The 55099-nt window shown below is 60.3% G+C and carries 55 protein-coding genes, 1 tRNA gene, 1 pseudogene and 1 riboswitch (2 of these 58 running past the window's edge); of the genes and pseudogenes, 26 read left to right on the top strand and 31 right to left on the bottom strand.

The features are described from left to right. The 8 genes from SULPSESMR1_RS11450 to SULPSESMR1_RS11415 all read right to left on the bottom strand — a co-directional run. Nucleotides 1–1080: the 5' portion of a zinc-binding dehydrogenase gene (locus tag SULPSESMR1_RS11450; RefSeq protein WP_089420938.1), read on the bottom strand. The gene continues 12 nt to the left of window position 1, outside the view; the window shows 1080 of its 1092 coding nt (coding positions 1–1080); it begins with the start codon at nucleotides 1078–1080; its stop codon lies beyond the left edge, outside the window. A gap of 117 nt (nucleotides 1081–1197) precedes the next feature. Continuing rightward, nucleotides 1198–2403, bottom strand: coding sequence for a TCR/Tet family MFS transporter (locus SULPSESMR1_RS11445; RefSeq protein WP_089420937.1), 1206 nt, complete (start codon nucleotides 2401–2403; stop codon nucleotides 1198–1200). Nucleotides 2404–2410: 7 nt separating this feature from the next. After that, nucleotides 2411–3745 carry a lyase family protein gene (locus SULPSESMR1_RS11440; protein ID WP_089420936.1) on the bottom strand — a complete coding sequence of 445 codons (1335 nt, stop codon included), beginning with the start codon at nucleotides 3743–3745 and terminating at the stop codon, nucleotides 2411–2413. Between the two features lies 1 nt (nucleotide 3746). Further along, the gene (pcaD, locus tag SULPSESMR1_RS11435) at nucleotides 3747–4535 is read right to left on the bottom strand and encodes a 3-oxoadipate enol-lactonase (RefSeq protein ID WP_089420935.1); all 789 of its coding nucleotides are present in this window, start codon (nucleotides 4533–4535) and stop codon (nucleotides 3747–3749) included. Beyond that, on the bottom strand, nucleotides 4532–5737 hold the full coding sequence (locus tag SULPSESMR1_RS11430) for an endonuclease/exonuclease/phosphatase family protein (RefSeq protein WP_089420934.1): 1206 nt from the start codon (nucleotides 5735–5737) through the stop codon (nucleotides 4532–4534). Before SULPSESMR1_RS11430 ends, pcaD begins: the two co-directional genes overlap by 4 nt. Next, nucleotides 5734–6705 (bottom strand): threonine ammonia-lyase, encoded by a 972-nt coding sequence (locus SULPSESMR1_RS11425; protein WP_089420933.1) that lies wholly within the window; start codon nucleotides 6703–6705, stop codon nucleotides 5734–5736. Before SULPSESMR1_RS11425 ends, SULPSESMR1_RS11430 begins: the two co-directional genes overlap by 4 nt. Further along, nucleotides 6702–7523 (bottom strand): alpha/beta fold hydrolase, encoded by an 822-nt coding sequence (locus tag SULPSESMR1_RS11420; protein WP_089420932.1) that lies wholly within the window; start codon nucleotides 7521–7523, stop codon nucleotides 6702–6704. Before SULPSESMR1_RS11420 ends, SULPSESMR1_RS11425 begins: the two co-directional genes overlap by 4 nt. 1 nt (nucleotide 7524) lies before the next feature. Further along, a complete protein-coding gene (locus SULPSESMR1_RS11415; RefSeq protein WP_089420931.1) occupies nucleotides 7525–8211 on the bottom strand; it encodes a haloacid dehalogenase type II in 687 nt (228 codons plus the stop codon). A gap of 199 nt (nucleotides 8212–8410) precedes the next feature. Between SULPSESMR1_RS11415 and SULPSESMR1_RS11410 the strand changes: the two genes are divergently transcribed. Beyond that, a complete protein-coding gene (locus SULPSESMR1_RS11410) occupies nucleotides 8411–8839 on the top strand; it encodes an FKBP-type peptidyl-prolyl cis-trans isomerase (protein WP_089420930.1) in 429 nt (142 codons plus the stop codon). Between the two features lie 90 nt (nucleotides 8840–8929). After that, nucleotides 8930–10045: a THUMP domain-containing class I SAM-dependent RNA methyltransferase gene (locus SULPSESMR1_RS11405; RefSeq protein ID WP_089420929.1), complete on the top strand. Its 1116-nt coding sequence runs from the start codon at nucleotides 8930–8932 to the stop codon at nucleotides 10043–10045. A 70-nt stretch (nucleotides 10046–10115) separates the two neighbouring features. On the opposite strand, the gene SULPSESMR1_RS11400 is transcribed toward SULPSESMR1_RS11405, so the two are convergent. The 3 genes from SULPSESMR1_RS11400 to fabA are packed head-to-tail and all read right to left on the bottom strand — an operon-like array spanning nucleotide 10116 to nucleotide 12688. Further along, nucleotides 10116–10907 (bottom strand): enoyl-ACP reductase FabI, encoded by a 792-nt coding sequence (locus SULPSESMR1_RS11400; protein ID WP_089420928.1) that lies wholly within the window; start codon nucleotides 10905–10907, stop codon nucleotides 10116–10118. 8 nt (nucleotides 10908–10915) lie between these two features. Next, entirely contained in the window at nucleotides 10916–12145 is a 1230-nt protein-coding gene (gene fabB / locus SULPSESMR1_RS11395; RefSeq protein ID WP_089420927.1) for a beta-ketoacyl-ACP synthase I, read from the bottom strand. 33 nt (nucleotides 12146–12178) lie between these two features. After that, a complete protein-coding gene (fabA, locus tag SULPSESMR1_RS11390; protein ID WP_089420926.1) occupies nucleotides 12179–12688 on the bottom strand; it encodes a bifunctional 3-hydroxydecanoyl-ACP dehydratase/trans-2-decenoyl-ACP isomerase in 510 nt (169 codons plus the stop codon). A gap of 267 nt (nucleotides 12689–12955) precedes the next feature. On the opposite strand from fabA, the gene irrA reads away from it, so the two are divergent. Next, nucleotides 12956–13375, top strand: coding sequence for an iron response transcriptional regulator IrrA (gene irrA, locus SULPSESMR1_RS11385; protein ID WP_089420925.1), 420 nt, complete (start codon nucleotides 12956–12958; stop codon nucleotides 13373–13375). 41 nt (nucleotides 13376–13416) lie between these two features. Then, nucleotides 13417–14222, top strand: a pseudogene (locus SULPSESMR1_RS11380) (phytanoyl-CoA dioxygenase family protein). 7 nt (nucleotides 14223–14229) lie between these two features. On the opposite strand, the gene SULPSESMR1_RS11375 reads toward SULPSESMR1_RS11380, so the two are convergent. Continuing rightward, nucleotides 14230–15096, bottom strand: a complete 867-nt coding sequence (locus tag SULPSESMR1_RS11375) for a hypothetical protein (RefSeq protein ID WP_089420924.1) — start codon at nucleotides 15094–15096, stop codon at nucleotides 14230–14232. Nucleotides 15097–15205: 109 nt separating this feature from the next. On the opposite strand from SULPSESMR1_RS11375, the gene miaB reads away from it, so the two are divergent. From miaB to metK, 8 genes are all read left to right on the top strand, one after another. Then, nucleotides 15206–16543: a tRNA (N6-isopentenyl adenosine(37)-C2)-methylthiotransferase MiaB gene (gene miaB / locus SULPSESMR1_RS11370; protein WP_089422292.1), complete on the top strand. Its 1338-nt coding sequence runs from the start codon at nucleotides 15206–15208 to the stop codon at nucleotides 16541–16543. A 197-nt stretch (nucleotides 16544–16740) separates the two neighbouring features. Next, the gene (locus SULPSESMR1_RS11365) at nucleotides 16741–17331 is read left to right on the top strand and encodes an OmpA family protein (RefSeq protein ID WP_421086488.1); all 591 of its coding nucleotides are present in this window, start codon (nucleotides 16741–16743) and stop codon (nucleotides 17329–17331) included. 22 nt (nucleotides 17332–17353) lie between these two features. Continuing rightward, nucleotides 17354–17644, top strand: a complete 291-nt coding sequence (locus SULPSESMR1_RS11360) for a hypothetical protein (RefSeq protein ID WP_421086567.1) — start codon at nucleotides 17354–17356, stop codon at nucleotides 17642–17644. 159 nt (nucleotides 17645–17803) lie between these two features. Next, on the top strand, nucleotides 17804–18838 hold the full coding sequence (locus SULPSESMR1_RS11355; protein WP_089420923.1) for a PhoH family protein: 1035 nt from the start codon (nucleotides 17804–17806) through the stop codon (nucleotides 18836–18838). 58 nt (nucleotides 18839–18896) lie between these two features. Further along, on the top strand, nucleotides 18897–19418 hold the full coding sequence (gene ybeY, locus SULPSESMR1_RS11350) for an rRNA maturation RNase YbeY (protein WP_089422289.1): 522 nt from the start codon (nucleotides 18897–18899) through the stop codon (nucleotides 19416–19418). Between the two features lie 16 nt (nucleotides 19419–19434). Further along, nucleotides 19435–20355, top strand: a complete 921-nt coding sequence (locus SULPSESMR1_RS11345) for a hemolysin family protein (protein ID WP_089420922.1) — start codon at nucleotides 19435–19437, stop codon at nucleotides 20353–20355. Beyond that, on the top strand, nucleotides 20352–21842 hold the full coding sequence (gene lnt / locus SULPSESMR1_RS11340) for an apolipoprotein N-acyltransferase (RefSeq protein WP_089420921.1): 1491 nt from the start codon (nucleotides 20352–20354) through the stop codon (nucleotides 21840–21842). Before SULPSESMR1_RS11345 ends, lnt begins: the two co-directional genes overlap by 4 nt. Before the next feature lie 9 nt (nucleotides 21843–21851). Next, nucleotides 21852–21900: riboswitch (SAM-SAH riboswitch) on the top strand. 4 nt (nucleotides 21901–21904) lie between these two features. Continuing rightward, nucleotides 21905–23086 carry a methionine adenosyltransferase gene (metK, locus tag SULPSESMR1_RS11335; RefSeq protein ID WP_089422288.1) on the top strand — a complete coding sequence of 394 codons (1182 nt, stop codon included), beginning with the start codon at nucleotides 21905–21907 and terminating at the stop codon, nucleotides 23084–23086. Between the two features lie 101 nt (nucleotides 23087–23187). Here the strand turns inward: metK and SULPSESMR1_RS11330 are convergent, their stop codons facing one another. After that, on the bottom strand, nucleotides 23188–23502 hold the full coding sequence (locus tag SULPSESMR1_RS11330; protein WP_089420920.1) for a putative quinol monooxygenase: 315 nt from the start codon (nucleotides 23500–23502) through the stop codon (nucleotides 23188–23190). 102 nt (nucleotides 23503–23604) lie between these two features. Between SULPSESMR1_RS11330 and trmB the strand changes: the two genes are divergently transcribed. After that, complete coding sequence (gene trmB / locus SULPSESMR1_RS11325; RefSeq protein WP_089420919.1) at nucleotides 23605–24306, top strand: tRNA (guanine(46)-N(7))-methyltransferase TrmB; 702 nt, start codon at nucleotides 23605–23607, stop codon at nucleotides 24304–24306. A 51-nt stretch (nucleotides 24307–24357) separates the two neighbouring features. Here trmB and SULPSESMR1_RS11320 read toward each other — a convergent pair whose 3' ends face one another. After that, nucleotides 24358–25740 (bottom strand): NAD-dependent succinate-semialdehyde dehydrogenase, encoded by a 1383-nt coding sequence (locus tag SULPSESMR1_RS11320; protein WP_089420918.1) that lies wholly within the window; start codon nucleotides 25738–25740, stop codon nucleotides 24358–24360. 114 nt (nucleotides 25741–25854) lie between these two features. Between SULPSESMR1_RS11320 and aroA the strand changes: the two genes are divergently transcribed. The 9 genes from aroA (at nucleotide 25855) to trpB (ending at nucleotide 34193) form a co-directional block, all read left to right on the top strand. Continuing rightward, complete coding sequence (aroA, locus tag SULPSESMR1_RS11315; protein WP_089420917.1) at nucleotides 25855–27207, top strand: 3-phosphoshikimate 1-carboxyvinyltransferase; 1353 nt, start codon at nucleotides 25855–25857, stop codon at nucleotides 27205–27207. Then, complete coding sequence (locus SULPSESMR1_RS11310) at nucleotides 27200–27715, top strand: hypothetical protein (protein WP_089420916.1); 516 nt, start codon at nucleotides 27200–27202, stop codon at nucleotides 27713–27715. The genes aroA and SULPSESMR1_RS11310 overlap by 8 nt, the downstream gene beginning before the upstream one ends. Nucleotides 27716–27720: 5 nt before the next feature. After that, nucleotides 27721–28335 (top strand): (d)CMP kinase, encoded by a 615-nt coding sequence (locus tag SULPSESMR1_RS11305; RefSeq protein WP_089420915.1) that lies wholly within the window; start codon nucleotides 27721–27723, stop codon nucleotides 28333–28335. Between the two features lie 4 nt (nucleotides 28336–28339). Continuing rightward, nucleotides 28340–29338: an aldo/keto reductase gene (locus SULPSESMR1_RS11300; RefSeq protein WP_089420914.1), complete on the top strand. Its 999-nt coding sequence runs from the start codon at nucleotides 28340–28342 to the stop codon at nucleotides 29336–29338. 215 nt (nucleotides 29339–29553) lie between these two features. Next, nucleotides 29554–31236 (top strand): 30S ribosomal protein S1, encoded by a 1683-nt coding sequence (gene rpsA / locus SULPSESMR1_RS11295; RefSeq protein WP_089420913.1) that lies wholly within the window; start codon nucleotides 29554–29556, stop codon nucleotides 31234–31236. A 288-nt stretch (nucleotides 31237–31524) separates the two neighbouring features. Then, nucleotides 31525–31809, top strand: a complete 285-nt coding sequence (ihfB, locus tag SULPSESMR1_RS11290; RefSeq protein WP_028958446.1) for an integration host factor subunit beta — start codon at nucleotides 31525–31527, stop codon at nucleotides 31807–31809. Then, complete coding sequence (locus tag SULPSESMR1_RS11285; protein WP_089420912.1) at nucleotides 31810–32160, top strand: LapA family protein; 351 nt, start codon at nucleotides 31810–31812, stop codon at nucleotides 32158–32160. A gap of 9 nt (nucleotides 32161–32169) precedes the next feature. Next, nucleotides 32170–32829 carry a phosphoribosylanthranilate isomerase gene (locus SULPSESMR1_RS11280; protein WP_089420911.1) on the top strand — a complete coding sequence of 220 codons (660 nt, stop codon included), beginning with the start codon at nucleotides 32170–32172 and terminating at the stop codon, nucleotides 32827–32829. A 131-nt stretch (nucleotides 32830–32960) separates the two neighbouring features. Beyond that, entirely contained in the window at nucleotides 32961–34193 is a 1233-nt protein-coding gene (gene trpB / locus SULPSESMR1_RS11275; RefSeq protein ID WP_089420910.1) for a tryptophan synthase subunit beta, read from the top strand. An 87-nt stretch (nucleotides 34194–34280) separates the two neighbouring features. Here trpB and SULPSESMR1_RS11270 read toward each other — a convergent pair whose 3' ends face one another. From SULPSESMR1_RS11270 to SULPSESMR1_RS11245, 6 genes are all read right to left on the bottom strand, one after another. Next, on the bottom strand, nucleotides 34281–34649 hold the full coding sequence (locus SULPSESMR1_RS11270) for a DUF2237 family protein (RefSeq protein WP_089420909.1): 369 nt from the start codon (nucleotides 34647–34649) through the stop codon (nucleotides 34281–34283). Beyond that, nucleotides 34639–35823 (bottom strand): serine hydrolase domain-containing protein, encoded by a 1185-nt coding sequence (locus tag SULPSESMR1_RS11265; RefSeq protein ID WP_089420908.1) that lies wholly within the window; start codon nucleotides 35821–35823, stop codon nucleotides 34639–34641. Before SULPSESMR1_RS11265 ends, SULPSESMR1_RS11270 begins: the two co-directional genes overlap by 11 nt. Before the next feature lie 57 nt (nucleotides 35824–35880). Then, nucleotides 35881–36921 (bottom strand): DUF2332 domain-containing protein, encoded by a 1041-nt coding sequence (locus SULPSESMR1_RS11260; protein WP_089420907.1) that lies wholly within the window; start codon nucleotides 36919–36921, stop codon nucleotides 35881–35883. Continuing rightward, nucleotides 36918–37616 (bottom strand): aminoacyl-tRNA hydrolase, encoded by a 699-nt coding sequence (gene pth / locus SULPSESMR1_RS11255; protein WP_089420906.1) that lies wholly within the window; start codon nucleotides 37614–37616, stop codon nucleotides 36918–36920. Before pth ends, SULPSESMR1_RS11260 begins: the two co-directional genes overlap by 4 nt. A 57-nt stretch (nucleotides 37617–37673) precedes the next feature. After that, nucleotides 37674–38312 carry a glutathione S-transferase family protein gene (locus SULPSESMR1_RS11250; protein WP_089420905.1) on the bottom strand — a complete coding sequence of 213 codons (639 nt, stop codon included), beginning with the start codon at nucleotides 38310–38312 and terminating at the stop codon, nucleotides 37674–37676. A 114-nt stretch (nucleotides 38313–38426) separates the two neighbouring features. Next, entirely contained in the window at nucleotides 38427–39083 is a 657-nt protein-coding gene (locus SULPSESMR1_RS11245) for a 50S ribosomal protein L25/general stress protein Ctc (RefSeq protein WP_089420904.1), read from the bottom strand. Between the two features lie 160 nt (nucleotides 39084–39243). Between SULPSESMR1_RS11245 and SULPSESMR1_RS11240 the strand changes: the two genes are divergently transcribed. Then, the gene (locus SULPSESMR1_RS11240) at nucleotides 39244–40398 is read left to right on the top strand and encodes an MFS transporter (protein WP_089420903.1); all 1155 of its coding nucleotides are present in this window, start codon (nucleotides 39244–39246) and stop codon (nucleotides 40396–40398) included. Here SULPSESMR1_RS11240 and SULPSESMR1_RS11235 read toward each other — a convergent pair. From SULPSESMR1_RS11235 to trpA, 3 genes are all read right to left on the bottom strand, one after another. Beyond that, entirely contained in the window at nucleotides 40382–41002 is a 621-nt protein-coding gene (locus SULPSESMR1_RS11235; RefSeq protein WP_089420902.1) for a sulfotransferase family 2 domain-containing protein, read from the bottom strand. The genes SULPSESMR1_RS11240 and SULPSESMR1_RS11235 overlap by 17 nt on opposite strands. A gap of 18 nt (nucleotides 41003–41020) precedes the next feature. Beyond that, complete coding sequence (locus SULPSESMR1_RS11230) at nucleotides 41021–42193, bottom strand: alpha-hydroxy acid oxidase (RefSeq protein WP_089420901.1); 1173 nt, start codon at nucleotides 42191–42193, stop codon at nucleotides 41021–41023. Between the two features lie 88 nt (nucleotides 42194–42281). Further along, nucleotides 42282–43073 carry a tryptophan synthase subunit alpha gene (gene trpA, locus SULPSESMR1_RS11225; protein ID WP_089420900.1) on the bottom strand — a complete coding sequence of 264 codons (792 nt, stop codon included), beginning with the start codon at nucleotides 43071–43073 and terminating at the stop codon, nucleotides 42282–42284. A 276-nt stretch (nucleotides 43074–43349) separates the two neighbouring features. Here trpA and SULPSESMR1_RS11220 point away from each other — a divergent pair, with 276 nt between their 5' ends. From SULPSESMR1_RS11220 to SULPSESMR1_RS11210, 3 genes are all read left to right on the top strand, one after another. Next, a complete protein-coding gene (locus SULPSESMR1_RS11220) occupies nucleotides 43350–44939 on the top strand; it encodes a sulfatase-like hydrolase/transferase (protein WP_089420899.1) in 1590 nt (529 codons plus the stop codon). 68 nt (nucleotides 44940–45007) lie between these two features. Then, the gene (gene ychF / locus SULPSESMR1_RS11215) at nucleotides 45008–46105 is read left to right on the top strand and encodes a redox-regulated ATPase YchF (protein ID WP_089420898.1); all 1098 of its coding nucleotides are present in this window, start codon (nucleotides 45008–45010) and stop codon (nucleotides 46103–46105) included. A 530-nt stretch (nucleotides 46106–46635) separates the two neighbouring features. Beyond that, nucleotides 46636–46725: transfer RNA gene (locus SULPSESMR1_RS11210), tRNA-Ser, on the top strand. Nucleotides 46726–47152: 427 nt separating this feature from the next. Here SULPSESMR1_RS11210 and SULPSESMR1_RS11205 read toward each other — a convergent pair. The 8 genes from SULPSESMR1_RS11205 to SULPSESMR1_RS11170 form a co-directional block, all read right to left on the bottom strand. Next, a complete protein-coding gene (locus SULPSESMR1_RS11205) occupies nucleotides 47153–47866 on the bottom strand; it encodes a FadR/GntR family transcriptional regulator (protein ID WP_089420897.1) in 714 nt (237 codons plus the stop codon). Then, a complete protein-coding gene (locus SULPSESMR1_RS11200) occupies nucleotides 47859–48704 on the bottom strand; it encodes a sulfite exporter TauE/SafE family protein (RefSeq protein WP_089420896.1) in 846 nt (281 codons plus the stop codon). Before SULPSESMR1_RS11200 ends, SULPSESMR1_RS11205 begins: the two co-directional genes overlap by 8 nt. Before the next feature lie 4 nt (nucleotides 48705–48708). Next, on the bottom strand, nucleotides 48709–49470 hold the full coding sequence (locus tag SULPSESMR1_RS11195) for a DUF1028 domain-containing protein (protein ID WP_089420895.1): 762 nt from the start codon (nucleotides 49468–49470) through the stop codon (nucleotides 48709–48711). Between the two features lie 3 nt (nucleotides 49471–49473). Continuing rightward, entirely contained in the window at nucleotides 49474–51267 is a 1794-nt protein-coding gene (locus SULPSESMR1_RS11190) for a gamma-glutamyltransferase family protein (protein ID WP_089420894.1), read from the bottom strand. 14 nt (nucleotides 51268–51281) lie between these two features. Beyond that, nucleotides 51282–52181 (bottom strand): ABC transporter permease, encoded by a 900-nt coding sequence (locus SULPSESMR1_RS11185; RefSeq protein WP_198362789.1) that lies wholly within the window; start codon nucleotides 52179–52181, stop codon nucleotides 51282–51284. Further along, nucleotides 52181–53125 carry an ABC transporter permease gene (locus tag SULPSESMR1_RS11180; protein WP_089420893.1) on the bottom strand — a complete coding sequence of 315 codons (945 nt, stop codon included), beginning with the start codon at nucleotides 53123–53125 and terminating at the stop codon, nucleotides 52181–52183. The genes SULPSESMR1_RS11185 and SULPSESMR1_RS11180 overlap by 1 nt, the downstream gene beginning before the upstream one ends. Before the next feature lie 68 nt (nucleotides 53126–53193). After that, a complete protein-coding gene (locus tag SULPSESMR1_RS11175) occupies nucleotides 53194–54717 on the bottom strand; it encodes an ABC transporter substrate-binding protein (protein ID WP_089420892.1) in 1524 nt (507 codons plus the stop codon). A gap of 33 nt (nucleotides 54718–54750) precedes the next feature. Further along, nucleotides 54751–55099 carry the end of an ABC transporter ATP-binding protein gene (locus SULPSESMR1_RS11170; RefSeq protein ID WP_089420891.1) on the bottom strand. The gene runs 770 nt beyond the window's last position, so the window shows 349 of its 1119 coding nt (coding positions 771–1119); its start codon lies beyond the right edge, outside the window; it ends in the stop codon at nucleotides 54751–54753.

Genomic DNA, 55099 nt, shown 5'->3' with positions numbered 1-55099 from the left:
AACAATCACGTTGCGCCGCGCACTGCCACTCTTGGTGTCGGCAATGGCCTCGTTTATCTGCTCTAGCGACCAGCGCCCCGAGATCAACTCGTCCAGTTTTAGCCGCCCCTGTTCATAAAGGTCCAGCATCCACGGAATGTCACGCTGGATCACCACATCGCCCATCTTGGACCCGATCATGCCCTGACCCGCAGCGGCCAGATTGACCGGCTCATAGGTGGCCTTGCCGCCCACATGGGGCATGCCGACCATGATGACCTTGCCGCCTGTCGCCAGATAATTTGGCGCCTGATCATAGGCGGGGATCGCACCGACCGTGACAATCACCGCATCGGCGCCGCGTCCGCCCAAAGCTTTGCGCGCCGCCAGCCAAGGTGCCTTGTGCGTGGCCAGTACACCGTGGGTCGCGCCAAAGTCCTTTGCGATCTCCAGCTTTTGCGCACTTGTATCTACGGCGACGATGCGCCGCGCACCAGCAATCCGCGCGCCCTGTACAGCGTTCAGACCAACGCCGCCCGCGCCGATCACCACCACGTCCTGACCCGGACGCAAGCGGGCCGAGTTCACCACAGCCCCCACGCCCGTGATCACACCGCAGGCCACCAGCGAGGCTACGTCCTTGGGAATTTTGTCTGAAATACGTACTACTTGCCGTTGGTCCACCACCACTTTTTCGGCAAAGCCACCCGTGGCCATCGCCTGATGCAGTTTGCTGCCATCGGTCAGGGTGATTGGCCCCGTATCACCGTTATATGGTGTCTCGCAGGATACAGGACTGCCGCTTGCACAGGGCGCGCATGATCCGCAGGACCGGATCAGCGTGACGACAACACTGTCGCCTTCCGACAGGCCAGTAACCCCTGCGCCCACGGCGCTGATGCGCCCCGCAGCCTCATGTCCGTAGACCGCAGGCAGGCTGCCGCCCCAAGCGCCTTCGGCAAATGAAATGTCGGAATGGCAGATCGCCACGGCATCCACGGTCACTTCGACTTCGCCCATTTCGGGCGCGCGCAGGTGGATGTTCTCGACGTGCAAGGGCTCGCCAAATGTATGGCAGACGGCGGCTTTGATGGTTTGCATGGGCAGTCCTGATGGCAGTTTGGGTTAGGTTCCGGTCAAGGTGCTGGGCGCAAGTCAGCCAAGCATGTCGAAAACCGACGCATTACCGGTCTGTCAGCGCCAGTTTTCGCGGTGACGTCAGGTGACCCGCCCAGCCGCCAGGGGGCGCAGGTAGATCACCAGCGCCAAACCGGCCAGCAGCGCCGACAGTACGAAGGGTGCGCCGGGGAAATAGGTGGAGGCAGTGACGGCGGTGAAGCTGTAGAACACCGATGTCATCACCATTGGCGACAGGATCATTGCCAGTGCGTTGACCGACACCATAGCCCCTTGCAATTCGCCTTGTTGATCGTCACCTGTGGCCTTTGACATGGTCCCTTGCAGTGCGGGTGCAATCACCCCGCCCAGTGCCGCCAGCGGCGTCAGGATCAGCGCGACGGTGCCCGAAGTGACCAGCGCAATCGCCAGATAGCTAACAATGCTGAAGAGCAGGCCATAGACAATTGTCCCGCGTTCCCCGAACCGACGCAGGGCGATGCGGATCAGCCCGCCCTGAACCACCGCCATCGCGATACCGAACAGCCCAAGGCTGAGGCCGATCATGGCAGGTGACCAGTCAAACCGCGCATGCCCGAAATAGGCCCAGACCGTCGGATAGACGATAAAAGCGAACTGGTAGATGAAATAGACCAGCAACAGGCGGCGGATTTGCGGCAGTTTCCCCAGTGCGCGCAGGGTGCCCAGCGGGTTTGCCCGTCGCCACGAAAACGCGCGCCGGATGCGATCGGTAACCGTTTCACCCAACACCAGCCAGCCGAACAGTGCATTCAGCCCCGACAGGAATGCCGCCGCCCAGAACGGGGCGCGGGTGCCATATTCGGCCAGCAGCCCGCCGATCAGCGGCCCCAGCACAAAGCCTATGCCAAAGGCCACACCGATCAGCCCGAAGTTGGCGCTTTTGTTTTCGGGGGCGGACAGGTCTGCCATACAGGCATTGGCGGTGGATTGCGTCGAGGCAGCCACCCCGCCAATGATCCGCCCCGCCAGCAGCAACCAGATGCTGCCCGCCAGAGCCATCAGCACATAGTCCAGACACATGACCACCAGTGAAACCAGCAGCACTGGCCTGCGACCAAAGCGATCGGACATCCCGCCGATGACCGGCCCGAACAGGAATTGCATCACCGCAAAGGACGTGGACAGCACGCCACCCCACAGGGCGGCCTGTGCCAATGTCCCGCCCTGAACTTCGCGGATCAGGTCGGGCATGATCGGCAGGATCAGCCCGATGCCCATTGCGTCCAGCAGGACGGTGAACAGCAAGAACAGGATCGCAGGGTTCACCCTGCGCCTACACGGCGGTGGCGCTGCGTGCGCGGGTGGCAAAACTGCGGGCGTCGTCCGCTGCGGTGCCCATTTGGGATGCGGCTTCGAACAGACCTTGGGGCAGGTCGGGGAATCTGCGGGCCGCCAGATCGGGCAGGGGGGCCTGCGTGTCCATGACCTCTTTGCACAGCGCCTTGGTCGCGGCCTGCGCCTCGGGGCGGGACATCTGGTCGGCCAGCGCAAAGCTGAGCGCTTCGGCGTGTATCAGGCCCAGACCGTCTTCAAGTGCGGCGTGCATCCGCGCCGGCACAGGATTGATGCCTTCTGACAGTTTCAGTGCATGGGCCAGCGCGCTGGCATTGGTCAGGACCACCTGCGGCAGAACCATCCATTCGGCAAACCACGCGGCACCATCGCGCTGGTGTTGGTGCGTTGCGGCAGCCTGCAACGATGCACGCAGACCAGCCATCTGGATGTTTAAAGCCACCAGCGCCGACGGCCCCACGGGGTTCTGTTTCTGAGGCATGGTCGATGACCCGCCCGCGCCGGACAATGTGACCTCGCCGATACCGGACATGGTCAGGCCCACCAGCGTGTCGCCCATCGCCGCCAAAGTCGCGGTGACGCGCGCCATCCAGTCGGCAATGCGCAACACGGGGCCGCGGTCGGTGTGCCAGCTGCGGCCCGGATCCTTCAGCCCCAGTGCTGCGGCCAAGGCAGCACGGGTCTTGGCGGCTTTGGGGCCAAGCGCCGAGGACGTGCCCGCCGCCCCCGACAACGACACCCACAGGCTGGTGTCGCGCAGCGCGGGCAACTGGTCCAGCGCATCAATCAATGGCATGCCCCATTGTGCCAGAACCGCGCCCCAACTGGTCGGCGTGGCAACCTGACCGTAAGTGCGTGCGGGCATCGGCGTGGTGGCGTGATCTTCGGCAGCCTGCGCCAGCACTTGCAGCAATGCGCGGATGTCGGCCTCTGCCAGTGCCAGAGCCTGTCGCAACCGCAGCATCAGCGCGGTGTCCAGAATGTCCTGACTGGTGGCACCCCAATGGGCGTATTGCGCGTGCTCGGGAGCCTCCATCGCGGTGCGAAAGGCCGCGACAAGACCGGGGACCGGCACGCCGTTCTGCCCAGTGGGGCCACCCAAAGCCCCCGGATCTATCGCAATTTCAAGACTGGCCCGATGGATCGCTGCCCCGCTGATTTCGGGGATCACGCCCAGCCCGCCCTGAACCTTGGCCAAGGCACCTTCGACCAGCAGCATGGCGCGAACCTCGGCGCTGTCGGTGAACAGACGCCCGGTTTCACCCGTGGCAAACAACTGCCCATAGAGCGGGCTGGCAAAAACACTGGCCGCCATGTCAGATATGCCCCGTGTCGCGCATGAATTTGGTCAGCACTTGCGCATACTCCTCGGGGTTTTCAACGCAAGGCAGGTGGGCTGTGCGCCGGATCACGTGGAACTGGCTGCCGGGGATCAGGTCTATGGTTTCGCGTACCAGATCAGGCGGGGTTGATCCATCTTCCGAGCCTGCAATGCCAAGCGCGGGCAGGCGCAGTGACGCGGTGGTGGCGTAGAAATCTGTCCCCGAGATGGCGGCAGAGCAACCGGCATAGCCCTCGACCTCTTGGCGGACCACCATGTTGCGCCACAGCTCCAGTTCGGGCGTGGCGCGAAAATCAGGTGCAAACCAGCGTTCCATCACAGCATCTGCCAGACTTTCTATGCCATTCTTTTGTACCGCGGCAATGCGATCGGCCCACATATCGGCATTGCCGATCTTGGCACCGGTGTTCGACAGCACCAGCGCACGCACCAGATCCAGACGTTTGACCGCAAGCCCCTGCGCAATCATTCCGCCAATCGACAGCCCGACAAACAGCGCGTCTTTGAACCCGTGCATGTCCATCAGTTTCTCAACATCCGTCACCAGCGCCCCCATCGGATAGGGCGATGGCGGACACGACGACAGCCCGTGCCCGCGCTTGTCAAAGCGCAAGATACGCAGCCCTTCTGGCAGCAGCGGCAGGATAGGATCCCACAGCCGCAAATCGGTGCCCAAAGAGTTGGCGAATACCACAGGTGCGCCGTCTTCCGGGCCGTCGATGCGGTAATGCAGGCGCACGTCGCCCAAGTCTGCCAGTTTCATCCTGTCTCTCCTTGTCCCAGCGCGATATGCGCCATGATCTGCCCGTGGTCCGAGGCCAGCTTGTTATACGGTGCTTCGGCGTGGCTGCCATCGGTCAGATGGTCGTTCAATACGCTGAAGTATTGCATTTCGCCAATGCTGTCCGGTGTTTCGGGCAGGAAATGCCGCGACAAATAAATTTGGTCAATGCTCTCGTACACACCACCAAAGGCCGCTGTATAGACCATGTCACGCAAGGATTTGCGCACAAACTGCTTTTCGGCAGAGTGCAGGCGCATTGCCTCGACTTGTTCGGTGATCACCTCGTTTTCCTCGTGGGAATAACGGTCGTTCGGGCCGCGCGCGTCATGGCGCAGCATCCATGCGTAGTTTTTGAAGGGCACCTCACCCGAGATGATTTCGGAGCTGACTGCGTTTTCACCATCGTTAAAGTCACCTGTGACCATGACAGGGCGGCCCTGTTTCAATTCGTCCACAATGGCGCGGCGCAGCACCCATGCTTCGGTCATGCGGCGCAGGGCAGCGCGCAGCGATCCCATTGCGCGCCCTACGGGATCGTACTGAACAAGGTTCTGCTCGGGCGCAAACTCTGCACCCGGCGGCGTGATGAATTCACCCAGTTTCGATTTCAGGTGGCAATTGAACAGGGTAATGACGTGCTCGCCCACGGGAATGCGCACCTTCAGGATCGGGCGGCTAAGCCGCTTGACGGTGTAATGCCCCGCGTCATTGCCACCGCCAAGGCTTTGCAGGGGAATACGGACGGGTTCAGACAACTCCTGAATGGTCTCGGGCGCGCCGACGAACCCCAGACGCGACAGCACCGCCACGCCGGGGCGGCGCTGGCCTGCGGGGCCGTCGTTCAGATTTGGCGCAAAGGCAAGTGCCGCGTCCGCATAGGGCGTATAGGCCAGTTTGCGAAAGATCGCCTTTTTGCGATAGGGCTTGTCCGATCCGGGAATGGACGCGGTGTTGGCGGCCTGCCCCTCGGTGTCGGCGGCGGTGATCACATCGCGCAGCGCTTCCTCTTCGAAAATCTCCTGAAAGCCGATCACATCCGCATTCAGCGATTGTATCTGCTCAGACAGCCAGTCGTGTTTCCACGCGTATTCCTCGGGTGTGTAGCGCTGGAATTCATAGTATTCCTTGTCTGGCCCGATCAGGTTTTTCACGTTGAAACTGGCGACTGTGAAGCGGGTCATACCAACCCCGCCAATGCCCGCGCAAAGATCGGCGCATCGACGTTCCCGCCAGAGATCACAACGATCACATCGTCGCCTTCGATTTCATCCTTGCGCGACAGCGCTGCGGCCAGCGCCACCGCCCCACCGGGTTCTGCCACCAGCTTCAGCCGTAAAAACGCCTGTGCCACGGCCTGCAACGCTTCGTCCTCTGAGACCGCAAGACCGGGGCCGCACAGACGGTGCATGATGGGAAAGGTCAACTGACCGGGGGCAGGGGTGATGATCGCGTCGCAGATGTTGCCCGATGTCCGGTCGTTGCGCTGGATCGTTCCCACAGCCAGCGAACGTTTCACATCGTCAAAGCCTTCGGGCTCTGCAGGACGTGCGCGCAGTCCCGGCGCGTCAGCCTCAAGCGCCAGTGCGATGCCAGAAGTCAGCCCGCCGCCACCACAGCACACCAGCACATCGGCGGTCTTGATTCCTTGCGCCTTGGCGTCTGCTGCGATTTCAAGCCCGACGGTGCCTTGGCCGGCAATCACCTGTGGCTCGTCAAAGGGTTTGATCAACGTCAGCCCTCGCTCTGCCGCCAGCCGGTCACCGATGGCATCGCGGTCCTCGGTCGCGCGGTCATAGGTGATGACTTCGGCCCCCAGCGCGCGGGTGTTCGCCAGCTTCAGCGCAGGTGCATCCGCAGGCATGATGATGACAGAGGGCACGTCATGCTGCGCTGCGGCCAGCGCCACACCCTGCGCATGATTGCCCGAGGAAAACGCAATGACCCCCTTGGCGCGGGTGTCTGCATCCAGCGCCGACAGGGCAGACCACGCGCCGCGATATTTGAAACTTCCGGTGTGTTGCAGGCATTCAGGTTTGATCCAGACGCGGCGGCCCGCGATGTCGTCAATAAAGGGCGAATTCAGCAGCGGCGTGCGCCGCGCGTGACCGTTCAACCGCGCTGCCGCGGCGCGGATCATGTCGATGTTCATTGGATCAGGTCCAGCCATTGTTTCAGCGCGGTCACAGCCGCAGGTTCATCCAGAAACGGAATGTGTCCGCGATCTGGCAGGTTGGTGTAAATCATGTCGGGCCGCCGCCGGCGCATTTGCTGTGCCGTCTTGTCGTTCAGAATGTCGCTGCCCGCTGCGTGGATCAGGCACAAAGGTTTGCCCGCGAGGTCGTCAAAGAACGCCCAGAAATCGGGGCTTTCCGTTTCGTTCGCCACCGCGTCGCGCAGGTGCGCGTCATAGGTCAGGTTCAGACCGCCTTTGCCGTCATCCACAAAATGCGTCTCGGCCTCTTCCATCCAGCGAGCGGGGGGCACACCGATAAATCCACCCAGCAGGTCGGGCAGGATGGCCGCGGCTTCGGCGTGGGTGCGAATACTGGGTTTGACGCCCAGATAGGCCATGATGTCCTTGATGCCTTCGGGATCAATCTCGGGGCCAACGTCGTTGAAAGCCACGCCAAGAATGCGCTCGGGCACGATCTGGCCCAGCATCATCGCATTCAGCCCCCCGCGCGAGGTGCCAATGATCGCGGCGCGGTCGATGTCAAGATGGTCCAGCAGTTCCACCGCATCGCGGCTTTCAATTGCCAGCGTGTAGTTGCGCCAGTCCTTGTCAAAATCCGACTGACCCCGCCCGCGATAATCCATCGTGATCACGCGGTAATCATCCAGATAGGGCGCGACATAGCGAAAATCGGCGCCCGTCCGGCCAAGACCAGAGAGACACAGGATCGGCAGACCACTGCCCGAGTCGGTATAATGCAGGCTCAGCCCGTCGGATGTGGTGAACTTGGCCATGTCAAACTCCAGCAAGGGCAGGGATTCCGGTTAGATCGGAAAGGATGGTATCGGGTGCGGCGGGAAGTCGGTCCACCGGATCACCTGCGCGGTTCACCCACGCGGTGTGAAACCCGTAATGCGCAGCGGCTGCCGCGTCCCAGCCATTCGAGGATACGAACAACACCTCGTCACGGGTACAGCCGAACCGCGCCCCGACAAGGTCGTAAATACGCGCATCGGGTTTGAAGATGCCGACGGCTTCTACTGACAGGCAATCATCCAGAACATCGCCAATGCCTGCCGATTGCACAGCGCCATCCAGCATTGCAGGCGAGCCGTTCGATAGAATCGCTGTGTGCAAGCCGGCGTCTTTGAGAGACTTTAACATGGCAGGCACCTCGGCAAAGGCCTGCAACTCCCAATAGAGATCCAGCAGCCGCTGGCGCAGGGCCGGATCGCCGTCCAGACCGGTCTTTTCCAGCGCCCAGTCCAGCCCATCCTGTGTCACGGTCCAGAAATCGGTGTGCGCGCCCATAACGGCACGCAGCCACGAATAATTCAGCTGTTTGGCTCTCCAATAGTCCGCCAATTGCGGCCAAGCCGTTGCCAATGCGGGAAATTCCGGCTGCTCTGCCGCCACGCGCGCGGCAGCGGCCACATCAAACAGCGTGCCATAAGCATCGAATACGCAAGTGGTAACGGGCATGGGTTTCTCCGGTGGCTGTCCGCACAGACTGTCACGCAGGGCGGCGGGGGAAAAGACGCAAAATCGCCGCCCGGATTACTGCGCTGTGGACGGGGTTTACACTCTTGTCCCGCTATGTTCACATTGTGCCAACCCTCGGAGCACCCGCGCAGACACGCGGCCTCCGCCAATTCCCCCCCCCAAACATTCGGAGAGTTTTATGACCCAAGTCAAATCGGGCGACACTGTACGCATTCACTACACCGGCACCTTGCTGGATGGCAGCACCTTTGACAGCTCGCAAGGGCGCGACCCGCTGGAATTTCAGGTCGGCAGCGGCCAGATCATTCCCGGGCTGGACAACGCCCTGCCAGGCATGGCCGTCGGTGAAAAGAAAGAAGTCCAGGTCGTCGCCGAAGAAGCCTATGGCGCGGTGAACCCCGAGATGCTTCAGTCGGTTCCGCGCGAAGGTATCCCTGCCGACATCCCGCTGGACCCCGGCACACAGTTGCAAATGCAGACACCCGACGGTCAGGCGCTGCCTGTGACCGTGGTTGAAGTGGACGAAAGCACCGTCACACTGGACGCCAACCACCCGCTGGCAGGCAAAGACCTGAAGTTCGACATCGAAGTCGTCTCGGTCAACTAAAGACCGTGATGCGGGGGGCGGTTGCGCCCTCCGCACCTCCATCTGCACAGGCTCTGGCCGCTGTCGCGATTTGCGCGTATGACGCAGGCCATGAGCACCCCTGACCCCTTTGAAATTTTCCTCGTCTGCCCTCCCGGGCTGGAACATGTCCTTGCCACCGAAGTGGCCGAGGCCGGTTTTGACGCCCCCGTGGTCTCTTCTGGCGGGGTCACAATACAGGGCGGCTGGTCCGAGGTCTGGCGGGCGAACCTGTGTCTGCGTGGTGCTGTGCGTGTGCTGGTGCGCATCGGCAATTTTATGGCCTTCCATCTGGCGCAACTGGACAAACGCGCGCGTAAGTTCCCGTGGGGCGACATCCTGCGCGCCGATGTGCCGGTGCGGGTGCAAGTCACATGCAAGCGGTCCAAAATTTATCACGCAGGGGCCGCCACCCAGCGCATTGAAACCGCCCTGCGTGACAGCCACGGGCTGACCCTCTCACCCGAGGCAGAAATTGTTATCAAGGTCCGCATCGACGACAACGCGGTGACCATCAGCCTCGACACCTCGGGCGAGGCGCTGCACAAGCGCGGCCATAAGGAAGCCGTGGGCAAGGCCCCCATGCGCGAAAACCTTGCCGCGATGTTCTTGCGCCAGTGTGGCTATGATTGCGTGGAACCCGTGGTTGACCCGATGTGCGGCTCGGGCACCTTTCTGATCGAAGCGGCGGAAATCACCAGCAACCTGCAACCGGGCCGCTCGCGCGATTTTGCCTTTCAGAAGCTGGCCTCTTACGATGCTGCTGCTTTTGACACGCTGCGTACGGACAGGCCCGAAATCACCGGTCCGGCCCGATTTTTCGGATCAGACCGCGACCAAGGTGCCATCCGCATGAGCACGCAGAACGCCGAGCGGGCAGGAGTCGCGCCCCTGTGCCGGTTCGACGTGCATGGTGCTGGCGAAGTCACGCCGCCCGACGGACCGCCGGGGCTGGTTATCGTCAACCCGCCCTATGGTGCGCGCATCGGCAATAAAAATCTGCTCTATCCGCTTTACGGCACCTTGGGGGAAACCCTGAAAACCCGATTCAAGGGCTGGCGCGTCGGCCTTGTCACCTCCGAGCCCGGCCTTGCCAAAGCCTGCGCCTTGCCGTGGAAACCTCAAGAGGCCCCCGTCGCCCATGGCGGTCTGAAAATCTGGCTTTGGCGCACTGACGCCCTGCGCTGACCAGCCGCTTCTTCTGGCAAAAAATATCCCGGGGGAGCGCCAGAGGCGCGGGGGGCAGCGCCTCCGGACTTTACAGATGTTCCGCTTGCGGCATACCCAGCACATGAAACCCGCCATCGACGCGAATGATCTCGCCTGTGGTGCAGGCGCCTGCATCTGATGCCAGATAAACAGCCGTGCCCCCTACCGCTTCCAATGTGGCGTTCGATCGCAGGGGCGCGTTCTGGTCGGTGTGCTTGTAGGTCTTGCGCGCCCCGCCAATCGCGGCGCCGGCCAGTGTTTTCATCGGACCGGGCGAGATGGCGTTGACGCGGATGCCTTCGGGGCCAAGGTCATTGGCCAGATAGCGCGTGGCGCTTTCCAGTGCAGCCTTGGCCACGCCCATGACGTTATAATTCGGCACCACGCGGTTTGACCCCTGATAGGTCAGCGTCATCAGCGTGCCGCCGTTCGCGACCATCAGCGGGTGCGCACGGCGCGCTACGTCAATGAACGAATAGGCCGAGATATCCATCGAATTCTTGAAGTTGGTGCGGCTGGTGTTCAAAAACCGCCCCGTCAGTTCGGATTTGTCCGAAAATGCAATCGCATGAACCACAAAATCAATTGTGGCCCAACGGGCGCCCAACTGTTCAAACGCGCCATCAAGGCTGGCGTCGTCGGTCACGTCGACGTCCACCATGAAATCCGACCCGACCGAGGCCGCCAGCGGCTCCAGACGCTTGCCAAAGGCTTCGCCCTGATAGGTAAAGGCCAGTTCGGCACCGGCGGCGTGCATCGCCTTGGCAATGCCCCACGCGATGGAACGATCATTTGCCACGCCCATAATCAGGCCGCGTTTTCCTGCAAGCAAATCCGACATTTTTGCAATCACTCTTTATACTTGGAAAGGATCATAGACCCGTTTGTACCGCCAAACCCGAATGAGTTGGTCATAACAGAATCCAGCCCTGCGTTTTCCACCAGCTTGGTGGCAATCTCAGCGGGGCCCAGATTTTCGTCCAGCGTCTCGACGTTGATCGAGGGCGTGATGAAGTCGTGCTTTAACATCAGCAGACAAAAGATCGTTTCCAGCGCGCCAGCCGCCCCTTGGGCGTGGCCGGTCATCGATTTGGTCGAAGACACAGGCGGTGTGCTGCCTTTGCCGAACACACGGCGGACCGCCTCGATCTCGCCGACGTCGCCCACGGGCGTCGATGTGCCATGCGCATTGATATATCCGACCTTGCGGCCTTCGGGCAGGGTTTGCAGCGCCAGACGCATCGCGCGCTCGCCGCCCTCGCCCGAAGGGGCGACCATGTCATGGCCATCGGATGTGGCGGCAAAGCCGGTGACTTCGGCGTATATTTCAGCGCCGCGGGCCAATGCGTGGTCCAGATCTTCCAGCACGACGATGCCGCCGCCGCCGGAGATCACGAAACCGTCGCGGTTGGTGTCAAAGGCGCGCGATGCCTTTTCGGGCGTGTCGTTGAATTTCGACGACATGGCACCCATCGCGTCGAACAGGCACGACAGGGTCCAGTCCAGCTCTTCGCCGCCCCCGGCGAACATCACGTCCTGTTTGCCCATCATGATCTGCTCCGCTGCATTGCCGATGCAGTGCAGCGAGGTCGAGCAGGCAGATGTGATCGAATAGTTAATGCCCTTGATCTTATAGGCGGTCGCAAGGTTGGCGCTGATCGTGGACGACATGCATTTGGGCACAGCAAAGGGGCCGATGCGTTTGGTGGCGCCGCTTTTCAGAACAGTCTGGTGCGCTTGCAGCATAGCCGATGTGGACGGCCCGCCCGATCCGGCAACAAGGCCGGTGCGCGGGTTGACGATGTGGTCTTCGGTCAGGCCCGCGTCGGCAATGGCTTCGGCCATGGCAATATGGGCATAAGCGGCCCCTGGACCCATGAAACGCAGCGTGCGTTTGTCGACCATTTCAGAGACGTCGATTTTCAACGCGCCTGCAATCCGGCTGCGGAAACCGTGTTCCGCCATTTCTTCGGATGCAACGATGCCGGATTTGCCCGCCTTCAGTGCGGCCAGAACCTCGGTTGCGTTGTTGCCGATGGATGACACAATCCCCAGCCCTGTCACGACGACTCGGCGCATGGTTTACTCCTTCAGACCTTTGACCCTTCCGGTTCAGCTCTCGGACAGAGCGACCTTCATGTCGGTAACTTGATAAATGGTTTCTCCGTCTGCTTCCACCCGTCCGTTTGCCACGCCCATCGTCAGGCGTCGTGTCTGGATCGCTTTGGTGAAATCGACGTAATAGGTCAGCATTTTGCGGTCGGGCCGGACCATACCGGTCAGTTTGACCTCGCCCACGCCCAACGCATAGCCGCGCCCCTGCCAGCCACGCCAGCCAAGGTTGAAACCTGTCAGCTGCCACAGCCCATCCAAACCCAGACAGCCAGGCATGATCGGGTTTCCCGGAAAGTGGCAGTCGAAAAACCACAGGTCGGGTTTGATGTCGAACTCGGCGACAACGTGGCCTTTTTCGTGCAGGCCGCGATCGCCCGAAATATCCGTGATCCGATCCATCATCAGCATCGGCGGTTCGGGCAACTGTGCGTTGCCGTGGCCGAAAAGCACTCCACGCGCGCACTTTAACAGATCGTCGCGGTCGAAACTGGTGGGATAGTCGGACATACTGGGGAATTCCCTTCGCATCACTGGCAGTTAAACCCCTCTAGCACCCGTGTGGCCCCGTTGCCAAGGGCGCAGCACCAGAGGTGGCATGTGCCCTTGGGTCGCGCGCGGTCCAGCCGTGGCGGCGTCATGGCTGTGTCCGGATGCTCTTGCTGCGATGCAACTGTGTTGCCGATCTGGTGCCCTGATGCCACGCGCCGTTGATTTCTGTTTGAAAACTGCCCCCTGCGGCCTCTATATAGGGAAAGCATTGAAACGAGGGCAGGCATGGCGCAGTCGCAACATGACATCGGAACCGAATGGCTGGCGGGGGCAGGATTGCGCCCGACGCGGCAACGCGTGACTTTGGCTGCGCTGTTGATCGGTGACGGACAGCACCGCCATGTCACCGCCGAAAGCCTGTTCGAGGCTGCCAAGACCGAAGGCGAAGCCGTGTCTTTGGCCACTGTCTACAACACGCTGCGCACGTTCTGCGATGCCGGACTGGTCCAAGAGGTCACGGTTGATGGTTCGAAAAGCTATTTCGACACCAACACCCACGATCACCCGCATTTCTTCTGGGAAGACGAAGCGCGGTTGAGCGATGCGCCCTCGGACGAACTGGTGATCTCGCGGTTGCCCAATGCGCCTGCCGGTGCCGAAATCTCGTCGGTGGACGTGGTGATTCGGTTGCGGAAGAAGCCATAAGGCGGCACCAAGGTGCAGGATATTACCGGATTGTCGTGCCCATGACCCAAAGTTCCACCCAGGCCCCACTTGTTACGCAAGAGCATATCGACACCTATCGCCGCGACGGCGTGGTGCTGGTGCGCGGGCTTTTTGCCGACCATGTTGAAACCCTGCGTGCCGGTGTTGCACGGAACATGGAGGATCCCGGCCCTTACGCGTCCGAGAACAAGCGTGACGGCGAACAGGGGCGGTTTTTTGATGACTATTGCAACTGGCAGCGTATCCCCGAATTCGAAGAGGTTATCCGCACATCCCAAGCGGCAGAAGCGGCCAGCGCCCTGATGGGATCAGAGCGGGTGCAATTGTTTCACGACCACGTTCTGGTGAAAGAGCCTGGAACCTCGATGGCGACGCCGTGGCATTCGGACGGACCTTATTATTTTGTCGAAGGACAGCAGGTGGTCAGCTTCTGGTCACCGCTCGACCCTGTCACCACCGCCAGCCTGCGTTGTGTCGCAGGTCGCACCTGTGGGAAAAGGACGTGCTGCCGACCCGCTGGGCCAAGGGCGATGCGTTTTTCGACCCTGCGCCCTATATGCAGGTGCCCGATCCTGACGCCGAAGGTATGACCGTGGTTGAATACCAGATGCAGCCGGGCGATGCGGTGGCATTTCATTACCGTACGCTGCACGGCGCACGCGGTAATACCAGCGACAGCCGCCGCCGCGCATTTTCGCTTCGGCTGGTGGGCGAGGATGCCCGCTATGTCGCGCGCCCCGGTCCCACGTCGCCACCCTTTCCGGGGCATGACATGCAGCCCGGTCAACGGCTGCGCGAAGACTGGTTTCCGGTCCTGCGCGGCTAACGCGGCCCTAAAACCACTGCCCCGGCTCCATCAGGCCCAGATCCAGCAATTGTCGGGAATGCCATTCAAAGGGCGCCGAGTTGTGCCATTTGAACGTCTGAATATCAAAGGTGCTGCCCGGATTGCGTTTCAGCGCCTTGGCGGTGCGAAATGATGCAATGGCGGCCGTGATGTTGTGATGCCACGGGCAGGCGAATGTATTGTATTCCTGATCGTTGAACGTGTGGTCATCGCGCAGCCGCAGTTTGGGCGCTGCCTTGAACAAGGCGATCCTGTCGATCTTGCGGCGCGCTGCGGGTACATGCTCTTCATAGCGCCAGCGCAGGCCACCGAAAAAATCCAGTTGTCGTTCACGCGGATGGCCGGTGACCGGATCCTTGCGGGCCAGAGCGTAATAGCCCGAGCGGTCCAGATGTGCATGGTCCAGAGAGACTGCATCGGGGTTGGTGTGCAGGTCGTCAGCATAAAGATCGACCACATAGGTCAACATCGACCCGCGCCGCTCTTCGGAATGAAAGGCCAGCATCTCGCCGACGCTGCGGGTCTCGCAAAAGGGATAGAACAGGTATTCGGCGTTGTAACAATAATACAGCCATTTGCCGATGGCCGCGTCATTGATCCGATTCACCGCTTTGGCGACCGCCCCTTCGGTCGTCACGTCATAGGTGATGCGGGTAACGGATTCCTCAAGATCGCGGGGCAGTTCAAAGTCTTCGGGCATGAACGCCAGAACCGCCGCAAATCCCGCCTGCTGGTGGTGGCGCAATGTGGTCGCCACTTCGACGTTGTCCTCGACCATGATCATGGCGATCGGCCCTTTGGCCAGAACTTGCGTTCCGGTTTTCAAGAACGCATCAAAAGAGGAGTACATCATTGGCTGGCCTGTTCGTTTCGCGCAAAGTCCGACAAACTGGCTCTCATTGCAAGATGTGCGGCATACTGATAGCACCGCAAACCTGACCCCAGATGCCCGGATGCCCGTCATGACCCAGACAAAAACCGCACCCAAAAAGCTGTTTATCAAGACCTATGGCTGTCAGATGAACGTCTATGACAGTGAACGCATGGCCGAGGCGCTGGGCGGCCAGGGCTATGTCGAGACAAAGACGGCAGCCGATGCCGACATGATCTTGCTCAACACCTGTCACATTCGTGAAAAAGCAGCTGAAAAGATTTACTCCGAACTGGGCCGTTATCGTGATCTGAAAGATGACAAACCCGATCTGATGATCGGGGTTGCTGGTTGCGTGGCACAAGCCGAAGGGGCCGAGATCATGCGCCGTCAGCCTCTGGTCGATCTGGTCGTGGGCCCACAAAGCTATCACCGTCTGCCCGAGATGGAGGCCAAGGCGCGCAGGGGCGAGAAAACACTGGACACGGATTTTCCCGAAGAGGACAAATTCGAACAGTTGAAATCGCGCCCCAAGGCCGCACGCGGCCCCACCGCGTTTCTGACCGTGCAGGAAGGCTGTGACAAATTCTGCGCCTTTTGTGTGGTGCCCTATACCCGTGGCGCAGAAGTCAGCCGCCCCGCCGCCCGTATCATCGACGAGGCCAAGGAGCTGGTAGATCGTGGCGTGCGCGAAATCACCCTGCTGGGCCAGAACGTAAACGCCTATCACGGGGCGGGGCCGGACGGGTCGGATTACACATTGGCCAAGCTGATCTGGGATCTGGACAAGATCGACGGGCTGAAGCGCATCCGCTTTACCACCAGTCACCCCAATGACATGACCGATGACCTGATCGAGGCGCATGGCACCTGTGCCAAGCTGATGCCCTATCTGCATTTGCCGGTGCAGTCGGGCAGCGACCGCATCCTCAAACGGATGAACCGCAGCCATACCGCCGAAAGCTATCTGCGGCTGATCGAACGCATCCGCGCCGCGCGGCCCGATATTGTGATGTCGGGCGACTTTATCGTCGGCTTTCCCGAAGAGACGGAAGCCGATTTTCAGGCCACGCTGGATTTGATCGAAGAGGTCAAATACGGCTATGCCTATTCGTTCAAATACTCGACCCGCCCCGGCACACCCGCAGCCGAGCGCCCGCAGGTCGATGCCGCCGAAGGCGACGCCCGTTTGCAACGCATTCAGGGCCTTATCACCCGCCACCAGCGCGAGATCCAAGAGGCCATGGTCGGCCGCACCGTCGATGTCCTGTTTGAAAAGCCGGGACGTCAGGCGGACCAGATGGTCGGCAAATCCGATTATTTGCACGCGGTGCACGTCACTGGCGGCAACGTGACCCAAGGCGAGGTCCGCCCCGTCAGAATCGTGTCATCAGGTACCAATTCGCTGGGTGGTGTCGTGCTGGACTGACATGCGGGGCTGTGTCCAATTTTGGCCCAAATTGCCACCTTACCCTGTAAGTGTCGTGAAAATAGCCACAATATCTGGTTAATGCGGCTTCACAGAAGGTTAAAATTTTCCTACTCTGAAACAATAGTAGCAGAGGTCCGAGCTGCCAATTTTATTTCCGGGGCTCTGCGGGGGAACAATTTATAAGGGATAGAGCTGTGGGTAACACACTTTCCAAAGTCACAAGCGCGATTACGCGCGTGGCTGCTGCAATGGCCGTCGCGCTTGCGACTGTTGTTGTTTCGGCGGCGGACGTCGATGCGCAGACAAGTTCGCAAGGAGGCCGTGACCGTGGCCAGTACATTCCAACCATCTGGGTCGACCCGGACGGATGTGAACACTGGGTCATGGATGATGGCGCCGAAGGCTATATGACACCGCATGTGTCTCGCCAGGGCATTCCGGTCTGTCGTCGGGGCAATGTCTGCGGTGTGATGGAAACCGACCAGTTCTTTGCCACCGACAGCTACCGTATTTCTGCGGGTGGCAAACAGCGTCTGGCGCAGTTTTTCCAAAGCACCGGTGCCACCAGCTATATCATCACCGGTCACACCGACAGCCGCGCCTCTGACGCATATAACATGCGTTTGTCGCTGAACCGCGCAAATGCGGTTGCCTCGGTGGCGCAAGCCACCGGTGCGCGTATTGCTGATGTGCGTGGCTACGGCGAACGTATGCCCGCTGCGTCAAACGGGACTGTGGCCGGTATGGCCAAGAACCGCCGCGTTGAAATTATCTGTATCCGTTGAAGGGACCATTATTGTGAAACGCATTGCACTTTCGCTTAGCTTGTGTGCCTTCGGCCTTGCCGCTTGCGGCACCGGGTATTCACCTGACAAAACCGTTGACCGTGGCTTTGACAGCAAGGATCTGAGCCAACTGAAAGCGGGTATCTGGGTCGATCCCAACGGCTGCGACCATTGGATCATCGACGATGGCCTCGAAGGCTATCTGTCCGCGCGTCTTGATAAATACGGCAAACCGGTCTGCTCCGGTGTGGCCGCGCCCACACAAACCGTGGGCAATTTCAAACGCGGGTCCAGCGTGGTCGACCCGAACTAAGGCAACTTACCGCCTATGACAGAACATCAAAGGGCCAAGGCACAAGACGCTTTGGCCCTTTTTCCATCGGTGGCGTGAATTTCTTGTGAAATCCGGCAAAAACCCGATCGTGCCAGTTGCACAGCCCGTACAAACTTGCGACGCTACATCAGACCCCTGATGCAGGAGCAGGCATTGGCCACAGGCGCGCCCCTTACCCCGATCGACACCGTCCCCCCCGCAGAAACGTTGGTGGACTTTCCCGACAACCGATTGCTGATCGACCTGTGTGGTCCGTATGATCGCAACCTCACCGCGATTGAATCCGCGCTTGAGGTGCAGATCGTGCGCCGCGGCAATCATCTGGCCATTCTGGGCACACAGGATGCCCGCGCCCGCGCACTCGAGATTATGAACGCGCTGTATTTACGACTCGAATCCGGTCGCGACGTTGAGCCCGGCGACATCGACCGCGAGTTGCGCATGGGCGGCGGCAGCGACGATGCCCGCAGACCGATGCGGGGCGACCAGATGGAAATGCCCGTCGGTCACAAGGTCGAGATCAAGACCCGCAAAAAGCCGGTCGAGCCGCGTACCGAGGCTCAAAAGGCCTATGTGCAATCGCTGTTCGAAAATGAACTGGCCTTTGGCATCGGCCCTGCCGGTACTGGCAAGACCTATCTTGCCGTGGCTGTGGGCGTGTCGATGTTCATCGGTGGCCATGTCGACAAGATCATCCTCAGCCGCCCCGCCGTCGAGGCTGGCGAGAAACTGGGGTATCTGCCCGGTGACATGAAGGACAAGGTCGATCCTTATATGCAGCCGCTCTATGACGCGCTGAACGACTTTCTGCCTGGCAAACAATTGGCCAAACTGGTTGAAGAAAAGCAGATCGAAATCGCACCGCTTGCCTTTATGCGCGGGCGCACGCTGGCCCGCGCCTTTGTGGTGCTGGACGAGGCGCAAAACGCGACCACCATGCAGATGAAGATGTTCCTGACCCGTCTTGGCGAAGGCTCGCGCATGGTCATCACCGGTGACCGCACCCAGATCGACCTGCCACGCGGACAGCCTTCGGGCCTGCAAGACGCCGAACGGCTGCTCAAGGACATCCCCAAGATCAGCTTCAACTACTTCACCTCGAAAGACGTGGTACGCCACCCCCTTGTGGCTGCGATCATCGAAGCCTACGAGGCAGATACACAATCAGGCTGACCCTTCTTTTGGCTTGAAATATCCCGGGGGTCCGGGGGCTTGGCCCCCGGTGCACAACGTGAACCACACGATAGACATCGCATTCGAAGACCCCCGCTGGGAACAGGCGGGCCTTGCCGCGCTGGCCGACCGCGCAGCCGGGGCAACGCTGGCCCATCTGGGCATAGCTGGCGCCGAAATCGCCATTCTGGCCTGCGATGATGCGCGCATCGCCGAGTTGAACGGCGATTTCCGCGCCAAGCCCACCCCTACCAATGTGCTCAGTTGGCCCTCGGACGAGCGCGGCGCACACATTGAAGGTGCCACACCGCTGCCCCCCGAAGCTGATCCTGACGGCGCGCTTGAACTGGGAGACATCGCCATTTCCTATGACACCTGTGCCACCGAAGCCTCTGCGGCAGGCAAATCCCTGCCGGATCACGCCACCCATCTGATCGTGCATGGTATTCTGCATCTATTAGGGTATGACCACGTGCGTGACGGCGATGCCACGGTGATGGAACAGCTGGAAATCGAAATACTTGGCAAGTTGGGTCTTGATGACCCATACTTGACGGACTTGGCAGACCCCTCTGCTTGAACTGGATAAGGACCCGATGGGCGACAACGACGAAGGATCGTCTGAGGCGGCGCAGAGCGCGCAGTCTGGGACAGACACAGAAGGCCAGCTGAACGACACCCCGAAGTCGGGCGGTTTTTTGTTCCGCGTGTTCGAGGCGCTCAGCCCCTCCGACAGCGATGAAATCGGGACTGACAAGGTGTCCGATCCCGCACCCAGCCGCAGTGGACATGGTATGATCAACCTGCGCCGTATGCGTGTAGAAGACGTGGCTATCCCCAAGGCAGACATCGTCGCGGTGCCTGCCACGATCTCGCTGGACGAGCTGGTCGAGGTTTTCAAGGAAAGCGGCATGACCCGTTTGCCCGTTTTCGAGGGCACGCTGGACACGCCCATGGGTTTTGCCCACCTCAAGGATCTGGCGTTGCTGTACGGGTTCAACGGCGACCGCGGTAAGGATTTCACCCTTGAAGAAATGATTCGCCCGCTGCTTTTTGTGCCGCCGTCGATGACCATCGGCGTGTTGCTGACCAAGATGCAGACCGAACGGCGGCACATGGCGCTGGTGATTGATGAATATGGTGGCGTTGACGGGCTTGTAACGATCGAGGATCTGATCGAACAGGTCATCGGCGAGATCGAGGACGAACATGATGTGGACGAGGGGCAGTTTTTTAATCTCGACGCTTCGGGTGACGGTTATCTGGCACTTGCCAAGACGCCGCTGGAAGATTTCGAGACCGAGATCGGCCAGTCGCTGACCGACCACGAAGACGTGGACGCCGAAGAGATCGACACGCTGGGCGGGCTGGTCTTTATGCTGGCAGGTCGCGTGCCTGCGCGCGGCGAAGTCGTCGTGCATCCCGAAGGCCCCGAGTTCGAAGTGATCGACGCAGACCCGCGCCGGATCAAGCGTCTGCGGGTGCGGCTGCCAGGGCAGGATGACACAGCAGGATGATAGTCGCTTGGCTTGCGGCACGCACGCTGTGGCAGTGGCTTTTGATCGCACTGGGCTGCGGGGCGGTGATGGCTTTGGGGCAGGCGCCGGTCGATATGCCGGTGCCGATGCTGATCGCTTTTTTGGTCAGTTTTGAGTTCTATCGCGGGGCCGCACGCGCCGGACGGGCAGGGCTGGTGGGCTTTGCAATCGGCTTTGCCTATTTTGTGTTATCGCTGTCGTGGCTAACAGAACCCTTTCAGATTGATGCGGACCGCCACGCCTGGATGGCGCCATTTGCGCTGGCGGGCATGTCGGCCTTGTTGGCGGCATTCTGGGGGCTGGCCTTTTCGTTGGCACGGCGGTTGCGGGCGGGCGTGCTGGGCCTTGCGGTGCTGTGGCCTCTGGCGGAACTGGCGCGGGGCTATCTGTTTACCGGATTCCCGTGGGGGATGCTGCCCCAAGGATTGCTGGACACACCCGCCGCGCAAGCTCTGGCATGGGTTGGCCCATATGGCATGATGCTGGTGCTGTGCGCTGGCGCGGCTGTGTTGGTGCAGTTGATGGACCGCCCGCTGCTGGTGCTGCCACCAGCCGCACTCGCACTGGCATCGGTGCTGTGGCCCATGTCTTTGCCAGCGCCCGAGTTGACCCCCCACGTGGTGCGTCTGGTCCAACCCAACGCACCGCAACAGGAAAAATTCGATCCCGAAAAACTGCCCGTTTTCATGAACCGGCTTCTGAATGCCACGGCGGCAGAGCCCCGGCCCGATCTGCTGGTCTGGCCGGAAACCGCTGTGCCCTATCTGCTGGAATACGCCCAGCCGGTGTTTGACCAGATCGCCATCTCGGCGCGCGGGGCTCCTGTGGTTTTGGGCATCCAGCGGCGGGACGAGGACTGGTATTACAACTCGCTTGTGGTGGTGGATGGAAACGCGCAGGTCACGGATATTTATGACAAATACCATTTGGTGCCCTTTGGCGAATATATGCCGCTGAGCGATCTGGCCTCGAGCATCGGGCTGCGTGGGCTGGCCGAGGCCGTGGGCGGCTATGGTCGTGGTCCCGGTCCGCGCATGGTGGATCTGGGTGACTTGGGCCAGGCGCTGCCGTTGATTTGCTACGAGGCCGTCTTTGCCCAGGACGTCGGGGCGGCCCCTGTGCGTCCCGCTTTTCTGATCCAGATTACAAATGACGCATGGTTTGGCCAGCACGCAGGTCCGCAACAACATCTGGCGCAGGCAAGGATGCGCGCGATCGAACAGGGGCTGCCGCTGGCGCGTGCGGCCAATACGGGCATTTCGGCGATGATTGGCCCGCGCGGGCAGGTGCTGGATAGCCTGCCGCTGGGTGTTGCGGGCCATGTGGATGCAGTCCTGCCTGCGGCTTTGCCGCCCACGCTCTATGCGCGTACCGGTGACTTGCCACTGTTGGTGCTGTTGTTGCTGGGGGGGAGCGTCCTTTTGGCACGCCGCATTTCGATTGACGCCCCACGCCGCCACCCATAAACCGGACTGAACGTGTCACAACGGCTTCCTGGCGTGACACATGAACTTCAATGGAGCACTTCATGTCCCGGAACAATTACATCTTCACCTCGGAATCCGTTTCCGAGGGGCACCCTGATAAGGTCTGCGACCGCATTTCCGACGCAGTGCTTGACGCCCTGCTGGCACAAGAGCCTGAAGCGCGTGTCGCCTGCGAGACCTTTGCCACCACCAACCGTGTCATCATTGGCGGTGAGATCGGCCTGTCGGATCAGGAAAAGCTGCATGAATACATGGTGCGGATCGAAGATATCGCCCGCGATTGTATCCGTGACATCGGCTACGAGCAGGAAAAATTCCACTGGAAGACCTGTGAGATCACCAACCTGCTGCATGAACAGTCCGCGCATATCGCCCAAGGCGTGAATGCGGCCACGGACAAGGAAGAAGGCGCAGGCGACCAAGGCATCATGTTCGGCTTTGCCACCAACGAAACCAAAGCGTTGATGCCCGCACCGATCCTGTATGCCCACGCGATCCTGCAACGCCTGGCCGAGGTGCGCAAAAACGGCACCGAGCCGGCGCTTGGCCCCGATGCCAAGAGCCAGCTTTCGGTGCGCTATGAAAATGGCAAGCCGGTTGGCGTGTCGTCGCTGGTGCTGTCTACCCAGCATATGGACCCCGACCTGACCAGCGCCGACATTCGCGCCATCGTCGAGCCCTATATCATCGAAGTGCTGCCCGAAGGCTGGCTGACCGATGATACCAAATGGCACGTAAACCCCACAGGCAAGTTCGTGATCGGCGGCCCCGACGGCGACGCGGGCCTGACAGGGCGCAAGATCATCGTGGACACTTACGGCGGTGCCGCCCCGCACGGCGGCGGCGCGTTCTCGGGCAAGGATCCGACCAAAGTGGACCGCTCGGCGGCCTATGCGGCGCGCTATCTGGCCAAGAACGTCGTGGCGGCGGGGCTGGCTGAAAAATGCACGATCCAGCTCAGCTATGCCATCGGCGTCAGCAAGCCACTGTCGATTTATTGCGATACCTTCGGCACAGGCGCTGTCGCACCTGTGGCGATCGAGGCGGCAATCGACAAGGTCATGGATCTGACCCCGCGCGGCATCCGCGAACATCTGAGCCTGAACAAGCCGATCTATCAGCGCACAGCGGCCTATGGCCACTTTGGCCGCGCACCGGAAGCGGATGGCGGGTTCAGCTGGGAAAACACCAATCTGGTCGAGGCGCTGAAAGCGGCCGTCTAGGGGCGCGCTGCCCCCCGGCAGCGCATTCACGCCACTCCCCCGGGATGTTTAGGGCTAAAAGAAACAGGGCGGTGCCAGCGGTGGCGTCGCCCTGTTTTGGTTCAGGCGGGGCTGAGAACGTGGATTTTGCGGTCTGCGATCATGTCTTTGGTCGCTTTGCCATAGGCTTTCATGTGGGGCGCGACCGCATGGGCCATCAGCGCATCAAGGCTGGCCCATTCTTCGATCACCATAAAAGTGTCTTCGCCAATGGGTGTCTGGAACGGGCCGACACCGGCTGTGTCGGTGACGGCGCGGTAGCTGATGCAGCCGTCTTCGGCGTGGACGGCGGGCACGTTGGCGTTGAATTTCGCCAGAAGCTCGGCGCGCTGGCCGGGGGTGGCGGTGATGATGGCGATGACGTGGACGTGACTCATGAAGGTCTCCTGTTCGACTGGGACGAACGCTAGCAGGGGACGCGGCTCAGGGAAGCGATACGTTGCGTTGCGCATCGACAAACTTGGCGCTAAACCGCCGCCATGAACACACCCACACGCCCCCACCGCAACTTTTATGGCCGCCGCAAGGGCAAGCACCTGAAGGCCAGCCAGGAAGGTTATCTTGACCAAGACCTGACTGCCCTGTCGCCGGGGCCTGTGGATTGGGACGTGAACCCCGACCGCGTGCCGCTGGATTTGCAGGCGCTGTTCGGGGGCAAACCCGTCTGGCTGGAAATCGGTTTTGGCGGTGGCGAGCATATGGTGCATCAGGCGGCGGCCAATCCAGATGTGGGTATCATCGGCTGCGAACCGTATATAAACGGTGTGGCGATGCTGTTGGGCAAGATTCGCAAGGCCAAGGTCGAGAATCTTGCGGTCTATCCCGGCGATGTGCGCGATATGTTCGACGTGCTGCCCGAGGCGTCGATTGACCGTGCGTTCCTGCTCTATCCCGATCCGTGGCCCAAGGCGCGGCATCACCGGCGGCGGTTCGTGACGCCGGAACATCTGGCCCCGCTGGTGCGGGTGCTAAAGCCCGGAGCGATTTTTCGGGTGGCGACGGATATTCCCGATTATGTACGTCAGACGCTGGAACAGGTACCGGACCACGGGTTTGAATGGCTGGCCGAGAGGCCAGGCGATTGGCGCGTGGCGTGGGATGACTGGATTTCGACGCGATACGAGAAAAAGGCACTGCGCGAGGGGCGCGTGCCGCATTATCTGACGTTTCGTAAAAAATAAGTTTCGGGGGGCCATCGCCCCCCGAGGATACTTTTTGGCCAAAAGAACGGGTTATTCGGCCATGATCTGGACAGCTTTGGCGTTGGTGAATTCCAGCATGCCAAAGCCGCCGTGTTCGCGCCCGTAACCTGAATTTTTCACGCCGCCGAACGGCATCTCGGGTGTGGCAAGGCCAAAGCCGTTGATGAACACCATGCCGGTGTCGAATTCGACTTCTGCCAGTTCTTGCGCGCGTTCCACATCTCGCGAAATGATGCCACCGCCCAGACCGAATTTGCTGTCATTGGCGATGCGCATGGCATCCTCGTCATCCTTGGCGCGGATCAGGGCCGCGACGGGGCCGAACAATTCGTCATCATAGGCGGGCTGACCCGGTTGCACGTTGCCCAGAACGGTCGCGGGATAGAAATATCCGTCGCCATCGGGGATTTCGCCGCCACAGAGGATTTCCGCACCCTTGGCGACTGATTGTTCAACCTGTTCGTGCAGATCGTCGCGCAGGTCTTTGCGGGCCATCGGGCCGATCTTGGAGTTATCGCTGGTGGGATCACCCAAGGTCACAACCTTCATCGCTTCTACAAAGGCGTCGCGGAAGTTGTCATAGACCGCATCGGCCACCACAAAACGCTTGGCCGCCACGCAGGTTTCGCCGTTGTTATAAATCCGGCCAATGGTGCAGATTTGTGCAGCCTTTTCCACGTCGGCATCGGACATGACAATATAGGCGTCGTTCGATCCCAGTTCGAGCACGGATTTCTTCAACGCCTTGCCTGCTTTGGCCCCGATGTGACGGCCTGCGGCGGGGCTGCCTGTCAGGGTGATACCGCACACCAACTCGTGATCAATAATGTCGTCTGACTGGTCGTGGCTGATGATCAGCGCCGAGAACAGACCGGAGGGCAGGCCCGCGTCCGCGTAAATTTCGTCCAGCATCTGGCCCGAGCCTGCGACGTTCGAGGCATGTTTCAGCAGCACACCGTTACCTGCCATCAGGTTGGCGATTGAATAGCGCACGACCTGATAGGCGGGAAAGTTCCACGGTTGGATGCCGTAGATAATGCCGATAGGCGCGTGTACCACCCGGCCACGGCTGCCGCTTTGAATGTCGCGGTCTTCGCTGGCCAGAACGGTAGGGCCCTGTTCGGCGGTGTAATCGCAAATTGCGGCACATAGGTCGATCTCTTGCTTGGACTGGCTGAGCAGTTTGCCCATCTCTTGGGTCATCAGGGCGGCCAGTTCGTCCTTGCGGTCGCGCAGACCCTGACCGATGGCCTTGATCACCTTGCCGCGTTCTTTGTGCGATTTCAGGCGCCAGTCGCGAAATGCGGCGTGGCAGGCGCGAATGCGCGATTCCACCTCTGCCTGATCCAGATAGCTGTGGGTGGTAATCTTGGCGCCGGTGGCGGGGTTGATCGTATCAAAAGTCGTGGTCATGAAGGGCTCCTTCTTGTTGGAAGGTCAACGCGAAGGGGTGGGGCATGTTCCGTGCATGGACGTCACGGAACCGAGAGGCTAAGACGTAGACCAGACACAGACCAAGGAATTGCCATGTCCAGCCACGGTGCACCCATCCCCATGACCTCTCGCGCCTGTGGTGCGTTGACCGGAACGGCGCAGGTGCCGGGCGACAAGTCGATCTCGCATCGCGCGCTGATTCTGGGCGCGATGTGCGTGGGCGAGACCACGATCACCGGTCTGCTGGAAGGTCAGGATGTGCTGGACACGGCCAGGGCGATGCGTGCCTTCGGGGCCGAGGTGACGGATCACGGGGGTGGTAGTTGGTCAGTGCATGGTGTCGGGGTTGGCGGATTTGCCGAACCGGATCAGGTGATTGATTGCGGCAACTCGGGCACCGGTGTGCGGTTGATCATGGGCTGCATGGCGACATCGCCGATCACTGCGACGTTTACGGGCGATGCCAGTCTGAACAGCCGCCCGATGGCGCGGGTGACCGATCCGCTGGCCTTGTTCGGTACGCAATCGGTCGGTCGCGCGGGCGGACGTCTGCCCATGACGATTGTGGGCGCGGCTGAACCGGTGCCGGCCCGCTATGTGGTGCCGGTGCCGTCGGCGCAGGTAAAGTCGGCGGTTTTGCTGGCGGGGTTGAACGCCCCCGGTCAGACCGTAGTGATCGAGGCCGAGGCCACCCGCGATCACACCGAGCGGATGCTGGCAGGCTTTGGTGCCAAAATCACCACCGAAATGACTGCGGAAGGGCGCGTGATCACCCTGACAGGACAACCCGAGTTGACAGCGCAGCATATCGACGTGCCGCGCGATCCGTCGTCCGCGGCCTTTCCTGTCTGTGCGGCGCTGATCGTGCCCGGCTCGGACGTGCTGGTGCCCAATATCGGGCTGAACCCGACGCGGGCGGGGCTGTTCACCACCCTGCGCGAAATGGGCGCGGACCTTACCTATGAAAATGAGCGTGAAGAGGGCGGCGAACCTGTGGCCGACCTGCGGGCGCGATTCTCGCCCGATCTGAAGGGCATTGAAGTGCCCGCCGAACGTGCCGCCAGCATGATCGACGAATATCCGGTGCTGTCGGTTGTCGCAGCCTTTGCCAATGGCAGGACGCATATGCCGGGCGTAAAGGAACTGCGCGTCAAGGAAAGCGACCGGATCGACGCGATGAAAGTGGGTCTTGAGGCCAATGGCATTACGGTCGAGGATGGTCCGGACTGGTGGACCGTTACCGGTCTGGGGCACGGCAATGTGCCGGGGGGCGCGACCTGCGCCAGCCATCTGGATCACCGTATTGCAATGTCTTTTCTGGTGCTGGGTATGGCCACGCAAAAGCCTGTTTCAGTGGATGACGGCGGTCCGATTGCAACGTCCTTTCCGATATTCGAGCCATTAATGGGGGCGTTGGGCGCTGCCATCACGCGCAACAATGGCTAAGCCGCTGCCCCGTTGGTTCGGCGCACTTTTGTGGGCCACGATGCTGCTGTTCGCGGCGATGGTCTGGACGTCGATGCAGGCATTGACGCCTGCGCCCGAATGGTCGGTGTTTGACGCGCGGGTGCTGGGTTATGATTTGGACTATGCGCGGGGTTACCTGGCTGCACTGCGTGAAACGGATGGAATCGACGTTTATCTGGGCCGTCAGAGGATGCTGGATACGGTGTTTCCCGCGCTGCTGACGGCGATGCTGTTGGTGGTGTTTCGGGTGCGGTTCAGCGGCGTGGCGCAAATGGCGCTGGGGGCGCTGGCGTTGATTTATCTGGGCGCGGATTATCTCGAAAATGCACGGGTGGCCGGTTTGTTGCGCACCGCGCCCGATGCGCTGACAAAGCAGGCGGTGGCCGCGGCCAGCTTTGCCACCATTGCGAAATACGCAGCATTGGTGCCGTGCCTGATCGCCGCAGGTGCGGTTTATGTCCAAGGACGCATCGCACAATCGGAGTGATTACAATGACCGAACCGTTCACAATCGCTATCGACGGGCCTGCGGCAGCAGGCAAGGGCACGATTTCGCGGGCGATTGCCGCACATTTCGATATGGCGCATCTGGACACGGGATTGCTGTACCGCGCAGTGGGCGCGCGGATGTTGCTGGGCGAAGACGCCGCGACCGCTGCGCGCACACTGGTGGCCTCTGATCTGGACAATGACAGTTTGCGCACGCAGGCGGTGGCACAGGCCGCCAGTCAGGTGGCCGTGATTGCGGATGTGCGTGCCGCGTTGCTGGATTTCCAACGTGCCTTTGCCCGCAGGGCAGGGGGGGCGGTGCTGGATGGGCGGGACATCGGAACGGTGATCTGCCCGCAAGCCGAAGTGAAATTGTTCGTCACCGCCAGCGCCGAGGTGCGCGCCAAGCGGCGCTTTGACGAGTTGGTGCAGCGTGGCCAGCCCGCTGATCTGGACGCGGTTACCGCTGATGTAAAAGCCCGCGACGCCCGCGACATGGACCGCGCCGAAGCTCCTTTGAAACCTGCGGATGACGCTGTTCTGATCGACACATCCAACCAAACCATCGACGAGGCCGTGGCATCGGCCATCGAAGTTGTGACTGCCAAAAAGGGGTGATCCGATGAAGTTGCGCAAACTGGGCTCTCGCGGCCCCGAAATTTCCGCCCTTGGCTATGGCGCGATGTCTTTCGCCAACTTTTACGGCGAGGCGACCGAGGCCGGCAGTCATGCGATCCTGAATATGGCGCGCGATCTGGGCGTGACCCATATCGACACATCGAACGTCTATGGCATGGGGCAATCCGAAGACTTTATCGGCAGCTATCTTGCCGCCAATTCCGGTGCACGGGATGAATTCCACATCGCTACCAAGGCTGCAATCACGCGCGATGCCGATGGCAATCGCCGCTTCGACAACAGCGCCGCCCACTTCGAGGCCGAACTGGATAAAAGCCTGAAACGCATGGGCGTGGATCATGTGGACCTGTTCTATTGCCACCGCCGTCAGGCCGATATCCCGATTGAAGAGGTCACCGGCACGCTGGACGCGCTGCGCCAGAAGGGCAAGATCAAGGCCATCGGCTTTTCCGAAATCGCCCCCTCGTCGCTGCGGCGCGCCGCTGCGGTGGCGCACGTGGATGCGGTGCAATCTGAATATTCGCTGCAAACCCGCGCACCCGAACTGGGGCTGGTCCAGACCTGCGCCGAACTTGGCACGGCCTTGGTGGCATTCTCGCCCGTCGGGCGCGGGCTGTTGACCGATACGCCCCGAACGCTGGAGCAGGTGGCGGACATGCCGTTCCTGAAGGGAAACCCGCGTTTCCAGCCCCCCAACCTTGAGGCCAATTTGAACATCCTCAAAGGCTTTCGCGCCTTGGCGTCCGACATGGGCGAGCCGACGGCGGCACTGTCGATTGCGTGGCTTCTGGCGCAGGGCGAGCATATCATTCCCATCCCCGGCACCCGCCACACCGCATTCTTTCGCGATCTGGTGCGCGGCTGCGAACTGATCCTTAGCCCGCAGGATCTGGCGCGCATCGATGCCGTGCTGCCGGTCGGCTGGTGCCACGGCGATCGCTACAGCGCCGAGCAATGGAACGGGCCGGAACGCTATTCCTAGGGTTGAATTGCCCTTGGTCCTTGCGCACAAGGGCCAAGCCCGCTATACGCGCGCCTGTCAGCAAGGTGAACACACCGCAAGACATCGAGATGAGCAGGGTCGGAACTATCCGGCCCTCTTTGTTTTGCCGCTCGCCCGACCAATGAAACCCGCAAGACCGGCGGAGACAACCGCACGGCCCGAAAACAAACGTAGATTAGGAAACCAGAGACCACATGGCTCAATCAACATCGATGGAGGAATTCGAAGCCCTCCTGAACGAAAGCTTCGAAATGGACACTCCCGAAGAAGGGACTGTCGTAAAAGGCAAAGTCATCGCAATTGAAGCGGGACAAGCCATCATCGACGTCGGCTATAAGATGGAAGGCCGCGTTGACATCAAAGAATTTGCAGATCCCGGTGAACAGCCCAAAATCGCCCCCGGCGACGAGGTCGAAGTGTTCCTGCGTCAGGTCGAAAACGCGCGTGGCGAAGCCGTCATCAGCCGCGAAATGGCCCGTCGTGAAGAAGCATGGGATCGTCTGGAAAAAGCCTATGCCGACGACGCCCGCGTCGAAGGTGCGATCTTTGGCCGTGTCAAAGGCGGCTTTACCGTTGATCTGGGCGGCGCCGTTGCGTTCCTGCCCGGTTCGCAGGTCGATGTGCGCCCCGTGCGTGACGCAGGCCCGTTGATGGGTCTGAAGCAACCCTTCCAGATCCTGAAAATGGACCGTCGTCGCGGCAACATCGTTGTATCGCGTCGCGCCATTCTGGAAGAATCGCGTGCCGAACAGCGCGCCGAAGTCATCGGCAACCTGACCGAAGGTCAGACCGTCGAGGGCGTGGTCAAGAACATCACCGAATACGGTGCATTCGTTGATCTGGGCGGCGTTGACGGCCTGCTGCACGTGACTGACATGGCATGGCGTCGGGTCAACCACCCGTCCGAAATCCTGTCGATCGGTGAAGCGATCAACGTTCAGGTCATCAAGATCAACAAAGAAACCCACCGCATTTCGCTGGGCATGAAGCAACTGCAAGAAGATCCGTGGGATCTGGTGGCTGCCAAGTATCCGCTGGAATCGGCGCACACCGGCCGCGTGACCAACATCACCGATTACGGTGCATTTGTTGAGCTTGAGCCCGGTGTCGAAGGTCTGGTTCACGTGTCCGAGATGTCCTGGACCAAGAAAAACGTGCACCCCGGTAAAATCGTGTCCACCTCGCAAGAGGTTGAAGTCATGGTTCTGGAAATCGACGGCGCCAAGCGTCGCGTTTCGCTGGGTCTGAAACAGACCATGCGCAACCCGTGGGAAGTGTTCGCAGAAACACACCCCGAGGGCACCGAAGTCGAAGGCGAAGTCAAGAACATCACCGAATTCGGTCTGTTCGTTGGTCTTCCCGGCGACATCGACGGTATGGTTCACCTGTCCGACCTGTCGTGGGACGAACGTGGCGAAGACGCCATCCAGAACTACCGCAAGGGCGATATGGTTCAGGCCGTTGTGTCCGAAGTTGACGTCGAGAAAGAGCGTATCTCGCTCTCGATCAAAGGCGTTGGTGGCGACAAGTTCGCAGAAGCGGTTGGCGGCGTGAAGCGCGGCTCGATCGTGACCGTGAACGTGACCGCGATCGAAGAAGGCGGCATCGAAGTGGAATACGAAGGTATGAAGTCCTTCATCCGCCGCTCTGATCTGTCGCGTGACCGTGCCGAGCAACGCCCCGAGCGCTTTAGCGTTGGCGACAAGGTTGATGTGCGCATCACCAACGTCGACAACAAATCGCGTCGTCTGGGCGTGTCGATCAAGGCACGCGAGATCGCAGAAGAGAAAGAGGCCGTCGAACAGTATGGCTCTTCCGACTCGGGCGCATCGCTGGGCGACATTCTGGGCGCCGCGCTGAAAGGCGACGACGACTGATCCAGCCCTGCCTTCGGGCAAGTGCTATAAACTATGACATAGGGCCCCGCATCTTCGGACGCGGGGCTTTTTGCTGGCCGAATCAATACCTGCGGTTGTGCCTATGTTTTCATCACGGTTCTGATTTTCTGGCAGGCAGTGATGCCAAAACATGATTTTCGCCCCCGAAACAGCGCCTTCGCAGTGCGAAATCTTGCCTGCGGCACGCGCTACCTGTTTCCGCATCGGATTTTTGTTCCTATAGTTATGTCTTGTGACACGTTCGATAAATGCCCGGGGGGGACACATATGATCCGGTCTGAACTTATTCAGAAAATCGCCGACGAGAACCCACACCTCTACCAGCGTGATGTCGAGCGGATCGTGAATACGATTTTCGAAGAGATCACCGGCGCCATGTCGCGCGGTGACAGAGTCGAGTTGCGCGGCTTTGGCGCATTTTCGGTCAAACAGCGCGATGCGCGGGTGGGACGGAACCCACGGACGGGTGAAACCGTTCATGTAGAAGAGAAACACGTGCCCTTTTTCAAAACGGGCAAACTGCTTCGAGACCGCCTGAACGGAAACGACTGAATGCGTTATATACGTTATGCTTGTATCGCGATCTTCGCGATCGCATTGATTGCCATCGCCCTTGCCAACCGCGAGTTGGTGATGCTGAAGGTTCTGCCGCAGGAAGCGGCAGGCTATTTTGCTATGAACCCCACGATCCAGTTGCCGCTGTTTGTCGTGATCTTTCTGGGAATTATTGTCGGCCTGCTGGTCGGCTTTGTCTGGGAATGGATGCGCGAACATGCCGTGCGTGCCGAGGCGTCGCGCAAAGCCCGCGAGATCCGCAAGCTGGAACGCGAAGTCAAACGCCTGAAAGGCGAAAAGCACGAAGGCAAGGACGAGGTTCTGGCCCTTCTGGACGAAGCGGGCTAACGCACCCTTATGTCACCTGACATTGCTGTAAAAATCTGCGGGCTGGCGACACCAGCCGACGTTGCCGCAACTGCGGCGGCGGGCGCGGTCTATTGCGGTTTTGTGTTTTTTGCGAAATCACCGCGAAACATCTCGTTCGACGCTGCTGCCGCTTTGGCGGTGGATGCCCCCGTGGGGCTGGCCAAGGTGGCGCTGACCGTGAACGCGGACGATGCGTTTCTGGATGCGTTGGTGGCAAAGGTGCCGCTGGATATGTTGCAATTGCATGGCTCGGAAAGTCCCGCGCGGGTGACCGAGGTCAAGGCGCGTTATGGTCTGCCGGTGATGAAAGCTGTGGGCGTGGCCGATGCTGCCGATCTGGTGGTGCTGGACAGCTATCTGACCGTTGCAGATCAAATTCTGGTCGATGCCAAGCCGCCGCGCACCGCCGAGCTGCCGGGCGGCAACGGGCTGTCATTTGACTGGCGTCTGATCGCGGGCCGCCGCTGGCCGGTGCCGTGGATGCTGGCGGGTGGTCTAACCCCCGACAATGTGGCCGAAGCGATCCGTGTGACGGGTGCGCGTCAGGTCGATGTATCGTCGGGTGTCGAATCCGCGCCGGGCATCAAGGACGCGCACAAGATCGCGACCTTTTGCCGTGCGGCTGCGGGCGCTGGGGTGCGGCGCTAGGCTGTGATGCAGTGCAGTGATGTCGCAGGCATTGGCTGTACATCCGCATCTGCCGCGACAAAAACGGCTAGTCCTTTACACGCAGGGCCCTGAAAGCTAGGTCCAAGGCAACATCAGACAGGAGCAGCCCGATGGCGAACGATCTCTTCAATTCCTTCATGACCGGTCCCGACGAACAGGGCCGCTTTGGCGACTTCGGCGGGCGCTTTGTCTCCGAGACGTTGATGCCGCTGATCCTGAGCCTTGAGGAAGAATACGAAAAGGCCAAGACCGACGACGAGTTCTGGGCCGAGATGAACGATCTGTGGACGCATTATGTGGGGCGCCCGTCGCCGCTGTATTTTGCCGAGCGTTTGACCGATCACTTGGGCGGTGCCAAGGTCTATATGAAGCGCGACGAGCTGAACCACACCGGCGCGCACAAGATCAACAACGTGCTGGGGCAGATCATTCTGGCGCGCCGTATGGGCAAAACGCGGATCATCGCGGAAACCGGCGCGGGCCAGCACGGAGTGGCCACGGCGACGGTCTGCGCCAAGTTCGGGCTGAAATGTGTGGTCTATATGGGCGCGCATGACGTCGAGCGGCAGGCGCCCAACGTGTTCCGCATGCGTCTGCTGGGTGCCGAAGTGGTGCCGGTGACGAGCGGTAGAGGCACGCTGAAAGACGCGATGAACGACGCGCTGCGCGACTGGGTGACCAACGTGCGCGACACGTTCTATTGCATCGGCACCGTGGCGGGCCCGCATCCCTATCCCGCGATGGTGCGTGATTTTCAGGCCATCATCGGCAAGGAAGTCCGCGAACAGATGGACGCCGCCGAAGGCCGCTTGCCCGACACGCTGATCGCTGCCATCGGTGGCGGATCGAATGCGATGGGGCTGTTCTATCCGTTCCTCGACGACAAAGAGGTGAACATCATCGGGGTCGAGGCCGGTGGCAAGGGTGTGAACGCCAAGATGGAGCACTGCGCTTCGCTGACCGGCGGTCGCCCCGGCGTGCTGCACGGCAACCGCACCTACCTGTTGCAGGACGACGATGGCCAGATCCTAGAAGGGTTCTCGATCTCGGCAGGTCTGGATTACCCCGGCATCGGCCCTGAACATGCATGGCTGCACGAGATCGGGCGCGCGAAATATGTCAGCATCACCGATGTCGAGGCGCTGGAAGCGTTCCAGCTGTGCTGCACGCTGGAAGGCATCATTCCGGCACTGGAGCCCAGCCACGCGCTGGCCCACGTGATGAAACTGGCACCGACCCTGCCCAAGGATCACATCATCTGCATGAACATGTGCGGGCGTGGCGACAAGGACATCTTTACCGTGGCCAAGGCGCTTGGCTTCGAGATGGGGAACTTTGGCTGACGGACCAGCGGGTTGGGGGCTCTGCCCCCGGCCTGCGGCCTCCCCTCGAGTTTATTTTGCAAGATGAAGAAGAGGCCGGCGGTTGGTTTAACCAGCGTGGGCCTTTAGGACGTCCAGCGGCACGATGTCGAGGGCGCGTATGTGGGTCGAGGCAAGCGCGACCTTGGGAGCGCAGCCTTCGTCGTGGGCTTGCAGGAACCGCGCGGCGCACAGGCACCAACTGTCGCCGGGATGCAGGCCGTCAAATCCGAACTCGGGGCGCGGTGTGCTTAAATCGTTGCCGACGTATTTGGAATAGGCGAGGAATTCGGCGGTCATCACCGCGCATACTGTATGGCTGCCCTGATCGGCGGTGCAGGTGTTGCAATGGCCGTCGCGGAAAAAGCCGGTCATGGGGGTGGTGCTGCACGAAGCAAGGGGCTGCCCCAGCACGTTGATCGGGTCATCAGGTTCCATCTGTTGTCTCCGTTGCCTTTGTGATGATGCGCAGCATGTCGATGTTGGACGTGATCATGCCATCTTCGTTGAACTGGCGGTCTGCGGCGGTGACAACGATGACCACACCGGCGGCCTTGTTGATATAAAGATACTGACCGTAGATGCCCAAGCCCGTCACCTCCTGTCCCGGAGTGGCGCCCACGGGAACCCACCATTGGTAGCCATAGCCGATCTTGCCCGCCGCGGTTTTGGCCGAGGGACGGATCGCGGTGTCGATCCAGTCTGCGGGCACGATCTGCTGGTCCTGCGACTGGCCGTCCTGCGCGATCATCTGGCCAAAGCGGGCATAGTCGCGGGTGCGCAGGTTCAGCCCACCCAATACAAAGGCGGCACCGACACCATCTGTCAGGTAGTAGGGGGTCGCTTCGAAGCCCAGCGGCGCGATGATCTTTTCCGACATCAACGATGCAATATCGCGGCCCGTAGCTCTGCGGATCACCATGCCCAGCACATGGGTGTCGATCGACGTATATTTCATTTGTGCGCCGGGGGCGGAAAAGGTTTCCGTCAGGCTTGCAGCAAAGTCGTCCATCTTGCCGCCGAGTGCCAGCACGCGACCCATGCGGTTGATGTCGCTGTCGTAGTCCAGATAATCCTCGTCAAAGGTCACTCCCGACGACATCTGCAGCACGTCGAGGATGGTGGCCCCGTCATAGGCGCCGCCTTTCAGTTGCGCCACGTAATCGGTGACCGGATTGTCTAGCGACGCGATGGCCCCTTCTTGGACGAGGACGCCCATAAGTGCCGACAGAAAGCTTTTGGCGACGGACCAGCTGATGCGTAAATCGTCTTCTGTGGTGCCGAGATAGTAGTCTTCATAGACGATCTGGCCATTCTTGAGAACCACAAGTGAGGTCAGCGCGCGGTCTTTGATCCACGCGTCGGTACCTGCGGGCAGGGCCATGGGTGGACCATAGGGCAGGGGCGAAATTGGCCCGTCCCCGCGCGGGATTTCACGCGACAGGAAGGCGTCGTTCATGTGGCTGAAGTTGTTAACGATCTTTTCTTCGGCAAACAGGCTGTTCACCGCCAGAAGACGGGTGATTTCCTCGCGTTTCCAAAAGCCTATGACAACTGCGGCCAGCACGGCCATCAGCAGGATGCGAAGTGCCCATTTCAGTAATGTGCGCATGAATTTCCCCTTGGTGTTGCTGTGCAGTCAACCACGCGGTGCAAGGAGGGGCAAACCCTATGTGGGGCCGGTCCAGTTGATCCAGCGCCCGTGAAAGTCGGCACGGCCAAGGGGCAAGTGCAGATCGCCGGGCCACAAGCGCAAGGTCAGGGCGGCTCCTACTGCGCCGGTGACGTCACCATCGGTTTCCATCGCCAACCACGCCAGCGGGCGCGTCGCAGTGGCCCGTTTGCCCGCGGCTTCGATCAGGGCGGTGCCGCGGGCCTGTGCGGGGGCAGGAAAATACTGCCATGCAACGGTGTGCTGGATCAGGTGCATCTGGCCGTCGGGCTGGGTGTCCAGCCGGTGTTCAAGCCAGTCGATGGCATCGCCGCGTGTGATTTGCGCGGCAAAGACGGCGGCAGCAGCGCGCGTGCGGGCGAGACGCGCGGGTTGATCTGCCCACAGATAGGCAGTCAGACGCAAAAGGTCGTCTGCCTCGCGCGGGTTAAGCGGGTTCAGATCCACGCCCGCGCGGCTGGCGATCTGCGGTGTTGTGGCAGGCGGCAGCGGGCCGGTCCAGTCGGGGGCAAGTGTCAGGGCAGGTTTTGCGGGGCCAAAGGTGCAACCGCCCACATCAAGCGCAAAGTGATCCCACATCAGGTTCAGCCCGCCCGACGCGCCCAGCTCGCTGAGCATCACCGGAAGGTCAAAGTGCAGGCAAGCCACACGAGCGCCCGCAATCAGCGCAGCCGCGCGGCGGACTTCGTTGGTTTGGGGTGGGCTGTCGGTCCAGTCCAGCAGGAATTGTTCGTGGCCGGTCAGTGCGGCGCGCACGGCATCGCGCAGGGTGGTATCATCTGTGGTATTGGGTGGATAGCTTGCGGCCAGTTGCGGGCTGCGCCCCGACAGGACCAGCGCGTGCAGACCACCACAAACGCGCAACGGCAGGGAGTGACCCGAGGGTCCGATGTCGCCGGTGAAACCTGCCAGCTTGCGCCACAAGGCACCGTCGTTGAGACATTCCACCGCCAGAATCGTCAGCAGCCGCTGCATGAAGGGCGAGTCGAGCCGCGCGCAGGATTGCGCCTGATTGCGAAACGCTTCGGTCAGGCTCATTTGAAGCGTTCGATCAGTTTTTGCAGGGCCGAGCGGGGTGCTTCCTGCTCTGGTGCGGGTTGTGGGGCAGGTTTGGGTTCGGGGGCGGGTTTGCCCTTTGGTCCCTTTTCGCCGGTGCCCGAGCGCGGTGGCGAGACGCGCAGTGCCACTGCATTCATGAACTTCGCCGCATCGCCCTGCGCCAGATCTGCGGCTCCGTCCGACACGCCGCGCAGTACGTCGTCCAGCCAGACCTGATCGGCCTTGGCAAAATCATGCAGCACATATCCCGGCACGCGGTCTTTGTGACCGGGATGGCCGACACCCAGACGCACGCGGCCATATTCATCGCCAAGATGCGCATGGATCGAACGCAGACCGTTGTGGCCTGCATGTCCGCCGCCTTGTTTGAAACGTACCTTGCCGGGGGCGAGGTCGATCTCGTCGTGCAGCACAATCACATCGGCAGGATCGATTTTGTAAAATTGCGCAGCGGCAATCACCGATTGGCCCGAGTTGTTCATAAATGTTTCGGGCTTGAGCAGCACAACGCGGTCGCTGCCAAAGCGGCCTTCGATCACCTGTCCCTGAAACTTGGATTTCCACGGGCCAAATCCGTGATCCTTGGCGATCCGGTCCAGACACATGAACCCGATGTTGTGGCGGTGACCTGCGTATTTTGCGCCCGGATTGCCCAGACCGACGATCAGTTTCATCAACGGCTCCTTTGGATGTTGCGGCGCAGCATATGCGCAGAGCGGCGGCGGGTCCAGTCAGGGTCTGCCCGGCAACTGCGGGTCGGTGGTCTGCACCAGTGGTGTGTGTTGCATCCGGCCCCACCAACGCTCCAGCGCCGGACAGGAGGCCACCGCCGTCTGCCCCTGCGGTGCGCGGGTGAAATAGTCGATGATCGGGATCAGGTGGCAATCGGCCAGCGTCAGGGTTTTGCCATCCAGAATGTGCCCCTCTTGCGCGAACTGGTCCAGAACGTTCAGCACCGGGCCAGCGGCCGCCAGCCCTTTGGCGATTTGTTGCGCGTCCGCTGTCTCGCCTTCAAGCGGGCGGAACACAGCGTGGGCAAAGACCTGACGGATCAGCGGCCAATAGGCATAGTTGTCGATCACCGCGATGCACTGGTCCATCCGTGCGGCGGGTTGTACAGCCAATGGGCTTAGCGCCGGTCCGTCAAAGGCGCGGTCGATGTGGCGGGTGATGGCACCGGTTTCAAACAGGCGAAAGCCATCGTCGTCCAGCACCGGAACGCGGCCAAAGGGGTGAGGGGGCGTCCCTTCGGACAAAAAGGGGTTCACTTCGACCCAGTCAAACACCACCTTTTTGGCCCGCAGCGCCAGATGGGCCATGCGGGTGTAAACGCTGTAGCGATAGCCGTGCAGGGTAACGGTGCGGGTCATGGGTATCTCTGGTCAGGTTACCCTAGCTTAAAGCGAAGTGAGCTCCGATGCCAAACCGCAAAAGCAAAACGGGGCCCCGAAGGACCCCGTTTCAAATGACTGCGATCGCTCGACTTATTCGTCGGCGCCCGCGTCCATTTCGGTGGCAGGCACTTCGTCTGCTGCAACTTCATCTTCGTCGTCGTCCGACTGTGATGCCAGACCTGAAGGTGCGGCGATTTGTGCGATGACAAAATCACGGTCGATTGTGGGCTTTGCCCCTTCGGGCAATTTCACCGAAGAAATGGTCAGGCTGTCGCCGATTTCCAGTTCCGACACGTCGATCGTGATGTGATCGGGAATATCGCCCGCAGTCACAACCAGTTCGACCTCGGGACGGATCATCGACAGAACGCCGCCGTGTTTCAGGCCGGGCGATGTTTCTTCGCCAACCACTTCAACCGGAATGAACAGGTTGATTTGTGTGGTGCGACGCAGACGCATGAAATCGACGTGTGTCGGCAGGTCTTTGACCACGTGGCGTTGAACATCGCGGCAGATGACGCGCACGTCGTCATGACCTTCGACTTTCATGTTGAACAGCGTTGCCTTGAAGCGGCCCGCTTTCAGCATTTTCAGCAGTTTGTTGAACGGGATGTTGATCGGAAGCGGGTCAACGTCGCCACCAAAAACAATGCCCGGAACCATGCCGGCACGACGTGCCTGACGAGCGGCGCCCTTGCCTGTCCCCGTCCGTTCCAGAGCTTCGAGATCAGGAATCTCTCCAGCCATAGTAATTCTCCAATAAATAAGGGCAGGGTGCCTCCAAGGCTGCCACCCCGCGTGAAGTCGCGCGTATAGACCGGATCGGGTGCCGTGAAAAGAGGGTTTTTACACAGCTTTGCTTTGCCCCCTCTTGTGCTGGTCTGCGGGTCGTGGCACCGCACCAGCCATGAGCATTTTCAACGACCTTTGGATCAGCCGCAAGCCGCTTGCCGGGTTTGTGGTAATCGGCATCGGGTGGGCCGCCTATTTCGCGCAGATGCCGGTGATCAAGGCAGGGGTTGGCGCGTCTGACGGGGCTTATGGCAGCGTTGTATTGCTGGCCGCGTTGGGCGCGGTTGCTGCGATGTGGCTGGCACCACTGGCCGACCGACTGGCCGGAAGCTGGGCCTTGCCCATCGGCGCGGGCGCTGTGGCGGTGGGATTTTTGTGCGCAGGGGCTGCGGGCGGTTTGCTGGGGTTGATGCTGGCGCTGATGCTAAGTTCGGTCGGCTCCGGTGTGGTCGATGTGCTGGTCAATGCGCGTCTGTCCGAAAAAGAGGCGCGGCATGGCAGGCAGCTGATGAACCTCAATCACGGTATATATTCGTTTACCTATGCGGGCACGGCTCTAATCGTCGGCTGGGCGCGCGAGGCGGGCTGGTCGCCGGTCGAGGTGTTTTTGGTGATGTTCGTGCTGATTGCACTGCTGTGTCTGGTGATGTTGGGCAATGATACCGCACCACCCATCCCGGACATGGACGAAGCGCCTGCGGCTTTCCCGCATATGCTGGTCTGGCTGATGGGGCTGCTGGTGCTGACCGGATTTCTGGCCGAGGCGGGAACCGAAGGGTGGTCCGCTCTGCATCTGGAGCGCACGTTGGGCGGTGGCCCGGCCCAGGGCGCGCTGGGGCCTGCGATATTGGGATTGACGATGGGCATCGGACGGCTGGGCGGTCATGCGCTGGCACGGTTTCTGCCAGAGATGATCTTGTTGGTGTGTGCCTGTTTGCTGTCCGCCTTCGGGATCGTTCTGGCGGGGGCCGCTTCCAGCCTGATGATGGCCTACTTTGGCTTTGCGTTGGGTGGGTTGGGTATATCCGTGGTTGTGCCGATGGTTATCGCGCTGGCTGGTCGCGTCGTCGAACCCGCTGCCCGTCTGACCGCAATCAGCCGCGTTTCGGTGCTGGGCTATGGCGCGTTTTTTCTGGGTCCGCCACTGATGGGACTGGTCAGCGAAGGTTGGGGCTTGCGCGTGTCATTCTATATGATCGGGGCACTGCTGGTTCTGGCCGCAGCGGTACTGGTCCCCGTGATCGCGGCGCAGGTCAGCCGACGGGCGTGACCAGATGACCGCCCGCCGCGGTGATCCGGTCATACAGCGCGAATTCCTCGGCGCGCGCCTTGCGCAGTTTGGCCTCGACCGGCGCCGAGAGCGGTGCATTGGCAGGGGGCGAGACATTCTTTTGTTTCAACACGATCTCTTCGCCAAAGGCCTGCGCCAGAAAGGTATGAAAGACCGGTTGGTTTTCATAGGCAAACAGATGCGTCACCAGCACCTTTCCCTTGCCCGATGTTACAAAGTTGAACTGGCTGCCAATGCCCGCAAAGGGCGGCGGGTCGTCGGAAATCACGGCCTGCACAAAGTCGTCAAAACTGCATCCGTTGGTGCTGGCCTGTGTGCCCTTTTGCCGTGGCCCGCTGCGATAGCGATACCAACTGCGGATTTGTTCGACGGGGTCGCGCATCACTGCCATCGTTTCCACCGTCAGATCAAAGGTATCGGCCAGAAACGGCGCCACCTTGTTGTGAAACCGCGTTGCGGTCAGATGTTTGCGCCGTTTCGTCAGAATGATATCGGCACGCGGGCGCAACGCCATTTCGAAGGCGGTTGTGCCGGTTTTGGGAACGGCAAGAAAGGCAAGGTTCTGTTTGGAAAAAACCAACATGATCCCAGCCTTACCCTGTCAGTGACCGTCTTGCCAGCGGCCTTCGAAGTCCTGCGGGATCAGCAGGTTGTGACGTCCCAGATTTGCAACATTGGTCTCGCCACACAGTGCCATCGTCAGGTCCAACTCGCGGTGGATCACCTCTAACGCGCGGGTGACACCCTGTTGGCCCATCGCGCCCAGACCATAGACGAACGCTCGCCCGATAAACGTGCCAGTGGCCCCCATCGCCAGCGCTTTCAGGACATCCTGACCCGACCGGATGCCGCTGTCGAGGTGTACCTCGACCTGATCGCCCACCGCATCCAGAATGGAAGGCAGCGCGCGGATCGACGACAGTGCACCGTCCAACTGCCGCCCGCCGTGGTTGCTAACCACAATCGCGTCGGCCCCGACCTTGAGCGCCATCTTGGCATCCTCGGCGTCAAGGATCCCTTTCAGGATCACCTTGCCGCCCCATTCTTCTTTTAGCTTGGCAACCTTGCTCCAGTCCAGTGACGGATCGAACTGTTCCGCCGTCCACGACCCAAGGCTGGAGGCATCGCTGATGCCTTTGACATGGCCCACGATATTGCCGAATTCACGCCGTTTGGCGCGCAGCATCTCGATACCCCACGCCCATTTGGTTGCCAGATTGGCAATCGTTTTGGGCGTCAGTTTGGGTGGGGCGGACAGGCCGTTTTTCAGGTCTTTGTGCCGTTGTCCCAGAATTTGCAGGTCCAGTGTGATGACCAGCGCCGAACATTTTGCATCTTTGGCGCGCTGGATCAGACGGCTGACATAGTCCGCGTCGCGCATGGTATAAAGTTGGAACCAGAAAGGGGCGGTCGTTGCCTCGGCCACATCCTCGATCGAATTGATCGACATGGTGGACAGGGTAAAAGGCACCCCAAAGGCCTCTGCCGCGCGTGCCGCTTTTATCTCGCCGTCGGCGTGCTGCATGCCGGTCAGGCCAACGGGGGCAAGAGCCACAGGCATCGCCACATCCTGCCCGATCATCTGGCCCTTGGTGCTGCGCCCCGACATATCCACCGCGACGCGCTGGCGCAGGCGGATGTCATCAAAGTCGGAAGAGTTGTCGCGAAAGGTTTGCTCGGTCCACGACCCGCTTTCGCAATAATCATAGAACATGCGCGGCACGCGACGCTCGTAAATGCGTTTGAGATCGGCGATTTCGGTGATGACTGGCATGTTGCAAGCTCCAAAGCGCGGGTATTGGTCAAGTTTTCTTACCGATAACCGCGCGTTGGATCAATCCCGCATCAAACCTCGTTACATTTCACGCGCTGTGCGCGCCGTCGGCCAGAGTTTTCACAAAGGCCAGAATGTTCGCAACGCTGTCACCCGCCGCAATTCTGGCAACGATGGCAGACCCCACAACTGCACCGTCGGCCACAGAGGCAATCGCGCGGCTTTTCTCGGGGGTGTTGATGCCAAAGCCCACGATAATCGGCAGATCGGTCTGCGATTTGATCCGCGCAACTTCGGGGCCGACGTCGGTTGCTTCGGCTTCGGCCGAGCCGGTGATGCCGGTAATTGACACATAATAAACAAAGCCCGAGGTGTTTTGCAGCACGCGGGGCAGGCGTTTGTCGTCTGTGGTTGGTGTGGCCAGACGGATAAAGTTCAGGCCAGCGGCCTGCGCCGGAATGCACAGTTCGCTGTCTTCTTCGGGGGGCAGGTCGACGACGATCAGACCGTCGATGCCCGCCTCTTTGGCGTCCACCAGAAATTTATCGACGCCGCGCGAATAGATCGGGTTGTAATATCCCATCAGCACAATTGGCGTGGTGTCGTCGGTTTCACGAAAGGCGCGTGCCAGATCCAGCGTGCGTTGCAGGGTCATGCCACCCTCAAGGCTGCGCTGACCGGCAAGCTGAATGGTCGGGCCATCGGCCATCGGATCGGTAAAGGGCAGGCCCAGTTCGATGACGTCCACACCCGCCCCTGGCAACCCTTTGACGATCTCAAGCGAGGTGTCGAAATCGGGGTCACCCGCCATCACATAAGAAACGAATGCCTTTTTACCGGCAGCTTTGAGATCAGCGAATTTTGCGTCGATGCGGGTCATTGGGTGGCCTTTTTGTATGTCATTACCGCAATGCCGAAACTGGCGCAGGAAATCAATGCGTCGCGGGCAGGGGGCACGGCAAATTGCCCGATCCGTCGGGCGCGACGATGGATTGTGCGATTTGCAGTGCTTAATGTTGACAGCGCGCTAGCGTATGTACACAAACCAATGACGTTTTTACGACATTTTTTTGACATTTTATTTCAGGTTTACTGAATACCCGTGACGCCAGCCAAAGACGCACATCTTCGAACATCACGCTGGTCACTCTGGACAATGCTGTCTTTTCCTCTGATTGCCTTTCCGGCACTTGTGGCAATATTCCTGATTGTGCGTGCATTTGTTGACGCAAATGTATCCGACATAAACTACGCGCTTGGGCTGTTGGCGATTTTTGCTGTGGTCACGCTAGTGACACATGCGCCACGTTTTACTGACGGACGTGCACGCCGGCAGTTCCTGCGCAGGCTTGCGGTTGTTGGTGTGCCGGTTTTGCTGATCTTTCCCCTGTGCGTTGTGGTGTTGATCTTTGGTGAACTGGATATGGCTGCCTTTGTGTTCCATCTGGTGTTTTCAATGGATGGCACGCCGCTTGGGCATGTTGTTCCCTATATTCTGACGGTCGCAATTTACTGGGCGGTGATATTGGCCTCGTTGTACCGGCTGCATCATGCGCTGGCCTTTCTTCCGCTGTGGTGGGTGGCGGCGGCAGGGCTGATCCTGTGGTGCAATCCGCTGGTACACGATCTGGCGATGAACCGGTTGCAGGCCGAATTCAGCCAGACACCCAGTCTGCTCGCTGAGTTTGCCGACCCCGACATTATCCCCGCAAATGCCGGACCCAAGCCCGATATTATCGTGGTCTACCTTGAGGGGCTTGAACAAACCTATGGGGTGGCCGAACTTGGCGGGTTGCTTGACCCGCTGAAGGAATTGGAAGACAGCGCGCTGGTGTTCACAGGTGTCCAGCAGGCTTTCGGCACCGGCTGGAGTCTTGGCGGCACAGTGGCCACCCAATGCGGTGTCGCCCTGTTGCCGCAAGGCGCGCGGCCACTGTCGCGGATGGCCGACGTTCAGTCGATCGTGCCCAAGGTGCAGTGCCTGACTGATATTCTGTCGGCACGCGGGTACCGGTCGACCTATGTGTCCTCGACCAAAATCGTGGGCAACACGATGGGGTATTACGGGTTCGACAATTTCTTTAACACCCATGCTCTGGAAGATGTGATCGACCGCGACAGTGCGACGACACCCAATTCAATCGCCGCGCGCGAAAATGCGACCGAAGGCTGGGGGCTGAGAGATCAGGATGTATTCGAGATCGGCACCGCCGAAATTGCGAAGAACATGCAATCTGACCAGCCCTATGCGCTGTTTCTGGCAACAATGGACACCCACGGACCCGAGGCGTTTACCTCGCCCGAATGTGTGGCCCGCGGGCAGCCTGCGGTGTCTACCGACATCGCAGTCGCGGTGCGCTGTAGCGTACAACTGACGCGGGATTTTGTACATAAAGTGCAGCAGATGACCAAAGGGCGCCCCACGCGGATCGTTCTAACCAGCGACCATCTGGCCCACCGCAACAACCTGTCGCCCACGCTGGATAATTATCCGCGGCGCAATCTGGTGATGTTTCTGGGGGCGGACACCCCGCGGGTGATCGACAGACAGGGTTTTATGCCCGATGTGTTTCCCACAATGCTCGACTGGCTGGGCCTGTCCGCTACTGCTTCGGCCAAAGCGGGGATCGGCCGGTCGCTGTTGGGGGCCGAGCCCACATTGACCGAAACCCATGGCAGTGCCGAAATCGACAGGCGGCTGAAGGTGGATGTTCCGCTGGCTCTGCATATTTGGCGGCAGGACTGACGAGCCGCCTTGCACGCAGCGCTGCCCGCCACTAGAAGACAGCCTGTTGTGGATTTCGGAGAATGAACATGGGTTTCAAGATGGGTATCGTTGGGCTGCCGAACGTGGGCAAATCGACCCTGTTCAATGCGCTGACGCGCACAGCAGCAGCGCAGGCTGCGAATTTTCCGTTTTGCACGATCGAGCCGAACGTAGGCGAGGTCGCCGTGCCCGATGCACGTCTGGACAAACTGGCCGCAATTGCTCAATCGAAATCGATCATTCCCACGCGGATGACCTTTGTCGACATCGCCGGCTTGGTCAAAGGTGCCTCAAAGGGCGAGGGGCTGGGCAATCAGTTTCTGGCCAATATCCGCGAAGTTGATGCCATCGCCCACGTGCTGCGCTGTTTCGAAGACGGTGACGTGACCCACGTCGAAGGTCGCGTAGACCCCGTGGCCGATGCCGAAACCATTGAAACCGAACTGATGCTGGCCGACATCGAAAGCATTGAAAAGCGCCTGCAAAACATCGTGCGCAAGGTGCGCGGCGGTGACAAGGAAGCGGTGCAGCAGGAACGTCTGATGCGCGCGGCCTTGGCCGTTCTGGAAGAGGGTAAACCCGCCCGCGTCGTGGATGTGGACGAAGACGATGTGCGTGCATGGAAAATGCTGCAATTGCTGACCACCAAACCGGTGCTGTACGTCTGCAACGTGGGCGAGGCAGAGGCCGCCGAAGGCAACGCATTGTCGGCCCGCGTTGGTGAAATGGCCGCTGCCGAAGGCAACATGCACGTCATCATCTCGGCGCAGATCGAAGAAGAGATCAGCCAGCTTGAGCTGGACGAGGCGGAAATGTTCCTTGAGGAAATGGGCCTGAAAGAAGCGGGCCTCGACCGGTTGATCCGCGCAGGCTACGAGCTTTTGCACCTTGAAACCTATTTTACCGTCGGTCCGAAAGAGGCCCGCGCCTGGACCATCCGTCAGGGTACATCCGCCCCCAAGGCGGCGGGCGTGATCCACGGTGATTTCGAAAAAGGCTTCATCCGCGCCGAAACCATCGCCTTTGAAGATTTTGTATCGCTGGGCGGCGAACAGCCGGCGAAAGAAGCGGGCAAGATGCGCGCCGAAGGTAAATCTTACATCGTCAAAGACGGCGATGTGCTGCACTTTTTGTTCAACACCTAAGTAACATCGCGTCGTAAAGCTGCTTTTCTTTTGTAGCACGCACAAGTGGCACAGCCTGACGGACGAAGCGGTGTTTCGTCGTCATCCGGTGGGGGCACGCGGTCCGCAAGAACCAGCCGCGCGCGGTGACAGCTGCCGATTGCCAAGGGTCGGTGTCATTCTTGTGACGAAGGCAAGCACCGTTCCAAGATACGCGCAACGTTCGGAAATGATCTGGGCGACAAGGTTACCCACGTGCTGCACATGCCGGACGACCACAGCGTTATGGATGCCGAATTGGTGACGCTGCGATAGCAAAGTGTGAGACCAATCAGCGAGCACGGGCATTGAATTTGCCAAAGGGCTCTGGCGAATACAACGAACGTACATGAGACAATACAGATTGCACGGCACACCGGCTTGCAGCCGAGGTGCGACAAATACTTCTATAGCGCTTTGATTTGTATTGATATTCGGTAAGCTCTAATAAGCTCTGCCAATGGGTAAAAAAGCAGTTGTTTTCCTGAGCCCAAGCCCATAAACACAGCGGCGGAGACGTGGCCGAGTGGTCGAAGGCGCTCCCCTGCTAAGGGAGTAGGCCCGGAAGGGTCTCGAGGGTTCGAATCCCTTCGTCTCCGCCAGAAACCCTAAATTGTTGACTATAGTTCAATAGCTTAGGGGATTTCTGTTTTTTGCGTCCCTAATTTAATCCCCCATTCTGTTTCTGTTTGAATTGGCTCTCGACTTGCGGTCGATCTAAAGAATGTAGCGGTCTTGATGCGTAGCCATTGAGGCGGCGTGGAATAATATTTGCCAATAGGGTGTCAGTACCTTCCTTAGGTAGTGTTCTTCGCACCATCAAACCGTGGGATCAAACACCTGGTCGCCATACTCGCCCAAGCTCACTTTCAGCGAACAAGCTATTTTCAAGTTCAAATCCCCTCTGCGCAGAAACCTTCAAGGATCTCTTCAACGCACTTGGCAATATCTGTCGGATGCTCACACTTAGACGAGTGCCCGAACTACTTTCGCGCTGCAGGATATCTCGCAGGTTAATAACGAAAAGCCTTATATCTCCAGTTCGATCTTGCGCACCCGATCACGCAGCAGGGCGTTGGACACAGTAAGCAAGTGCTGCTCCATTGCCGCCGCCGCGCCGCGGCTGTCGCGTCGCGAAATAGCATCTGCCAGCGTTTTGTGCTGTTCGCCCAACAAATGCAGGGTTTGTGCGGAATAGGTGTTGCGCCGCTGCGCGGTCCACGCGGCGTTGCGGCGCACCGCGCGTATGGACTCATAGACCGTCAGGAACAGTGGATTGCGGGCCGTTTCCGCGATTTTATAATGAAACAGATCATCCGCCGCTTCATAGGCATCCATATTCGTCAGGTCCAGCGTGGCGCGCATCAGCTGATCCAGCAGGACAACCTCTTGCGGCTGGGCGCGGTCGGCAGCCAATGCTGCCAGCGCTGGTTCAACTTCTAGCCTCACTTCCATCACATCGCGCGGCGTTACTTGCCGGGCGAGCGAACGCAGGCTTTCGACATTGGTGGCGGGGGGCGGTGCTGCGAAGGTGCCTTGGCCATGACGGCGAAAGATGGTGCCGTCGCCTTGCAACAGTCCCAGCGCCTGACGCACCCGCGCCCGACTGACGCCAAAGCGTTCGGCCAGCGCGCGTTCGGGTGGCATGCGCCCTTTGTCAAGGATGTGACCCTCACGGATCGCGGCCCGCAACACGTCGGCAAGCGTTTCTTCCGGCCGAGAGCGGGGCGCGTTGTCATCCATTGGCGGTCAATGTGCTGAAAAGGTCCAAAAACATTCTAAGCGACGTTATCATCAGAAAAATGCCAAAGGCAAACCGCAAGGCGCGGCGAGGGATGCTGTGCGCCAGCTTCACCCCCACATGAGCGAAACTGCTGGTCAGTGGAATTATGATCGCCGCCGCAACGATGTTGACGTATCCCAGCGAGAAGGGCGGCAGCCCCTCGGACCCCAATCCGGTCAGCATATAGACAACCGCGCCGGGCAGACCGATGATAAACCCTATGGCGGCAGAGGTGCCGACGGCGCGGCGGATATCATATCCCAGAAAGTTGAGCAGGGGCACGCCGATCGTCCCCCCACCGATGCCCATCATAGCGGAAATCGCGCCGGTGACCGTGCCCAGAGCGGCCCAGACCACTTTGGAAAAGCTGCGAACAGACGGGTCCGCTGCCGGCTTGCGAAAAATCATGTCCAGCGCAACCAAGGCTGCGACGACCGCAAAGACCGCAACAAGGATCAGACCCGAAACATATCCCCCAAGCAGCGCACCAAGGATGACACCGACCAGCAAAGATGGCGCCCAAAGCCGTAGCAGATCCATGTCGATGGCCCCGCGTTTGAAGTGGCCATAGCCTGAGGACAGCGAGGTGAAGACGATGGTGGCCAGCGATGTGCCCACTGCAACCTGCATTGTGATCGCAGGATCCATGCCCGCCGTCGACAGTGCCAGATACAGGGCGGGTACAATGACGATACCACCCCCGACGCCGAGAAGGCCGGCCAGAATGCCACCGGCAACACCGGCCCCCGCTGCAATGGCAAAAAGGGGAAGCAAATTGCTGAAATCAAGCGCCATCATCGGGTTATGTCCTGTCGGCTTCGGTGTTCGTGGCGCAAGAGCGGCTGGGCTGTCCGGCGCTTTTGCGTGTCTGCTCGGCGCGTGTGATGGCGGCATCTATCGGTGCACGGTCGGTGGTGCCTGAGAAATTGTCCCGGGTCGGCATTGCGTCGGCCACATACAGATAGCGTTCGCTTGCGACATCGAGCAGCCGTTCGAGTTCGCCCAACGGATCGCTGTGATCGTCGGCGCGCAGGTCGAGATAAGCGTGGTCCTGACCGCGATGGATCACCAATCCCGCCGCTTGTCTGCCACGTTTGTCGCCGCCTGCGTCTTCGCCTGCGCGCATTGCCACCAGCAACCGCTGCGCCATGGGCAGATCGTGGCGGCTGGCGTAGCTGTCAAAAGTGGCATGCACGACGTCGGGGCCGGCCAGCATATTGCCCGCCACCGAATGATGGGCGCCGGTCTGGTGCCCCGCCCAATCTACGCAACCTGCGCCTGTGAAGGCCGCGAAATTGCCTGCGGCATCCATCATATGGCACTGGCGAATGTCGTGGCCCGCGTCGCGGTCGGCAAATTCTGCCAGCAGCGTTTCTGCTGTTTCCCCCGCTTCCAGTCTGCGGCGCCCTTCGGTGCCCCAAAGCGGGTTGACGAATGCCTGCGTGGCCACGGCCACACGCCGCCCCACATAGGGCACCGCTGCGCCGCAGGCGAAAAAGCGGCTGGCGACGATAATACCGATTTCGTCTGTGCCGGTGTCGTGGGCGATAATTGAATAGGTCATTGTTCAGCGCCCCACTGCATAGGCTTGCATCAGGCGCGGGGTCGCTGCGGCATGCAGCGTGCCATCTGGGTGGCGCAGTGCAGCGGTCATCCTACCCACGGACCAAGGGGCCGCCACCGTTATGACGTGCCCCCGCGCGCGCAGCGCCTCGATTACATCCTCGCCAAAATCCGGTTCGATCATCATTTCGCCTGGCATGGCCTGACGCGGGAAAAAGCTGCTTTGGAAATGCATCGAGTGAAACAGCGGCGCATCCATGCCTTCTTGCAGGTCCAGCCCGTGATGTACAAAACGCAGGAACCAGATCAACTGCCACTGGTCCTGCTGGTCGCCTCCGGGGGTGCCAAAGACGATGCGGGTGCCGTCGGGTTTTTCGGCCAGCGATGGCGTCAGCGTGGTGCGCGGACGGCGGTTTGGGGCCAGTGATGTGGGCAAACCTTCCTCCAGCCAGAACATTTGCGCGCGCGAATTCAGCGGAAAACCAAGACCGGGGATCACCGGATTGCTTTGCAGCCAGCCGCCCGATGGCGTGGCCGATACCATGTTGCCCCAGCGGTCAATCACATCAAGATGCACGGTATCACCGCGTTTTTCCGTCAGGTGGGCCATCGTCGGCTCTTGCGGGGCCGCGTCGTGCACGCCGAAATCGCGGATGGCGCGGTCCTGATAGGCCTGTGCCAGATGTTCAAAGCCTTGCACCACGCCGGGGCGCTGGTCCAGCGAGGCCCGAGCAGTGACCAATTTTGCGCGGTCGGCGTTGTAGCTGTCCGACAGCAGGACATCTATCGGAACGGTGCTGTGATCGGGATCTCCATAATAGGCTTCGCGGTCGGCAAAGGCCAGTTTCATCGCTTCGATCACGGTATGCACAAATTGTTCGCCCGTCGGGTCCATCGCGCCGAGGTCGAAATGTTTCAGGATCGCCAGCGTTTGCAAAAACACCGGCCCCTGCGACCACGGTGCGGTTTTGTGAACCGTCCAGCCGCAGTAATCATAGCTTAGTGTGTCTTCATAGGTTGCCGACCAGTTTGCCATATCTTCACGGTTCAGAACTGCACGGTTTTTCTGCCCCGACACGTCATGCACGCAGGCATCTTCAAGATAGCCAAAGATGGCATCGGCTACAAAACCCTGCGACCAGATTTCGCGTGCTGCATCAATCTGCGCCACGCGGTCGGGGCTGGCCGCTTCAGCTTCGCTGACCAGCCGTTCATAGGTTGCGGCCAGATCGGGGTTTTTAAAGTTCGAATTGGCCAAGGGCGCTGTGCCGTCGGGCGTCCAGACGGCGGCGGATGTCGGCCATTCGGCGGTAAAGTAACCGGCAAGATCCGCGATTGTGTTGGCCACCCGTGGCAACAGCGGATGACCGTCGCGGGCATAGTCGATGGCGGGCTGAAGAACATCGCGCAGGCCCATCGTGCCGTGATCGCGCAGCATCAGTATCCAGCCGTCAAAGGCACCCGGAACCACAGTTGCCAGCAATCCCGAACCGGGGATCAGGGACAGGCCCTGCGCCTTGTAATGGTCGACGGTGGCATTGGCGGGGGTGACGCCCTGAGCGCAGATCATTTTGGTCTGACCTGTCGTGGCGCTGTGGTAAATCACCGGCAGATCACCTGCGGGGCCGTTCAGGTGCGGCTCGACGATTTGCAGTACAAAACCGGTGGCAGCCGCCGCGTCAAAGGCATTGCCGCCCTTTTCTAGGATGCCAAAGCCCACAGCCGAGGCAATCCAGTGGGTTGATGTGGCGACTCCGAAGGTGCCGCGGATTTCGGGGCGGGTGGTAAATCCGGCCATGATGTCTCCGATTGTCAGTGTTCGCGCGGGTCCAGCGCATCGCGCAGCCCGTCGCCCAAAAGGTTAAAGCCCAGAACAACCAGAAAGATCGCAATGCCGGGCCACAGCGCCATCCATGGCGCCTGATTGAGGAAATTCTTGGCGGTGTTCAGCATCGACCCCCAAGAGGGGGCGGGTGGCTGTTGACCCAGCCCAAGGAAGGACAGTGATGCCTCGGCGATGATGGCGGTGGCCACAGTCAGCGTGGCCTGTACCAGAACAGGGGGTAACACGTTGGGAAAAATATAGCGGCGCAGGATGCGGGGCGTAGACAACCCGATGGCGCGCGCACTTTCTACATAATCTTCGGCAGCGACGCTGAGCACCTGACCACGCGTCAGACGGATGAACACGGGCGTCGCAGAAATGCCGATAGCGATCATTGCGTTGGTCAGGCTTGGCCCCAGAAAGGCGGCCAGCGCGATGGCAAGGATCAGGAAAGGTGCGGCCAGCAATGCTTCGGTGCAGCGCGAGATAACTGCATCGGTCCAGCCCCCGAAGTATCCTGCGATGATACCCAGCGGCACACCCAGACCAAGGGCAATGGCGACAGAGACCACACCCGCCAGCAAAGAGGCCTGCGCCCCCCAGATCAGACGCGACAGCACATCGCGGCCCAACTCGTCGGTGCCCAGCCAGTGCACGCTTGATGGTGCCTTGCGCACCGCGCCCCAATCGGTTGCCACCGGATCGGGGATCGGCAGGATCGGAGCGGCCAGCGCCATAAGCACGAAAAACACCACAAGAAAACCGCCCAGCATCGCGCTGCGGTGTTTGCGGAATTTTTTCCAGACGCGGTTTTCGGGCCGCGCTGACAGCACAGGGTCGGCGGCGCTTTCTGCGTCAATGGTCAGGGGCGTTGCGGGTTGGGCCATTATTGCTTCCTCAGGCGCGGGTTCAGCAGCACATAGGCGACATCGGCCAGCAGGTTCATGAAGATAAAGCCGACAGCGGTCACAAGGACAATGCCCTGCACCACGGCGTAATCACGATTGAACACCGCATCGACAACCAGTTTGCCAAATCCGGGGATGGTGAAAATCTGTTCGGTCAGGACCGCACCCGCAATCAGTTCGCCAAACAGCAGCGCCGTCAGGGTCACGATGGGCGTCAGCGCATTGCGAAAGGCATGTTTCAGGATGACCTTGCGTTCCACAAGCCCCTTGGCGCGCGCAGTGCGGACGTAGTCTGAATTCAGCACGCTTAGCATGGCGGAACGGGTGTGGCGCATCAGTGTCGCGGCCAGCGCCGTGCCCAGCACGAACGCGGGCATAAGCATAACGGTGATCGACCGCACGGGATCTTCGCTGAGCGGAACATAGCCGGATGCGGGCAGGAGTTTCCATTTTACCGACACCAGCAGGATCAGCATGATGCCCAGCCAGAAATTCGGAATAGACAGGCCCGAAAGCGCAACCACATTGGCGACGTAATCGACCGGCGTGCCCTTTTTAACCGCCGAGAAAATACCGGCGGGAATGCCGATCAAAAGGGCGAATATCATTGCCATGGTGGCAAGCTGGATGGTGACAGGCAGTTTTTGCCCGATCAACTCCAATACGGGCTGGTTGGTGCGCAGCGAGATGCCCAGATCACCCTGCAACGCATTGCCGATCCATGTGATGTACTGCACCGGAATGGGATCGTTCAGGCGGTATTTCTCGCGCAGAAACTCAAGCACCTGCGGGTCGCGTTCCTCGCCTGCCATAGCCAGCACCGGATCGCCCGGCAGAAGTTTTTGCAAGGTGAACACAAAAATCGAGATCAGGATGATCGTGGGGATCGCGATAACCACACGGCGCAGGATAAACGACAGCATCTGGGGGTGCCTTGTATGAAAGAGGAGACACCGCCGGACCCAGTCCGGCGGTGTGCGGGAAAGGTGGATCAGCCTTCTTCTTTTTTCATGCCTTTCAGACGGATCATGCCATCAGGATAGGGCGTAAAACCGGTAATCGCGGAATCCAGCGCCCAGATCCATGTCTCGTGATAGATGTACACAATGGGCGCTTCGTCGTTCAGGATCGCGCGGGCCGCGTTATAGCTTTCCTTGCGAACCTGCTGGTCGTTTGATGTGCGTGCGGTGTCCAGCAGCGCGTCAACCTCGGGGTTCGAGTATTTGGCATCGTTCAGACCGGCGTCGGTTGTCATGAACTGGTGAATGTTGCCATCGGGATCAACGCGGCCCGACCAGCCGATCTGGCTGGCGGTGTAATCGCCTGCGGTCTGGTCAGACAGCAGCGTTGCGAATTCTTTCGAGACCAGCGAAATGCGGATGCCTGCCTCGGATGCCATGGATTGCACGACCTGCATCAGTTGCAGCGGGATTGTCGTATTGGGCACCTGTACCTCAAGGTCGATGCCATCGGAAAATCCTGCCTCGGCCAGCAGTGCCTTGGCCTGTTCCACGTCGCGCGCTGGCACGGGGAAATCCGAATTATACCACGGCGATGTGGGCGGGAAGGGCTGGTTGCCAGCTGCGAATGCGCCATTGAACACAACCTGATTGATCGCCTCGCGGTCCAGCGAAAGGCTGAGCGCCTGCCGCAGGCGCTTGTCTTTGCCCCACGGGTTGTCGGCCTTGTCACCATTGGCCACGTTGATCGTGATGCCCTGATAGCCAAGCGAGACGGCACTGGCCACCTGAATGCCGGAATCGCCCTCGGCCTGTGCCAGATCGGTGGCGGCCAGGCGTTCCAGCATGTCGATGTCGCCCGATTGCAGGTTGGCCAGTCGAACTGTGGTGTCGGGGATCGGCAGATAGGTCACGGTGTCAAAGTGGTATTCGCCGGCATTGTAATGATCCGCGAATTTCTCCAGCACGATACGGTCCTGTGCCACGCGTTCTTTGAATTTGTAAGGCCCCGAGCAGACAGGGTTCAGGCCGAAATCGGCACCGGCCTGCGTCGCAGCCGTGGGCGACACCATCATGCCTGCACGGTCGGCAAGTTGTGCCATCAGCGTTGCATCGGGGCTGGTCAGATCAAGACGCACCTCGTGGCTGCCCAGAACTTCGACGCCAGTTACCGATGACAGTTCGGACTTGCGGCGCGATTCCTCAAGGTTCTGGCTGCGGTCGATGTTGGCGGCCACGGCTTCGGCATCAAACGGGGTGCCGTCGTGAAAAACCACATCATCGCGCAGTTTCAACGTCAGTTGTTTGCCATCCTCTGAAAACGACCATTCGGTGGCCAGTTGCGGGATGATTTCCAGATCGGGCGTGATGTCGACCAGTTTGTCACACAAAGCGGTGTAAACGATCCGCCCTACGAAGGTGCGCGACTGGTCGGGGTCCAGCACGTCGGAATCCGATTGCAGCGCAATGCGCAGATCGGCGGCCTGTGCGCCCAGTGCTGTCGCCCCCAGCAAGGCTGCTGCAAGGGTCAGTTTGGTCAGTTTGGTCAGTTTCATGTTAAACTCTCCTGTTGATGGAATGGTTTTGGTTCAGCCTGTTGTTTTTTGGTCTTGGCCGGACCGGACATTTGCCCGCTCCTGCATGGCGTCCTGATAAAGCGCAAAGCGCGCACTGGCGCCTGCGGCACGGGGGGGTGCACCGGCACGGCCCGGAACGGGTTCTGCGGCTGCGATGTCCTCGAAGAAATGGCAGGCGGCAACGTGATCTTCGCCATCGCCCGTGAGGCGCAGGGCAGGGGCGCCGGTTTTGCAGCGGTCTTGCGCATAGGGGCAGCGGGTGTGAAACCGGCAGCCCGACGGCGGGTTGGCGGGGCTGGGCATTTCGCCATGTAAGGCGGTCTGGCTGACGCGCTGGCCATAGGTCGCAACCGGAATGGCC

It is taken from the genome of Pseudosulfitobacter pseudonitzschiae (genome assembly GCF_002222635.1).
GTDB lineage: Bacteria > Pseudomonadota > Alphaproteobacteria > Rhodobacterales > Rhodobacteraceae > Pseudosulfitobacter > Pseudosulfitobacter pseudonitzschiae_A.
The sequence above is the reverse complement of the archived record's forward strand: the minus strand, read 5'-3'. Positions and strand labels throughout refer to the sequence as shown.

What these genes read in the sequence shown, in the direction of transcription:
- SULPSESMR1_RS11440 (WP_089420936.1), bottom strand. Translation starts at nt 3,745, where the DNA reads ATGGCGGCCAGTGTTTTTGCCAGCCCGCTCTATGGGCAGTTGTTTGCC.
- pcaD (WP_089420935.1), bottom strand. Translation starts at nt 4,535, where the DNA reads ATGAAACTGGCAGACTTGGGCGACGTGCGCCTGCATTACCGCATCGAC.
- SULPSESMR1_RS11430 (WP_089420934.1), bottom strand. Translation starts at nt 5,737, where the DNA reads ATGACCCGCTTCACAGTCGCCAGTTTCAACGTGAAAAACCTGATCGGG.
- SULPSESMR1_RS11425 (WP_089420933.1), bottom strand. Translation starts at nt 6,705, where the DNA reads ATGAACATCGACATGATCCGCGCCGCGGCAGCGCGGTTGAACGGTCAC.
- SULPSESMR1_RS11420 (WP_089420932.1), bottom strand. Translation starts at nt 7,523, where the DNA reads ATGGCCAAGTTCACCACATCCGACGGGCTGAGCCTGCATTATACCGAC.
- SULPSESMR1_RS11415 (WP_089420931.1), bottom strand. Translation starts at nt 8,211, where the DNA reads ATGCCCGTTACCACTTGCGTATTCGATGCTTATGGCACGCTGTTTGAT.
- SULPSESMR1_RS11410 (WP_089420930.1), top strand. Translation starts at nt 8,411, where the DNA reads ATGACCCAAGTCAAATCGGGCGACACTGTACGCATTCACTACACCGGC.
- SULPSESMR1_RS11405 (WP_089420929.1), top strand. Translation starts at nt 8,930, where the DNA reads ATGAGCACCCCTGACCCCTTTGAAATTTTCCTCGTCTGCCCTCCCGGG.
- SULPSESMR1_RS11400 (WP_089420928.1), bottom strand. Translation starts at nt 10,907, where the DNA reads ATGTCGGATTTGCTTGCAGGAAAACGCGGCCTGATTATGGGCGTGGCA.
- fabB (WP_089420927.1), bottom strand. Translation starts at nt 12,145, where the DNA reads ATGCGCCGAGTCGTCGTGACAGGGCTGGGGATTGTGTCATCCATCGGC.
- fabA (WP_089420926.1), bottom strand. Translation starts at nt 12,688, where the DNA reads ATGTCCGACTATCCCACCAGTTTCGACCGCGACGATCTGTTAAAGTGC.
- irrA (WP_089420925.1), top strand. Translation starts at nt 12,956, where the DNA reads ATGGCGCAGTCGCAACATGACATCGGAACCGAATGGCTGGCGGGGGCA.
- SULPSESMR1_RS11375 (WP_089420924.1), bottom strand. Translation starts at nt 15,096, where the DNA reads ATGATGTACTCCTCTTTTGATGCGTTCTTGAAAACCGGAACGCAAGTT.
- miaB (WP_089422292.1), top strand. Translation starts at nt 15,206, where the DNA reads ATGACCCAGACAAAAACCGCACCCAAAAAGCTGTTTATCAAGACCTAT.
- SULPSESMR1_RS11355 (WP_089420923.1), top strand. Translation starts at nt 17,804, where the DNA reads ATGCAGGAGCAGGCATTGGCCACAGGCGCGCCCCTTACCCCGATCGAC.
- SULPSESMR1_RS11345 (WP_089420922.1), top strand. Translation starts at nt 19,435, where the DNA reads ATGGGCGACAACGACGAAGGATCGTCTGAGGCGGCGCAGAGCGCGCAG.
- lnt (WP_089420921.1), top strand. Translation starts at nt 20,352, where the DNA reads ATGATAGTCGCTTGGCTTGCGGCACGCACGCTGTGGCAGTGGCTTTTG.
- metK (WP_089422288.1), top strand. Translation starts at nt 21,905, where the DNA reads ATGTCCCGGAACAATTACATCTTCACCTCGGAATCCGTTTCCGAGGGG.
- SULPSESMR1_RS11330 (WP_089420920.1), bottom strand. Translation starts at nt 23,502, where the DNA reads ATGAGTCACGTCCACGTCATCGCCATCATCACCGCCACCCCCGGCCAG.
- trmB (WP_089420919.1), top strand. Translation starts at nt 23,605, where the DNA reads ATGAACACACCCACACGCCCCCACCGCAACTTTTATGGCCGCCGCAAG.
- SULPSESMR1_RS11320 (WP_089420918.1), bottom strand. Translation starts at nt 25,740, where the DNA reads ATGACCACGACTTTTGATACGATCAACCCCGCCACCGGCGCCAAGATT.
- aroA (WP_089420917.1), top strand. Translation starts at nt 25,855, where the DNA reads ATGTCCAGCCACGGTGCACCCATCCCCATGACCTCTCGCGCCTGTGGT.
- SULPSESMR1_RS11310 (WP_089420916.1), top strand. Translation starts at nt 27,200, where the DNA reads ATGGCTAAGCCGCTGCCCCGTTGGTTCGGCGCACTTTTGTGGGCCACG.
- SULPSESMR1_RS11305 (WP_089420915.1), top strand. Translation starts at nt 27,721, where the DNA reads ATGACCGAACCGTTCACAATCGCTATCGACGGGCCTGCGGCAGCAGGC.
- SULPSESMR1_RS11300 (WP_089420914.1), top strand. Translation starts at nt 28,340, where the DNA reads ATGAAGTTGCGCAAACTGGGCTCTCGCGGCCCCGAAATTTCCGCCCTT.
- rpsA (WP_089420913.1), top strand. Translation starts at nt 29,554, where the DNA reads ATGGCTCAATCAACATCGATGGAGGAATTCGAAGCCCTCCTGAACGAA.
- ihfB (WP_028958446.1), top strand. Translation starts at nt 31,525, where the DNA reads ATGATCCGGTCTGAACTTATTCAGAAAATCGCCGACGAGAACCCACAC.
- SULPSESMR1_RS11285 (WP_089420912.1), top strand. Translation starts at nt 31,810, where the DNA reads ATGCGTTATATACGTTATGCTTGTATCGCGATCTTCGCGATCGCATTG.
- SULPSESMR1_RS11280 (WP_089420911.1), top strand. Translation starts at nt 32,170, where the DNA reads ATGTCACCTGACATTGCTGTAAAAATCTGCGGGCTGGCGACACCAGCC.
- trpB (WP_089420910.1), top strand. Translation starts at nt 32,961, where the DNA reads ATGGCGAACGATCTCTTCAATTCCTTCATGACCGGTCCCGACGAACAG.
- SULPSESMR1_RS11270 (WP_089420909.1), bottom strand. Translation starts at nt 34,649, where the DNA reads ATGGAACCTGATGACCCGATCAACGTGCTGGGGCAGCCCCTTGCTTCG.
- SULPSESMR1_RS11265 (WP_089420908.1), bottom strand. Translation starts at nt 35,823, where the DNA reads ATGCGCACATTACTGAAATGGGCACTTCGCATCCTGCTGATGGCCGTG.
- SULPSESMR1_RS11260 (WP_089420907.1), bottom strand. Translation starts at nt 36,921, where the DNA reads ATGAGCCTGACCGAAGCGTTTCGCAATCAGGCGCAATCCTGCGCGCGG.
- pth (WP_089420906.1), bottom strand. Translation starts at nt 37,616, where the DNA reads ATGAAACTGATCGTCGGTCTGGGCAATCCGGGCGCAAAATACGCAGGT.
- SULPSESMR1_RS11250 (WP_089420905.1), bottom strand. Translation starts at nt 38,312, where the DNA reads ATGACCCGCACCGTTACCCTGCACGGCTATCGCTACAGCGTTTACACC.
- SULPSESMR1_RS11245 (WP_089420904.1), bottom strand. Translation starts at nt 39,083, where the DNA reads ATGGCTGGAGAGATTCCTGATCTCGAAGCTCTGGAACGGACGGGGACA.
- SULPSESMR1_RS11240 (WP_089420903.1), top strand. Translation starts at nt 39,244, where the DNA reads ATGAGCATTTTCAACGACCTTTGGATCAGCCGCAAGCCGCTTGCCGGG.
- SULPSESMR1_RS11235 (WP_089420902.1), bottom strand. Translation starts at nt 41,002, where the DNA reads ATGTTGGTTTTTTCCAAACAGAACCTTGCCTTTCTTGCCGTTCCCAAA.
- SULPSESMR1_RS11230 (WP_089420901.1), bottom strand. Translation starts at nt 42,193, where the DNA reads ATGCCAGTCATCACCGAAATCGCCGATCTCAAACGCATTTACGAGCGT.
- trpA (WP_089420900.1), bottom strand. Translation starts at nt 43,073, where the DNA reads ATGACCCGCATCGACGCAAAATTCGCTGATCTCAAAGCTGCCGGTAAA.
- SULPSESMR1_RS11220 (WP_089420899.1), top strand. Translation starts at nt 43,350, where the DNA reads ATGCTGTCTTTTCCTCTGATTGCCTTTCCGGCACTTGTGGCAATATTC.
- ychF (WP_089420898.1), top strand. Translation starts at nt 45,008, where the DNA reads ATGGGTTTCAAGATGGGTATCGTTGGGCTGCCGAACGTGGGCAAATCG.
- SULPSESMR1_RS11205 (WP_089420897.1), bottom strand. Translation starts at nt 47,866, where the DNA reads ATGGATGACAACGCGCCCCGCTCTCGGCCGGAAGAAACGCTTGCCGAC.
- SULPSESMR1_RS11200 (WP_089420896.1), bottom strand. Translation starts at nt 48,704, where the DNA reads ATGATGGCGCTTGATTTCAGCAATTTGCTTCCCCTTTTTGCCATTGCA.
- SULPSESMR1_RS11195 (WP_089420895.1), bottom strand. Translation starts at nt 49,470, where the DNA reads ATGACCTATTCAATTATCGCCCACGACACCGGCACAGACGAAATCGGT.
- SULPSESMR1_RS11190 (WP_089420894.1), bottom strand. Translation starts at nt 51,267, where the DNA reads ATGGCCGGATTTACCACCCGCCCCGAAATCCGCGGCACCTTCGGAGTC.
- SULPSESMR1_RS11185 (WP_198362789.1), bottom strand. Translation starts at nt 52,181, where the DNA reads ATGGCCCAACCCGCAACGCCCCTGACCATTGACGCAGAAAGCGCCGCC.
- SULPSESMR1_RS11180 (WP_089420893.1), bottom strand. Translation starts at nt 53,125, where the DNA reads ATGCTGTCGTTTATCCTGCGCCGTGTGGTTATCGCGATCCCCACGATC.
- SULPSESMR1_RS11175 (WP_089420892.1), bottom strand. Translation starts at nt 54,717, where the DNA reads ATGAAACTGACCAAACTGACCAAACTGACCCTTGCAGCAGCCTTGCTG.